The organism is Georgenia halophila, assembly GCF_039541595.1.
The window spans coordinates 57003-114673 of record NZ_BAABGN010000012.1 but is presented as its reverse complement, the minus strand read 5'-3'; the positions used below and the strand labels follow the sequence as shown (position 1 = coordinate 114673).

Below are 57671 nucleotides of genomic sequence, written 5' to 3'. Positions count from 1 at the left end.
ACCGGGAGCTGGCGGAACGCTATGCCGGCTCGGGTTCCGGCCGGTTCGAGGACGCGATCCTGCCCGGACCGCACGGCTTCCCGCCGGAGGCGCAGGACATGGCGATCGACTTCCTGGTCGGGTCGCTCGGCGGATGAAAAGGTGAGGAGAGGGACGCCAGTGGATGACATATCGGGCGCAGAGGCAGGCGCTGCGGCGACGATCGAGGCACTCCGGGCGGGCTTCAAGAACCCCGACCCGGCGGCGCGGCCGATGACCCGGTGGTGGTGGTTCGGCCCGGCCGTGGAGCGCACCCGCCTGCAGGAGGAGCTGGACGCGATCGTGGCGGCTGGCTACGGCGGCGTCGAGGTGTCCTACGTGTACCCGCTGTCGGAGGTGACCGACCGGCTGCTGTCGCCGTCGTTCCTCGCGGACCTGCGGTTCGCGGCGGACCAGGCCCGGGCGCGCGGCCTGCGGTTCGACCTGACGCTGGGCAGCGGCTGGTCGTTCGGCGGTCCGCACATCGACGCCTCGACCGCCGCGCGGCGTGTCGTGTGGGAGCGGCACGAGGTCACGCCGGGCTCCTTCACGATGCCGGTCGCGCCGCGTTGGCCGGGGGAGAGGTTCCTCGCTGCGTTCGTCGGTGGCGGGTCTCAGCAGGAATCGCCCGATTCCTACGTGCCGCTCGAGTCCGTCGACGGCGCAGTGGTGGTGCCCGAGGGACGTGGCCCGCGGGTGGTGCTCGTGGCGTGGTCCCGGCTGACGGGCCAGAACGTCAAGCGTGCGGCGGTGGGCGCCGAGGGCCCGGTCTTCGACCACTACTCGGCCGAGGCCACCGACGCGCACCTGACCGGGTTCGGCGAGCCGCTGCTGGACGCCGTGCCGGCGGAGCTGCTCGGGTCCGTCTTCTGCGACAGCCTCGAGGTTTACGGGGCCGACTGGACGCCGGACCTGCCGGCCGAGTTCCGCCGTCGGCGGGGCTACGACCTGATGAGGGACCTGTGGGCGCTGGCACCCGGCGAGTGGGCGACGTCGGTGCCGAGGGAGCCCGATGCCGATCAGATTCGCGCCGACTTCTACGCGACGCTGACCGAGCTGTACGAGGAGAACTTCGTCGCCCGGGTGGCGGCCTGGGCGCACGGCAAGGGCGTCGCGTTCCGGATCCAGAACTACGGTGAACCGCCCGCGTCGATCTCGAGCTACGCCGCGGCCGACGCGTTCGAGGGTGAGGGGTGGGGCTGGACGGAGCTCACCCAGACCCGATGGGCGTCATCCGCGGCGAACCTGTACGGCAAGGAGGTCGCGTCGTCGGAGATCTGGACCTGGGTGCACTCGCCGTCGTTCCGCGCCACCCCGCTGGACCTGAAGGGCGAGCTCCACGAGCACCTGTTGCTCGGCATCAACCACGTCGTCGCGCACGGCTGGCCGTACAGCCCGCGCACGGGTGAAGGCCTGGGCTGGATCTTTTACGCCGCTGGAGCGCTCGACGACCGGAACCCGTGGTGGCCCGCCATGCCGCGACTCCTCGGCTACGCCCACCGCCTCTCGTGGCTGATGCGGCAGGGCCGCCGCGTGAGCGACGTCGGGGTCTACGCCCCCTACGACGACGTCTACGCCCGCATGCACGAGGACCGCCCGAAGCGGCTGGACCTGTGGGCGCAGGTCAAGGAGCACGTCGGGGAGGAGGTGCCGCGCGCGATCCGCACGGCCGGCCTGGACTACGACGTGTTCGATGACGCGACCGTCGACGTGCTGGACCCGCAGCGTTTTCCGGTGGTGGTCCTCCCGAACGTCACCCGCATGCCGGAGCGGACCGCAGCGTGGCTGGAGAAGGCTGCGGAGGCGGGTGTCGAGGTGCTCCGGCTGGGCGGCACCGTGGGCGTCGGCCGGTCGGTCACCGACCTCGGCCCTGAGCTGGCCGAGGCTCGCACGCCGCCGCTGAGCGTGGCGTCGCCGAGCACGAAGTCGATGGACGACGGCGGCGTGGCCGGCTCGGTGGGCGTGACGCATCGGACGACCGGCGAGGTCGACGTCTTCTTCGTCGCCAACACTTCGCCCGGGGTCCATGCGGCGACGTTGACGCCCCGGACCGCACGAGCCGTCGTCGAGCGGTGGGATCCGGAGACCGGCGAGGTCACGAACGTTTTCGTCGGTACGCCCGCCGTCACCCTGGAGCTTCAGCCCTACGAGGCCGCCGCCCTCGTCGCCCACGACGGCGCCCCCGGCGCACACGATGGCGCCGCCGGCGCCGGTTCGACGCCGCTCGCTGCCACGACCGAGAGGAGGCTCGCCGGGCCGTGGACCGTCCGGTTCGACGACGACGGCGATGATGTCAGCGTCGAGGACGTCGTTCTCCCGCATCGGTGGGAGGACATCCCGGGACGGCACTCGTACTCGGGCTCTGCCACCTACTCCACGACGGTTCAGGACCGGCCGGATGCGCGTCGGCCGGATGCCGGCGTCTTCCTCGACCTCGGGCCCGCCCTGCCCGAGCCGGCCACCGAGTCCGACGACGGCGGCATCCGCGGCAAGTCGTTCCGGGCCGAGGTGGTCCCGCCGGTCGGCGTCATCGCCGAGGTAGCGGTAAACGGCCGGCAGGCGGGCATCGCCTGGCACCCGCCCTACGCCGTCGAGATCGGGCACCTCCTCGAAGCTGGTGACAACACATTGACGATCACGGTCCACAACACGGCGGCCAACGCGCTCGCCGACGACCCGTCCGTCGTCACGGCCGCGGAGCTGAGCCGCGATCGCTACGGCAAGCGGTTCCGGATGCAGGACCTCGAGCACGCCGCGGACACGGTCTCGTCCGGCCTGCTCGCCGTGCCCACCCTGCGGATGTCCCACCCCACCTCCGCGCCACCCCCGCCGCCCGCGCCGCCCCCGCCGCCCCCGCCGAACAAGCCCTAAATGCCCTTCTGGCGGACCAGACGGGCAGTAGGGGCTTGGTCGGCAGTTGTGAGCGATCCACAGGCGGATCGACGGTGCCGCCCCGTCCACAAGAGTGAGGCATCGCCCGGCGAGTCGGACGGCGGGCGTGGTCGCCTCGTCTCGTGACACGACAGGTACCTGCGGAGCTATGCCTCCTCGCGCGTGACCAGGCAGGACTGGTGAGCTCCGCGCAGGCTGACCGGTTCGCGATCACGGCGACAGTCCGGCGTCGGCTGTGCAGCTCTGGAGTGTGGGCGCGGGTGTGCCGCGGTGTCTTCGACGTCGATCCTCGGCCCGACCTCTCACCTGACGGACGGCGCCGGAGGTCAGCCTTGGCCGGCCTGCTCCGGTACGGCGACGGTGCCGTCGCCGTGGGGTCGAGCGCCCTGGTCCTGCTCGGCGCGGAGGGGACCCCGATCCGGGACTGCTCCGAGGTGATGGTCCGCGACTCGCAACCGCGCGATCCGGTCGGGCGTCGGGACCCTCCGCCGCATCGCGCCCAGTCCGCTGTGCGGCTATCGGTGCGACAGTTCGAGGCGGCCGCGCCGACCGTGCGGGTAGGACGGTTCACGGTAGCGGCACCGGAGGTGGCGCTCGCGCAGGCTGTGCCGGAGCTGTCGCACCGAAGCGCGATCGCGGTCATGGACTCGATGCTGCGGAAGCGCCTGATCGATCGACACGGGATCGATCAGGCGCACCGTTTGGCCCGCGGTCGGCGAGGAGTGGCGCGCACCCACCCATGGTGGAAGGAGCCGGACGGCCGTGCGGAGTCGGTGCTGGAGAGCCACGGGCGCGTGGAGTGCCTCGAGCACGACGTGCCCCCCGATGACCTTCAGGTAGAGATCCGCGACGACCGGGGCGTCGTGCTCGGCCGTGGCGACCTCGGATGGCGCCTCGACGACGAAGGCTGGCTCCTCGTCGAGTTGGATGGACGCGAGTTCCACGAACGCCCGGCGGCCCTGCTGCACGACAGATCCCGTCAGAACGACCTGGTGCTCGGCGGCAGGGCACACCTGCTGCGATTCACCGCCCGCGACCTGGCCAACCCCGGTCATCTCGCCCGTACCGTCCGGCGGGCACTCGCCCAATGGCGGAAACCGGCTGCCTGACCAGCCCGCCGAACAAGCCGTAACTGCCCGTCCCGGCGCCAGAACGGGACAGCAGGGCTTGATCGGAGCGAGTGGAGTGGCATTCGGGTGGCACGATGGTCAAGCTCAGGACTCGGCGCCACCGTCCCACCTAACCGAACGGTGGTCGGGTCTCGGCGACCGTGTACTCCCACACCTCCGTGGCCGTCGGTTCGACGCCGGCGTCGGGGGCGTCGGCGACCTTGCGGAAGGCCTCGAGCTGCTCCCGGGTCTGCCATCGCTCGAAGTTGTTGATCCGCGCGGGGTCGAGCGGATCAGCAGTGATGGCCAGGTCGAGGCACCCCGGCGCCTGCCGGCCTCTCCGCAGGAGGTCGAGGTGGGCCGCGACGACCTCGTCGCGCTTGTCAGGGTTGACGAGCTCGTAACCGGCGATGATCAACATCAGGGCGTCCTTTCTCGAAGCAGGTGACGTACCTGGTACGTCCCGGCCGCCCGAAACTCATCGCCCGGCACCGCCTCATCTCCCGTCACTCGTCACGCATTACGAGCAAGCCGAACAAGCCCTAACTCCCCGTCTGGGCGCCCAGACCGGACGTTAGGGCTTGTTCGGCGGAGGCTGCGGAAGGCCGCGGAGGGGCCGCGGAGGGGCCGGGAGGGGCTGGCGGAGGTTTGGCGGACCTCAGCCCGACACAGCGGGCACCTTCACCGGCGGGTAGGCGGCCTTCGGCAGGTTGTACGCCAGGTCGACGGCCGTCTCGATCGCCTCGTCCAGCTCGATCCGGTGCTCGGCCACGAGCCGCGCGAGATAGCCCGCGTCGATGCGGCGGTTCAGGTCGTGCCGCGCCGGGATCGAGGCGTAGGCGCGGGTGTCGTCGACGAACCCCGAGGTGTTGTAGAAGCCGGCGGTCTCGGTGACGGCCTCGCGGTAGCGGCGCATGCCGTCGGGGGAGTCGAGGAACCACCACGGTGCGCCCAGCTTCATCGCCGGGTACACGCCGGCCAACGGGGCGAGCTCGCGGGAGAAGGTCGTCTCGTCGAGCGTGAAGGCGATGAACCCGAAGTTCGGGTGGTGCCCGAACGCGTCGAGCAGCGGCCGGAGCGAGCGGGTGTACTCGGTGGCGATCGGGATGTCGTAGCCCTTGTCGGGACCGAACGTGCGGGCGACGCCCGAGTCGTGGTCGCGCAGGGACCCCGGGTGCAGCTGCATCACGAGGCCGTCCTCGGTGGACATGCGGGCCATCTGGAAGAGCATGTGCCCGCCGAACGCCTGCGCCTCCGCCGGCGTGACCTCGCCGGCCAGCGCCCCACGGAAGATCCGCGAGGCCTCGGCCGTTCCGAGCTCCGTGGTGTCGGTCAGCAGGTGCCCGTGGTCGGTGGCCCGCGCGCCGGCCTCGACGAACGCGCGCCGCCGCTGCCGCAGCGCGGACAGATAGCCCTCGTAGTCGCCGGCGTCCACGCCGGAGACGTCAGAGAGCGACTCGAGCTGATCGCGCCAGTCGACCCGGTCCACGTGCAGCAGCGGGTCCGGCCGGAAGGTGGGAACCACCCGCTCGCCCCAGCCCTCGGCGGCGAGCGCGTGGTGCTGGGCGAGATCCGCCGTCGCCGGATCGGTGGTAGCGATGATCTCCAGCCCGAACTTCTCGAACAGGGCCCGCGGCCGGAAGTCGGGCCTGGCCAGCGCCGCACTGATCTGGTCGTAGAGGATGTCCGCCGTCTCGGCCGACGGGCGGACCGTGGCGCCGAAGACCTCGACCAGCTCGTGCTCGAGCCAGTAGCGGGTCGGCGTGCCGCGGAAGAGATGCCAGTTCTCGCAGAAGCGCCGCCAGATCGTCCGGGGGTCCGTCTCCGCCTCCCCGGCGTCACCGCCCACAGGCCGGACGCCCATCTCCGGCAGCGTGACCCGACCCTGGGAGACCACCATGCGCACCAGGTAGTGGTCCGGGACCACCAGGAGCTGCGCCGGGTCCGGGAAGGGCTGGTCGTCGGCGAAGACGGACACGTCGACGTGCCCGTGCATCGATACCAGCGGCAGGCCGGCGGTGGAGGCGTAGATCTCCCTGGCCGGCGGCCGGAGCTCGCCCGCGGGTAGGGCGCGGTCCGGGTTGAGGACCCAGGCGTCGGTCATGAGAGGCTCCTTAGGCTTGGTGGCGCCGAGTGCGTCGTCTCTCTAGGATGAAAGCGCTTTCGCACGAGAAATCTATCAGCGACCGGACATCCGATGAAGGGTCCGGCCACCGGAGGCCCGCAGTGACCGACCGCCTGTCCCTGACCACGCTCGCGAACCTGCCCGCGCAGGTGGCCCGTCCCGCCGTCGACCCGCGCGAGGTGGGCATCGGTGTCGTGCACCTCGGCATCGGCGCCTTCCACCGCGCGCACCAGGCCGTCTACACCGAGGACGCGATGGCCGCGGCCGGCGACACCGGCTGGGGGATCCACGCGGTCACCCAGCGCTCACCCCGCGTGGCCGAACAGCTGGCGCCCCAGGACGGCCTGTACGGCGTGCTCACCAAGGGCCTCGCCGCAGGCGGCTCCCCGACGGCGGACCTGCGCGTGATCGGGGCCGTCCGGGACGTCTCCTTCCCGGGCGAGCAGACCGGTGCCGTGCTCGCCCGGATGGCCGACCCCGGCACCCACGTCGCCACCCTCACCGTCACCGAGAAGGGCTACCGGCGCGCCGGCGACCACCTCGACCTCGACGACGCCGGTGTCCGCGCCGACGTCCAGGCGCTCGCCGACGAGCTGCGCACCGGCCGCGAGTCCGACGCGGCGGCCGGCAGCCCGATCGGGATGCTTGCCCGCGGCCTGGCCCGCCGCGCCCGCCGGGACGCGACGCCGATGACCGTCGTGACCTGCGACAACATCGTCCAGAACGGCACGATGCTGGCCGGCCTGGTCAGCGAGCTGCTGACCGCCTCCGGGGCGGACGACGTCGCAGCCTGGGTGGCCCGGCACGTCACCTTCCCCGCGACCATGGTCGACCGCATCGTGCCCGCCACCACCGACGACGACCGCGACGACGCACGCAGCATCAGCGGCGTCACCGACGCCGGCCTCGTCGTCGCGGAACCGTTCTCGCAGTGGGTGGTCGAGGACGCCTTCGCCGGCCCACGCCCCGCGTGGGAACGCGCCGGTGCGACGATCACCTCCGACGTCGCACCGTTCGAGGACGCCAAGCTCCGCATCCTGAACGGCTCGCACTCCTACCTCGCCTACCGGGGCGCCGTCCTCGGGTACCGCACCATCGCCGAGGCGGTCGGCGACCCCCGGCTGCGCGACGAGGTCCGCGCCCTCGTCGACGAGGACGTCATCCCGACCCTGACCCCGCCGCCCGGCGTCGACCTGACCGACTACCGCGACGCCGTCCTCGGCCGCTTCGAGAACCCGGCGCTCGGGCACACCACGATCCAGGTCGCGATGGACGGCTCCCAGAAGCTTCCCGTCCGGCTCCTCGGCACCGCCCGCGACCGGCTCGCGGCCGGTTCCGTGCCCCACCGAGTGGCCCGCGCCGTCGCCGCGTGGATGGTCTTCGTCGCCCGCACCGCCGACGGCGCATCCGGCCTGGCCCTCGACGACCCGCTCGCGGAGCAGCTCCAGTCGGCGGCCGCCGGCGGCGGGGGACTCGTGGACGGGCTGCTGGGTGTCGCCGAGGTCTTCCCGCCGAGCCTCGCGGAGGATGAGCGCTTCCGCTCCGCCGTCGGCCAGCAGGTCGCGGAGCTCACCCACGGGTAGGTCGCGGCCGACGTCCACGCAGACGTGCCACGCTGACGACCACGCTCACCACCCACGCCGACGAGCCGCACCGAGGAGACCGCCCGTGCCCGACTCTCTGGTCGACGCCCACCTCCACGTCTGGGATCTCGACGGCGGAGGGCCGTTCGGGGTCACGTACCCGTGGCTGACCTCCGGCCCGCTCCACCGCACCCACACGCTCGACGAGGTCGACGCCGACCTGGCGGCCATGGGGGTGGGTCAGATCGTGCTCGTCCAGGCCTCCGACTCGCTCGCCGAGACCGACGAGCTGCTCCGCACCGCCGGGACGGCTCCCGTGCCGGCGACCGTCGTCGGCTGGCTCCCGCTCGCCGACGCCCGGCTGACCGAGCAGGCGCTCGACCGCCGACCGGACGGCACGCTCGTCGGCGTCCGCCACCTCATCCACGACGAGCCGGACCCCGAGTGGATGATGCGGCCCGAGGTCGCCCAGGGGATGGCGGTCCTCGAGCGCCGCGGGCTCACCTTCGACGCCGTGGCAGAGCGGCCGGACCTCCTCGCCCAGGTGCCGGCGGTCGCCCGGCGCCACCCCGGCCTCACGGTCGTCCTCGACCACATCGGCAAGCCGCCGGTCGCGTCCGGCTGGTCGAGCCCCGAGTCCCAGGACTGGGCCCGCCGGCTCCGGGAGGCCGCCGCGGAACCGGGCGTCGTGGCCAAGCTCTCCGGCCTGGCCACCGTCTCGCGCACCGGATGGGAACCGGCGGACTGGCAGCCGTTCGTCGACCACGCCCTGGAGTGCTTCGGAGCCGAACGCCTCGTGCTCGGCAGCGACTGGCCGGTCAGCACGCTCAACGGCGACTACTCGTCCGTGGTCACGGGCCTGCTCGAGGTGATCGCCGGCCTCTCGGCCGACGAACGGCGGCTGATCTGCACCACGAACGCCCTGCGGACGTACGGTCCGCGGCCCGAGAGCGACGTGGTCTCGTGAACGTCGCGCTCGGTACCTCCGGGATCGCCGGCCTGTACCAGGCGGTCGGCGAGGAGGACGCCCAGGCGGCGCTGCAGGCGGCGTGGGACCTCGGGATCCGGCGCTTCGACACCGCGCCGCACTACGGCGTCGGGCAGGCCGAGGAGCGCCTCGGCCGTTTCCTGCGGGACAAGCCGCGAGAGAGCTACACACTCTCCACCAAGGTCGGGCGCCTGCTCGTGGACGACCCGTCAGCCGTCGACGGCACCGACTCCTTCTTCGGGGTCCCGGCGCGCTCGCGGGTGCGCGACTACTCGGCCGAGGGGGTGCGGCGCTCGCTGCAGGAGTCGCTCGACCGCATGGGCCTCGACCGCGTCGACATCGCGCTCGTCCACGACCCAGACGACCACATGGCCGCCGCGATCGGCGAGGCCGCGCCAGCCCTGGCGCGGCTGCGCGACGAGGGCGTGGTGACTGGGTTCGGGATCGGGACGAACGACGCCGGGGTGGCCGAGCGGTTCATCCGGGAGACCGACGCCGACACCGCCATGGTCGCGGGCCGCTACTCCCTGCTCGACCGCCGTGCCGAGACGTCCCTGCTCGCCCTGTGCGACGAACGATCGGTGTCCGTCATGGTCGCCGGCGTGCTGAACTCCGGTCTGCTGGCGGATCCCAGGCCTGGCGCGCCCTTCAACTACGAGCCGGCGCCCGAATGGATCGTCGAGGCCGCGCAGCGGATGGCACAGGCCTGCGAGGCGTACGGCGTGTGGCTGCGGGCGGCCGCCCTGCAGTTCCCGCTGCGCCACCGGGCCGTGGACGCCGTCGTCGTCGGGCCGGGGCATGCGGACCTGGTGCACGACACCGTCGCCCAGCTCCGCGCGCGGGTCCCGGACGAGCTCTGGGACGAGCTGGCCGCGCTCGTCCCCGACCAGGCGCGCCTCCCCTGACCGCCCCCACCCCTCCCGCGAGTCGTCAACTCTGTGTTGACGAGTCGCGGGGAGGGAAGGGTCAGGGGGAGGGGGTGAATCCCTCGTGGCGAACCACCCAGTCGTCGGGGAACCCCTGGGCCCCGGTCGCCGGGCCGGTGTCCCAGCCGCCGGTCATGAGTGCCAGCGCGGCGAGCAGCCCGCCGTTGCCCGGCAGGTAGGCGGGCAGCACGTCCGTCTGGTGGTTGTGCCCGTTCGGCAGGTAGGTGTTCTTCGGCACCTCGAGCAGCAGCGCGTCGACGGCGGTGCTCGGCTCGCCGAGCCGGGCCGCCGTCATGGCCAGCGCAGGGAAGTCCCAGCCCCACGTGCTCGGCCAGTCCCAGTCCTCGAGGATGCTGTGGAGGGTCGTGCGCACGACGCGCGGGTCGAGCAGGTCGGTGGCCGGGACGACGCCGAGGCCGTAGACCATCGACGGGTGGTCCTCGCGGATCGTGTACGGCTCGACGCCGATCGCCGCGTACCGGCCGTCGCGCACGAGCGGCCGCGCCATGCCGTTGCTGACCTCGTCCCACAGCCGCTCCGGCGACAGCCCCGCCCTGATGCGCCACTGCTGGGCCACCTGCAAGGCCCACGACCAGTACGCCAGCTCGAAGGGCGGGTTCGTCACGCGGTCCCGGAGGTCGGCGTAGGACTCCTGCGCCGGGATCAAGGGCGGACCGAGCGCGTAGCCGTTCTCGGTGGGCTCGGCGACGTCGGCCATGAAGCGAGCGGTGGCGTCGACGATCTCGCCGTACCGCTCGGCGGCGCCCTCGTCGCCCGCGCGGCGCAGCAGCTCGGCGAGGTGGATCACGTGGGGCTGCTGCCACAGCAGGAACGGACCGATGTGGCTGGGGCTCTCCCGCCCGTCCGGACCGACCTGCTTCGGCCAGCGTGCGCCGTCGTATCCCTGCAGCCGGGCGGTGTCCCGCGCGACCGGGAGGATCCGGCGGTAGAACTCCATGCTGCGGGCCAGCAGCGCGGGGCGGCCCCACAGCGCGAAGTGAGCGGCGTGCCAGTAGTGCATCTCGAGGTGGAAACGGCCCCGCCAGCTGTTGGTGAGCAGCCCCGTCTCCTGCGGCGGCAGGTCGCCCGAGCACTGGACGGCCGTCAGGTACTGCGAGAGCACCGCCCGGCGCTCGAGCTCGGCCGCCCGCGGGTCGGTGGTGGCGGACAGGTCGAGCGCCGCGCCGCTGCGCCAGAAGGCCGGCCAGTGCCGCCGCGCGGCGTCGAGCACCTCGTCGACGCTCAGCGGCGGTCCGGCGGGTGCCGTGCCGCCCGGGACCAGCTCGACCACCAGGTCGAGTGCCCGGTCGAGCGTCGTGCCCCCGAGGGCGAGGAGCTGGTGGTCGCCGTCGGACAGCACCTCGGGCGCCCCGACCGCCACCGTGTACAGCGGCTCCGGGGCACTGTCGAAGTAGCGCCGGACGGTTGCGGCAGAGCCGCCGGCGCCGGGGCTGTGCACCTCGGTCCGGTGGTCGCGCGAGCGGCCCCAGTCGGCGGCGTTGGTCCACGACTCCGACCCGTACGGGAACGCCAGGCGCACCCCGAGCCTCGGCCCGTCACCGGGCCGTCCGGCGTCCAGCCGCTCCACGCGCACGGCGAGCACATCCCGCTCCGGGTGGCACGCCGTCGTCACGCGCAGGCGTTCCCCGGCGAGCGCGAGCTCGCTGGTGACCGTGCCGGTCCACAGGTCGAGCACCTGCCGGCACGGGCCGAGATCCTCACGGGGCGGAGACGTCCCGTCGACCACCAGGCCCATGCGCAGCAGGTCCAGGCGGTGCGGGTTCGCTCGCAACCACCGGCTCTCCTCGTCCAGGGTGGAGTCGTCCTTGCCCGACGGCTCAGCGTCGACGTACGGCACCTGGCCCCGTCGCGTCCGATACGGCCGCCGCCGCAGCTCCGGTTCCCGGCCGTCCGGGGGCGGTGAGCTGTGCCAGCCCCACTGCGCCTGGGTGCCGAGCAGCGTGCCCGCCGGCCCGCCGGAGGCGTCCGGCACCGGATAGGCGTCCGGGAACGTCTGCAGCCCCGTGACGTCGACGGCGAACGCCAGCGTGCCGTTGCCCACCTGGACCGGCGAGCGCGGGTCGATCGTGTCCGAGACCACGGCGTGCCGCCGGACGATGGCCTCACGATCGAGCCGGCCCGCCGGCTGCATCCGCTGCATCAGCCGCCGGCAGCGATGGCGGCGTTCATGTCGTCGACGAACTGCTGGCCGCCCTCGGCAGGTGCGGTGTCGCCGAACAGCACGGACTCGTTGATCCGCTGCAGCGTCGGCACCGACTCGGTGGACCCGGGCGGGCCGACCACGAAGTCGCCGTCGATGAGCTCGGCGACCCGGTCGATGTAGGCGAACTCGACCTTCTGGATCGGCCCGAGGCTCGGCTCGAGGTGGGCGCGGATCTCCGCGACCGCGGGCACGCCCCGGTCGGAGCCGATGTGGTCGGCGGCAGCGGTCGAGGTGGTCAGGAAGTTGACCAGCTCGGCAGCCGCCTCCGGGTGCTCCGAACGTGAGCTGATCGTGTACAGCTGCGACGCCTGGAGCCACTGGCCGGGCTCCTGCTGGGTGGTCTCGCCCGGCGCACGCAGCATCACGAGCTCATCGCCCGAGGCGTCGGCGAAGGCCTGAAGCTGGTTGGTCCAGGCGAACATCAGGCCGGCGCGTCCCTGGCCCATGAGCGTCTGCTCGGGGTTGGGCTGGCCCATCAGCTCCGCGCTGAGCGACGCCTCCGGTGCCGCGCCGGACTCCATCAGCCCGGTGGTGTACTCGAACCACTCCGTCACGGTCTCCGCCGAGATGGCGAGCTCACCGTCCTCGGAGTACAGGCCCTGACCGGTGTGCTGGTCGGCATACAGGTCGAGCGTGTCCGGCTGGGTCGGGTCCTCGGCGCCGTAGATGTCGTCGGGCGTGTTGGCGGAGATCTCGGTGGCGATGTCCGCGTAGTCCTGCCAGGACCAGCTGTCGTCGTCGGGCATCTCCACGCCCGCCTGCTCGAACACCGCCGGGTTGGCGACCACACCGAAGCTGTTCACCCCCGTCGGGATCCCGAACTGGGCGTCGTCGAAGTAGCCGTTCTGCAGCGAGGCCTCGTCGTAGACGGACAGATCGACGATGTCGGAGACCTCGGCGAAGTCCAGGAGGACACCGCGGGAGCCGTACTCGCGGGGGTACGCGCCGCCCATGGTGATGACGTCCGGCTCGTCGTTCGCCGCGACGGACGTGGAGAGCCGGTCGAAGTAGGCGTCGAAGTCGGTGAACTCCGGCTCGACGTCGATGTCCGGGTGCTCCTCCTCGAACGCCGCGATCGCCGCGTTCGTGATCTCGGCCCGTTCGGGGCTGCCCCACCAGGAGAACCGGATCGTGGACTGGCCACCATCGCCGCCGGCGTCCTGCCCGCCTCCGCCGTCGTCTGCGTCGCCGCCCTGCCCGCAGGCCGCGGTGAGCAGGAGGGCCGCTCCGGTGCCGGCCGCCAGGGTGCCGCGGCGGCGCTTGCTCGTGATTCGCATCGCTGTGCCTTCCTCCGCGTCGTCGCGGGGTTGTGAATGCCTTCATCAGCGTGGGTCGTGGTGGGCGAGGTCGTGCCGCGGCGAGCTGTTCGCTGCGGCACGGCTGGCAGCTGCGGAACCGCTTACATCGGTTTACACCGGTGTAGTCGACCACAGCGGCAGAGTGGTGGTCAACGACTTCGGCAATGGTTACCGCGTTGAGACCTCGCCGTTCCCGGCGCCGCGGGGTCGATCAACCCAGGGTGGACTCGCGCGCACGGAGGGTGAACGGAGGGCTGACCGTCCCACTCGGGTGCTCTCCCCCCGGGTCCAGGATCTGCCCCAGGAGCAGGTCGACGGCGCGGCGCGCGATCTCCTTCCGGCCGGGATCGACCGTGGTGAGCCGGGGGCTGGCGAACCCCGCCTCCTTGATGTCGTCGAACCCCGCGACGGCGATGTCCCCCGGCACCCGCAGCCCCTGGTCGAGCAGCTCGCGGATCGCGCCGAGCGCCAGGGCGTCGTTGAGGGCGAAGACGGCATCGATCGTCGTGCCGGCCGCGCGGCAGCGCTCGAGCACCTCGCGGATCGCGCGCGCCCCGTTCTCGAGGTCCCACGCCGTGGCCGTGCCGCGCAGCACCGGCTCGCGCTCCACCCCCCAGGCCTCGAGCGCGTCCAGATATCCGCTGGTGCGCAGGTAGCCCGCTCCCGTCTCGCCGGTGTCGTAGGTGCCGACGACGGCGATCCGTCGGCGGCCGAGCTCGAGGAGGTGCTCGGTGACGGCGCGCGCCCCCGCGCGGTTCTCCATCGCGACGTGCTCCAGCGTCGGGTTCAGCGGCCGTTCGCCGAGCAGCACCATCGGGAACCGCACCGCGAGATGTTCGGCGTCCTCCTCGCGGAGCCCGATGGGAGAGAAGATCAGCCCATCCGTCATGCGGCGGCGGTCCGACGTCAGGACGCCGAGCTCGTGCTGGTGCTGACCCCCGGTCTGCTCGAGCAGCACCGTGTAGCCGCGTCTGGCCGCGGCCTGGATGACGTCGTCGCACAGCTCGGCGAAGTACGGCAGGCTCAGCTGCGGCACCGCGAGCGTGATCATGCCGGTGCGGCCGAGGCTGAGGCTGCGGGCGGCGAAATTCATCCGGTAGCCGAGCTGGGCGATCGCCGCCTGCACCTTCTGCGCCGTCGCGTCGGTGACGTGCGGGGCCCGGTTCACCACGTTGGAGACCGTCTTGACCGACACCCCGGCAAGCTGGGCGACGTCGCGCATCGTGGCGGCGCTCACTCTCCCGACCTCCTCCTGGTTCGCGGCGGAGCACGAAACATTTACGTGCTCCGAGGCGCAGCGTACGCTCGCCGCACCGAACGCCGGTAACCGGTTACCGCTCGCCGTGGTGTCGGTAGGGTCGTCGGGACGGCGGAGCGGACACGAAGGGGGCGCGATGGACCAGCGGGCACTGCGTACGCAAAGGGACCGGATCGTCGACGGCGCCGGTGCGACGACCCGGCTGCGCGGCTTCGGCCTCGGTGGCTGGATGACGATGGAGAACTTCATCACCGGCCACCCTGCGACCGAGTCGCAGACCCGGCGCGCACTGCGGCGGGTGCTCGGCGAGGATGCCTACGAGGCGTTCTTCGACACGTTCCACACCGGCTTCTTCGCCGAGGACGACGCCGACTACCTCGCCTGGCTCGGCGTGAACTGCCTCCGCGTGCCGTTCAGCTACCACCACTTCGAGGACGACGCCGCGCCCTTCCAGCTCAAGGAGGAAGGCTTCCGGCGCCTGGACCGCGTGGTGCGGCTCTGCGGGGAGCGCGGCATCTATACGGTCCTGGACCTGCACGCCGCCCCGGGCTCCCAGAACCAGCACTGGCACTCGGACAACCCGACCCACTGGGCGCACTTCTGGACGCACCGGCACTTCCAGGACCGCGTGGTCAACCTCTGGGAGGCGCTCGCGGACCGGTACCGCGACGAACCCATGGTGGCCGGCTACAACCTGCTGAACGAGCCGGCGGACGCGTCGGGCGAGGTCATCGGCCCCTTCTACGAGCGCCTGGAGCGGGCGGTCCGGGCCGTGGACCCCGACCACATCCTCTTCTTCGACGGCAACCGGTACGCCACCGACTTCTCGATGTTCACCGAACCGGTCGACAATGCCGTCTACACCGCCCACGACTACGCGCTCCCCGGCATCGCGAACCCGAGCCGCTACCCGGGCGAGACGCGCGGGAAGCACTTCGACCGGTCCGTGGTGGAGAAGTCGTTCCTGCGCCGCACCGAGTTCATGCGCCGGACCGGCACGCCCATCTGGATCGGTGAGTTCGGCCCGCTCTACACCGGTGACCCGCGACGCGACGGCGAGGTCCTGCTGCTGCTGGACGACCAGCTCGACATCTACGACGAGCACGGCGCCAGCTGGAGCCTGTGGACCTACAAGGACATCGGCACCCAGGGCGTTGTGCACGCCGCGGCGGACAGTCCGTACCTGCGGCGCATCGCTCCCGCGCTGGAGAAGAAGAAGCGGCTCGGCACCGACGCGTGGGGCGGCAGCGACAAGGAGATCCGCCACGTGCTGGATCCGATCGAGGAGCTGTTCGCCAAGGAGTTCCCGGAGTTCGACCCGTTCCCGTGGGGCTCGAGGCAATGGATCAACGTCATCGTCCGGCACGTGCTGCTCGCCGAGCCGCTGGTGGACGAGTTCGCCGAGTGCTTCCGGGGCGCGGACGCCGTCGAGGCGAGCGAGCTGGCGGCGTCCTTCGAGCACGAGTCGTGCGTGCGGCGCGAGCCGCTCGAGCAGGTGCTGCGCTCGCGGCTCAGGTGACCGTGCCGAGCTGCCAGGGCTGAAACTCGTCCTGGCCGAGGTCGAGCTCCTCGCTGACCGACTGCCGTCCGGACGCGACGGCGAGGATGGTCTCGAAGATCTCCTCGCCGACCTCCTCGAGCGTCGCGGCGGCGTCGACGATGCGTCCGCAGTTGAGGTCCATGTCCTCATGCATGCGCTCGTACATCTCGGTGTTGGTGGCCAGCTTGATCGTCGGGGCCGGCTTCGAGCCGAGCACGGACCCACGGCCGGTGGTGAAGCACACGACGTTCGCGCCGCCGGCGACGAGCCCGGTCACGGAGACGGGGTCGTACCCGGGGGTGTCCATGAACCCGAGCCCCGGCGTGCTGAGCGGTTCGGCGTACTCGTACACGGCCGCCAGCTCGGCCGAGCCGGCCTTCGCGACGGCGCCCAGCGACTTCTCGAGGATCGTCGTCAGCCCGCCCGCCTTGTTGCCGGGCGAGGGGTTGTTGTCCAGCGTGCCGCCGCCGGCCGCCGCGTAGCTCTGCCACCAGTCGATCCGGTCCAGCAGCTTGCGGCCCACCGCCTCGGAGACGGCTCGACGCGTCAGCAGGTGCTCGGCGCCGTACACCTCGGGCGTCTCCGCGAGAACAGAGGTCGCGCCGGCCCCGACCAGCAGGTCGGAGGCGTGCCCGAGCGCCGGGTTCGCCGTGATCCCGGAGTACCCGTCGGAACCGCCGCAGTTCAGGCCCAGCACGAGGTTGCTGACGTCGACCGGCCGCCGCCGCGCGGCGTCCACCTGCGGCAGCATCGTCCGGATCGTCTCGACGGCGGTGCGCACCGTGGCCCGGATGCCGCCGGAGTCCTGGACCGTCATCGTCTCGACGAGGGCGCCCTCGGGCAGCCCCAGGTCCTCCACGAGCGCGGTGACCGGCAGCATCTCGCAGCCCAGGCCGAGGACCAGCAACCCGCCGAAGTTCGGGTGCCGGGCGTACCCGCGCAGCGTGCGTAGCAGCGTCTGGCCGCCCTCGGACTCCGGGACGAGGCCGCAGCCGGAGCCGTGGGTCAACGCCATGACACCGTCGACGTTCTCGAACTCGTCCAGGGCACCCAGCCCTCGGAACTGGTCCGCGATCATCCGGGCGGAGGAAGCCGAGCAGTTCACCGACGTGATCACGCCGATGAAGTTCCGGGTGCCGACGCGTCCGTCGCCGCGCACGTAGCCGTCGAAGGTGCGGCCGGCCATCGTCGTCGGCGGGCTCTGCCGGGCGGTGCCGAACTCGTACTCGTGGGTGGGGACCCCGACGGCCAGGTTGTGGCTGTGCACGTGCTCGCCGGGCGCGATGTCTCGGGTGGCGCGGCCGATGGGCTGCCCGTACTTGTGCACCGGCGCGCCGGCGGCCACCGGCCGCACCGCCACCTTGTGCGCCCGCGGCACCGTCGTTTCCACGACGACGACGCGCGCGGCGGGCAGGTCCAGGGGGAGGCCGGCGGCCAGGTCCCGGGTCGCGATCGCGACGTCGTCGTCGGCTCGTAGAAGTATCGTCGCATCGGACGCCGCGGCCTCCGCGGAGACGGTCGTGGCGTTCGTCATGGCGAAACTCCGGGTCTGTCGTCGGCTCGTGGGGCTAGGCTGTGCGTAAGCGCTTCCACCCTACCGGTCACCTGACGGGAGAACCACGATGGCAACGATCCACGACGTGGCTCGTGCCGCCGGTGTCTCCATCGCCACCGTCTCGCGCGCCCTCAACGGCGGCAGCCGCGTCAACGCGGAGACGCGCCGCCACGTCCTCGAGACGGCGGCCACCCTCGACTTCCGTCCGAACCACGCCGCCCGCGGGCTGGCCACCGGCAAGCTCGGCAACGTCGGCGTGCTGCTGCCCGACGTCGCCAACCCGTTCTTCGGCGCGGTCCTGGCCGGCATCACCCGGGCCGCCCAGGAGCGCGGCTTCGGCGTCTTCGTCGCCGACTCCCGGGAGGACGCCGGCGGTGAGCCGGAGCTCGCGGGCCGCCTGAGCCAGCAGGTCGACGGCCTGGTCCTGGTCGCCCCCCGCATGCCCGACGACGACGTCCTCACCTACTCCGAGCGGCGCCCCACCGTCCTGGTGAACCGGCTCGTCGGCGGTGTGGACGGTGTCGCGGTCGACGCCGCCCAGGGCATGTCGGACCTGCTCACGCAGGTGGCCCTCCTCGGCCACCGGCACGTCTGCTACCTCGACGGGCCCTCCGAGTCGCGGGCCGGCACCGCCAAGCGCGCCGGGCTGACCGCCGCCGCCGAGCGCCACGGCATCGACCTGCACGTCGAGCAGTCGGACTCACCCACCTTCGCGGCGGGCCGGGCCGCCGCCCAGCGGGTGCTCGACTCCGGCTGCACGGCGGCGGTCTGCTTCGACGACCTTCTCGCCTGGGGCGTGATGACCCGCGTGCGTGAGCTCGGCGTCGACGTCCCGGGGCGGCTGAGCATCGCCGGGTTCGACGACTCGCTCGAGGAGGGCATGGTCACCCCCGGCCTGACCACGGTGGCGGCCCGCAACCGCGAGATGGGCACCATCGCCGCCGGCATGCTGGAACGGCGGCTGCGGGACGCGTCGCTGAGCCCGACGACCGAGGTGCTGCGCTGCAACGTCGTCGTGCGCGGATCCACCGGCTCGGCGCCTGCCTAGCGGCCGGCGAAGCGTCCACATCGGGTCCGGCGGCCGCGTCAGTGAACCATGACGTCTGGCGGGCGCTCGGCCGGCCGCCGAGGTGGTCACCGTGCCCCGGGCGGCCTGGACGGACACGCTCGTGGCGACCGGGCTGCCGCTGCGGGCCGCGGAGCTCCTCGGCGGCCTGTACGAGGCGGGTGACGCCGGCCGGTTGGCGCCCGCGGGCGACCGGCAGGTACGCGGCACCACACCGATCGAGGAGACCCTCGGTGCCGTGCTGCAGCTGGTCGCGTAACGGCTCATTCGCCCCGCCGTGATGCAGAAAGCCCGGCGGCGCCCCGGCGAGAAAGCGCTCGCTCGAGCGGAAAACGTGGAACCCGAACATTGAGAATCTTGTGCCGAGCGAGCACCGAAACTATTTCGAGCAGTGCCGGTGAACGCGCATGAATGGTGCGCAATGCTCGCCTAAAGGTGTCGTCCCGTTCCTCGGATAGCCATCTTGACAATGCCCCCTTGGCGAATAGGCTCCGAAACACGCCGGCACGGAGGTCGGCGGCGAAATGTTTCTGTTTCAGACGCTTCGTCACCCACGATGCTGCGACGGTGCGTCACCACGAGAGGCCGTGATGCAGCGAGCACCTGTCCGGTTGGGGATCCTTGGTGCTGGGGGCATCGCCGGTGGCCGGCACCTGCCGGCCGTGCGCGAGCTGGGCGACCGGGCCGAGGTGGTGGCGGTCGCGGACCTCGACGGCGAACGGGCCCACGCCTTCGCCGAGACGTGGCGGATCCCGCACAGCCACGACTCGCTGGAGGGCATGCTCGACGCCGAGGATCTCGAGCTGGTCGTCGTGTGCACCCCGCCCGGCGCGCACCGCGACGCCATCGTCGCCTGCCTGCGGGCCGGCGCGCACGTGTGGTGCGAGAAGCCGCCGACCCTCTCGCTGGCGGACTACGACGCGATCACGGCCGTCGAGCACGACGGCGGCCCCTACGTCAGCTACGTGTTCCAGCACCGCTTCGGCTCTGGCGCCGCCAGGCTGCGCGAGCAGATCGCCTCGGGGGAGCTCGGCCGGCCCCTCGTCGCCGTGTGCCACACGCTCTGGTACCGCGGCCACTCGTACTTCGACCTGCCCTGGCGTGGCCGGTGGGCCACCGAAGGCGGCGGTCCGACCATGGGGCACGGCATCCACCAGTTCGACCTCGCCCTGAACCTCCTCGGCGACTGGGACGAGGTGCGCGCGATGATGGGCACGCTCGACCGCGACGTGGAGACCGAAGACGTGTCCATGGCCATGGTCCGCCTCGAGTCCGGGGCGATGATGTCGGTCGTCAACAGCCTGCTCTCCCCGCGCGAGACCAGCTACCTCCGGTTCGACTTCACCGACGCCACCGTCGAGCTCAGCCACCTCTACGGCTACGACGACACCAGCTGGGTGTGGACCCCGGCGAAGCACGTCGCCGAGGAGACGGTGGCCACGTGGGCACCGACGGCGAACGTGGCCAGCTCGCACGCGGTCCAGCTGCGCGCCCTCCTGGACGCCATGGACGCCGGGGAGCGCCCACCGAGCAGCGGCGCCGACGGACGGCGCTCGCTGGAGCTCGTCGCCGGGCTGTACGCCTCGGCGATCACCGGCCGGCCCGTCGCCCGCACGGAGCTGACCCCGGACAACCCGTTCTACCACTCGATGAGCGGCGAGCCTGCGTCGCGAACGGCGGCGGTGGGCGCATAGCGACAACAAGGACATCCACGGACAGAGAGGTCTTGGGTCATGCCGACTCCTGCACGGAAACGCCGCACGCTGCTGGTTGCCTCGGCGGCGGCCGCACTCACCCTCGCGGCCTGCGGCCAGTCCGAGAACATGGACGACCAAGGCGGCGGGGGCGGGGACGACGACGGCGGCCCCGTCGAGCTGCGCTTCACCTGGTGGGGCGCCGACGCCCGCGCCGAGCTGACCGAGGAGGTCGTGACGCTCTTCGAGGAGAAGCACCCGGACATCGACATCCAGACGCAGTGGAGTTCCTGGGAGTCCTACTGGGACCGCCTCTCGACGGGGACGGCGGCCGCCGACATGCCGGACATCATCCAGATGGACGAGAGCCAGATCGCGACCTACGGCAGCCAGGGCACGCTGCTCGACCTGCAGAGCGTCGACAGCCTCGACCTGTCCGGCATGGAGGACAACGTCCTCAGCACGGGTGAGGTGGACGGCACCCTGTACGGGGCGCCGGTCGGCATCGCGCTCCACGCCATCGCCTACAACCCGGAGATCCTCGAGCAGGCCGGCATCGAGGTGCCGGACGACACCACGTGGACGTGGGACGAGTTCTACGAGCTCGCGGGTCAGGCCCACGACGAGCTTGGGGACCAGGGCGTCTACGGCATCGACTTCTGGTCCCTGCAGTCCGCCAACCTCCAGAACGTCGCGCGCCAGAAGGGCGAGGAGGTCTTCCCGCGCGAGGACGAGACGCCGATCAGCCGGGAGACCATCGTCGAGTTCTTCGAGCAGAACCTCGAGCTGATGGAGACGGGCGCGGTCCCGCCGGGAGACCTCCAGATCGAGGGTGTGGGCCTGTCGCTGGAGCAGTCACCCTTCGCGGTCAACGAGACCGCGTTCCACCCGCTCTGGCACACGCAGGTGCAGGCGTACGTCGACGCCTCCGGGGTCCAGATGGGGCTGCTCCGCCAGCCCGCGCTCGAGCCCGGCGAGCACCACATGGTCAACAAGGCGTCGATGTACTGGTCGATCGCCCAGAACACGCAGCATCCGGAGGAGGCGGCGACCTTCGTCGACTTCCTCCTCAACGACGAAGAGGCCGCGCGCGTCCTCGGCGTCGAACGTGGGGTGCCGGCCATCCCGGCGATCCAGGAGGTCATCGAGCCAGAGCTCGGACCCACCGGGCAGATGTCGGTCCAGTTCGCCGCCGACCTGCAGGACGAGGTCGTGCCGCCGCCGCAGGTGACGCCGAGCGGTGCCAGCACCTGGAGCGACGACTACCAGCGGATCGCCGGCGAGGTCCTCTTCCGCGACAGCACGCCGGAGGAGGCGGCGGACGAGCTCCTCACGATCATCGAGGGTTACCAGGAGTAGCGCTCCGCAGCGCGGACGAGCGTGACCGGCCGGGGGACGAGCCCCGGTACGCACGTAGGCTGGGCGGCATGGGAAAGAAGAGCCGCAGGAACCGGTCCGCCAACCCGTCGAGGCCGAAGCCGAAGAAGGTGCCGTTCGTCGAGCGCCCCTTCGAGGGGCTGCCGGGCGAGACGGACCTCGTCGCCATGCGGGAGATCGTGCCCGCGGCGACGGCGACCGTGCGGACCACCGCCGAGCACGGCGCCCGGGACGTCCAGCTCGTCACGCTGCTGCCCGACTTCCTGCCCGCCCTGCACCGCGAGGACGGCACGCTGCTCGTGGCCCTGCAGACTGCGAGCAATTCCGGCGACGCCTCCCGCGACGTCGCCGCGGCGCTCCTGGCCGGCCTCGAGCTCGGGCCCGGCCAGCCGCTGCGGACCACCGGCATCCTCGAGCCCGGTCCGCGCCTGCAGGACATCCTCGACCTCGAGGTGGTGCCCGAGGCCGCGGTGCACGACAGCTTTTCCTTCTGGCTCGCCGAGGGTGCCGCCGACGATCCCGAGATTGCCGGCGCGCTCGAGGCGGCCAATGAGAACATCGTCCCGACGGTCAAGGTCGAGGGCGCCACCTCCGCCTACTGGTGCCGGATGAGTCGCGAGTTCCTGCGCTGGGTGCGTCCGGAGGACACCGAGCAGGTGTTCGACGCCCTCGCCCGCCTGCAGGTCGAGCGCGCCTCCGCCGTCGACCAGGACGCCAAGTTCGCCGGCGCCTTCCGGACCTGCGGTCTGCTGATCCCGGTGTGGGAGCTGGCCCGCGGCACGGAGGCCGACGAGCTTGCCGGCCCCGTCGCGGAGCTCGACGCCCGCTTCGCCGAGGCCCTCGCCGCTACCGAACCGCTGAACGCGGACGAACGCCGGGCCCGCGCCGGGATCGTCTCGCGTCAGGTCGGCCTGCGCTGACCGGCGTCCCCCGCCACTCCGCCGGCTCGCCGACATGCGCTCTTGGTCAGGATCTTGGCTAGTCTTTACCACGTGACACCACGAGGAGCGCGGTCGCAGCGGGTCGCCGTCGTGATCCCCGCCAAGGACGAGGCGCAGGCCATCGCCGCCACCGTCCGCGCCGCCCGGGCCATCCCCCACGTCGACCTGGTCCTGGTCGTCGACGACGGCTCCGACGACGACACCCAGCACGTCGCCCGCAGGGCGGGTGCCGTCGTCGTGCGTCACTCCGTCAACCGCGGCAAGGCCTCCGCCATGGAGACCGGCGCCTCGGTCGTCGCGATGCGCGACGTCGAGGGCGCCGCGCCCCGGCTGCTGCTCTTCGTCGACGCCGACCTCGGCGAGACCGCCGTCGCCACCGCGCCGCTCGTCCCGCCGGTTGTCGGCGGGCAGGCCGAGTGCACCATCGCGGTGCTCCCGCCCCAGCCGGGTGCCGGCGGGCGCGGCATCGTGACGGGACTGGCCCGCAAGGCCATCGAGAAGGCCACCGGCTGGACGGCCACCCAACCGCTGTCCGGGCAGCGTTGCCTGACCCGCGCCGCGTTCGACGCCGCCACCCCGCTCGCCCGCGGCTGGGGCGTGGAGACCGGGATGACGATCGACCTGCTCGTCGCCGGCTTCACCGTCCAGGAGGTGCCCTGCGACCTGCGACACCGGCCCTCCACCAACGACCTCGCCGGCCAGCTGCACCGCGGTGCCCAGTACCGCGACGTCGCCCTCGCCGTCGGGGCGCGCCGGGCGCGCCGCGTCCGCGTGCCGCCGTCGCGTCGCGGGGACAACCCCGCCAAGCAGCGTCCGGGCCGGCCCTACCGGGCGTGGGCGGAGCCGCGCGACGGCGAGCCCGCGGAGACGTCGTCGCCCGACGAGAACTGAGGGTCGCCGCCCCTGGCGAGGAGCCAGCCGGTCAGGACGGCCACGAGCAGCGGCACCGCCAGGGAGACGCCGATCGCCGGCAGCACCACCCCGGAGTCGTTGACCGCGAACGCGATGGCGAAGGTCACGCCCAGTGAGTAGAGCGCCGGGCGCAGCAGCAGCGTGAGCTGGTCCACCCGCGCCCGCGAGCTGTCGCCGGTGAGCCAGCCGTACCGCTCGCCCTCGTCGCTGCGCGCGGCCTGACGCAGCGGCCGCGTGAGCAGCACGATCACGACGACGATCCCGCCGATGGCGAGGAACGTCAGGGTCGAGCCGAAGAGGTTCGACACGTTCTGGGCGAGCTTGCGGGCGACCACTGCCCACAGCCCCCCGTCCAGGACTGTCTCGATGAACCGGCCCAGGTGCGTGCGCTCGGCCGGCGGGCGCAACCAGTCCAGGACCGAGAAGCTCAGGGCGATCAGGCCCGTGACGCCCAGCACGACGATGATGCGCCGCCAGGTCAGCGCCACGCCGGCGACGAGCAGGGCCAGCACGAGGAAGCCGGGGATCAGCGCGGGCGGGCCGCCGAAGTCGGCGCCGAAGGCCGGTGCGCCGTCGAGGACCACGGCGACGGCGCCCACCGCGAGGATCACGGCTCCGGCGAGCTTGCGCCGGCCCGCACGCACGAGCGGGTCCGCCACGGCCGTGCACGTGAGGATCGTCCCGGCCGCGAAGAGGGAGAACGAGGAGTTGTTGAAGCCGTAGAACCGTCCCCCGACCTCCGGCTGGACACCCATGAGCGCCGAGATCTGCAGGCTCGCGCCGGTGACCACGTCCACGGCGAGCACCACCGCCGTCAGGCCGGCCACGACGGCGACCGGGGCGAGCAGCCGGTGGCGCCAGGGCCGCGCCAGGGCGACCGCGGTGATCGCGACGGTGACGAGCAGCGTGAGGCCGTAGAGCGCCAGGCCGGGGTTGTCCGCGCGCCACCACGGCACGAGGTTCGCCAGGTAGGACGCGACCGGCAGGGCGCCCACCGCGACGGCGACCGTGCGCACCGTGCGCAGCGCGGCGCCCGGACGGCGGGAGCGCAGCGACGCCGCGACCCGGCCGGCCGCGGGAGAGCGGCGGCGCGCGAACCAGGCCGCCGCCCGGTCGAGCAACCGGCGGTTCAGGCCGACGGTGACCGACGCGTACAGCAGCAGGTTGACCAGCACGAGCGCCGAGTGGAACGGGCCCTTGAGCGGACGGACGGCGACGGCGTGGTCGTGGGCGTCGACGAGCGCCGAGACCCGGGCGGGGCCGTCGCGACCGTCGGGGACCGCACGCACCGATGACCCGACCAGTCCGGCCGGTGCATCGACGTCCAGGACCTGCAGGATCGTGGGGGTCAGGTCCGTGGACTGGACGATGCCGGGCTGGCGGGTCGAGCTGCTGCGCAGGAGCGCGCCGTCCTCGGGCAGCTCGCCCGGTACGCCGGGGCCGGCGGCCACCATCAGCTGCATGAGCGCGATGGAGCCCGAGTCGGCGACCGAGGCGACGATGATGGTCGTGTCGGGGCTGAGCGAGCGGGCGGCGTCGACGACCGCACCGACCCGCGCGTCGACGGTCGCGACCTGCTCGGTGCGTTCGGGGGAGGAGAGTAGCCACGCCTCGTCGGGGGCCGGCGACGGCGTCTCCTCCGGTTGCGGCGCCTTTTCGCGCACCTCCCCCGGGGACGGGTGGACCAGGGGCCGGTTGTGGTCGCGGATCGTGCCGACGTCGACGACGGCGAGCTCGTGCCCCGGCAGCGCTGCGGCGAGCGATCCCTCGAGCAGCGACGGCCGGAAGTCGGCATAGAAGTACTCGCCGGCTACCTGCCCTGCGGAGGTGGCCAGGGCGACGGCGGCACCCGGCCCGACGGCGAGCGACGACACGTCCGCGGACACGAGCCGGTCGCCGAGGAGCCCCGGCCGGGCGTCGTAACCGTCATCCGCGGCGGCCTGGAGAAAGGCGTCCCACGCGGGGACCGCGCCGCTGGTGTCCGGGCTGAGCAGCCGTCGGCACGTGCCGTACTCCTCCAGGGGCAGGTCGGCGGCGCGCCGGCCGGCCGAGATCGCGAGCCAGCCGTCGGCGGGGCAGGCGGACGAGCGCACCGAACGGGCGACGAGGTTCGCCGAGGCGCCGCCGTCGGCGAGGTCCCAGAGGTTCGGGGTGGCGAGCGCCGAGAGGTCCTCCCAGCGCAGGCCCGAGGTGCCGACGACGACCAGGTCCGGTGCGGCGTCGGCCGGGGTCTGGGTAGGTGGCCCCGTGGCGGCCGGGAGGTTCGATGCGGCACCGGTCGCGGCAGCCCGCGCGGTCATCATCGGGAGCACCAGAGCGAGCATGAGGAGCACCGCCATGGCGATCACGACCCACCGCTGCCAGTTGCGCCTTCTGCCCACGTCGGCAGCCTACGTGCGCGCTGGTGTGCCCGTGGTGAGCGCAGTGTGTGCCCACGGTGAGCGCTACGGGCCGGCGGGCGCCGTCGGGAGGTCGCCTCCGGCTACCCTGACCGTCGTGACAGCGGAGGAGACGACTCGGCCCGGCGGGCAGACCGGCAAGCAGACCGACGGGGCCGTCGGCGGCCGGCCCCGGTACGCCTATCTGGGCCCCGAGGGCACCTTCACCGAGTCGGCGCTGCTCCAGGTGACCGGGCCGGAGGAGTCCGACCTCGTTCCGTGCACCGACGTGGTCACCGCGCTGGAGTTGGTGCGCGGCCACGAGGCCGACTACGCCGTCGTCCCGATCGAGAACTCGGTGGAGGGCGGCGTCAACGTCACGCTCGACGAGCTCTCCTCCGACGACTCCCTGTCCATCGTCGGCGAGATGCTCGTGGCGGTGACGTTCGTCCTGTGCGCCCGGCCCGGGGCCCGGCTGGCCGACGTCGGCCGGATCTCCACCCACCCCCACGCCTGGGCGCAGTGCCGCATCTGGATCACCTCCCACTTCGACGGCGTCGTGCACGTCCCGGCGACCTCCACGGCCGCGGCCGCCGCGCTGCTCGCCTCGGACGAGGATCCGGGCTTCGACGCCGTGCTGTGCTCCGAGCTCTCGGCCCGCGAGTACGGCCTCGAGGTCCTGGCCAGGGACGTGGCCGACAACCCGAACGCCGTCACCCGGTTCGTCCTCGTCTCGCGCCCGGGCAACACGCCCGAGCCGACCGGCGCCGACAAGACGAGCCTCATGGTGCACCTGCCGGACAACGAGGCCGGCGCCCTGCTGCGGATGCTCGAGCAGTTCGCCACGCGCGGGGTCAACCTCTCCCGGATCGAGTCGCGCCCGATCGGCGACTCGCTCGGCCGCTACTCGTTCTCGATCGACGCCGAGGGTCACGTGGCGGAGGAGCGGCTGCAGGCGGCCCTCGTCGGGCTGCACCGGGTGTGCCCGACGGTGCGCTTCCTCGGCTCCTACCCGCGGGCCGACGGCGTGCCGACCCAGCTGCGTCCCGGCACCTCGGACGCCGACTTCCGTGCGGCGCGGCAGTGGCTCGCCCGTCTGCTCGGCCGGGACGACGAGAGCTGACACCACCGACACAGGGCGGCGTCGGGATTGGCGGGTGTTCAGCAGGGATTGCCTGCGGGATGGCCACCAAAAGGCTCGGGCGCGCCATCGACCGCCCGTCGGCTACGGCGTGCGGACGACCAGGCCGCTCTTCTCCACCCGGGCGTGGATCGTCGTCGCGTACCCGACGAGGTCGCCGTCGACCTGGACGTGCTCGGGCTCCTCGGTCCGCACCACCACCGAACCGGCCCGCCGGAACTCGATCGAGCCCGTCGTGTACGGCATGCGGTCCTTGCGGACGCCCAGGCCCTGCAGCGTGACCTTGCGCAGCAGGTCCGCCCAGCCGATCAACCCGCCCTTGGTGTCGAGGACGGCGATGTCCAGCCAGCCGTCGTCGAGCTGGGCGTCGGGGAAGAGCACGACGCCGCCGGGCAGCCGACCGCAGTTGGCGAACAGGATCGTCCGCGCGCTGAACGGCTCGCTCGGCCCGGACTCGCCGAGCTCCGCCGTCGCGTGGATCTTCCTTCCGGTCAGGTGCTGCACGCCGGCGACGAAATACGCCAACCAGCCGAGCTTGGCCTTCAGCTCGTCATCGGCGCCGGAGACCATCGCGGCATCGAACCCTAGGCCGCCGATGACCAGGAACACGTGCTCCTTGTCGGGATCCGTCGTCGGTACCGGGACCTCGTCCATGCCGTAACCCGGGACGGCGGAGTCCAGGTCCCGCGCGTCGGCCGCCTCCCCGGACTCGGTCCGCTCGGCCGAGCGTGCCGTCGAGGCGTCCGCACGACCCCGCACCTTCTCCTCATCCTCGGCGGAGAGCGGTTCGGTGCGCAGCCAGCCGAGGTCCATCGCTCGGTCCCGGCCGGTGAGCGCGGTCGCCACCGTCTCGCGCAGGGAGCCGATGGCGACGTCCAGGTTGCGGGCCAGCAGGTTGCCGGTCCCCAGGGGCACGATCCCCATCGGGACCTCCGTGCCGGCGAGGGCCTCGGCCACCGCCCGCATCGTGCCGTCCCCGCCGGCCGCGACGACGACGGAGGCGCCCTGCTCGAGCGCCTTGCGCGCCTGGCCGAGCCCGGGATCTTCCACGGTGGTCTCGAACCACATCGGATTGCCCAGGCCGGCCTCCGCGGCGGACTGCTCGATGAGGCGGCGCAGCTCGTCCACGTCCACGGCCTTCGACGGGTTCACGACGACGGCCGGCGGGCCGGTCCGTGAACCGTCCGGTTCGTGACCCTCGGAGGCGAAGGACGGCGTGCGGGTGCGGACGCCGTGCCAGGCGATCGCACCGATGACCACACCGGCCACCGCCAGCACCAGCGCCGCGACGGCGACCCACTGCACCCACGTCATGACCGTAACGTCCTCTCGTCCACATTAGGCTCGACTGCATGATCGATCTGCGAGCCCTGCGCGAGGACCCGGAGAGGGTCCGCGCCAGCCAGCGTGCCCGGCGTGCCGACGAGACCCTGGTGGACATCCTGCTTGAAGCGGACGCCCGCCGCCGTTCGACACTCACTCGCTTCGAGGAGCTCCGCGGCGAGCAGAAGCAGGTCTCGAGGTCCGTGGGCAAGGCGTCGCCGGAGGAGCGGCCGACCGTCCTCGCGCACGCCAAGGAGCTCTCCGAGGCCGTCAAGGCCGCCGAGTCCGAGGCGAACGAGGCCGCCGCCGAGCTCGACGCCGTCCTTCGCCGCATCCCGAACGTCGTCCTCGACGGCGTGCCCGCCGGAGGTGAGGACGACTACGTCGTGCTGCGCCACGAGGGCACACCGCGGGACTTCGCCGCCGAGGGCTTCGAGCCCAAGGACCACCTCGATCTCGGCGAGGCCCTGCGCGCCATCGACGTCAAGCGCGGCACCAAGGTCTCCGGGGCACGGTTCTACTACCTGACCGGCATCGGCGCCCGCCTCGAGCTCGCTCTGCTCAACGCGGGCCTGGACCAGGCCATGGCGGCCGGCTTCACCCCGATGATCACGCCGACGCTCGTCACGCCCGAGACCATGTCGGGCACCGGCTTCCTCGGCGAGCACTCGGCGGAGATCTACCACCTCGAGGAGGACGACCTGTACCTGACGGGCACGTCCGAGGTGGCGCTCGCGGGCTACCACGCCGACGAGATCCTCGACCTGAGCGACGGTCCCCTGCGCTACGCCGGCTGGTCCACCTGCTACCGGCGCGAGGCCGGCTCCTACGGCAAGGACACCCGCGGGATCATCCGGGTCCACCAGTTCAACAAGCTCGAGATGTTCTCCTACGCCCCGATCGAGGAGGCCGCCACCGAGCACGAGCGGCTGCTGGCCTGGGAGGAGGAGATGCTGGCCACGGTCGAGCTGCCCTACCGGGTGATCGACACCGCGGCCGGGGACCTGGGCACCTCCGCGGCCCGCAAGTTCGACTGCGAGGCATGGCTGCCCACCCAGTCGCGGTACATGGAGGTCACCTCCACCTCCAACTGCACGACCTTCCAGGCCCGCCGCCTCGGCACCCGCGAACGCGCCGCCGGCGGCACCCGACCGGTCGCGACCCTCAACGGCACCCTGGCCACCACCCGCTGGATCGTCGCCATTTTGGAGAACCACCAGCAGCCCGACGGCTCGGTGCGCGTGCCGGTCGGCCTGCGCCCCTACCTCGGCGGCCTCGAGGTGCTCGAGCCGGCATGAGGGGCACCGAGGAGACCGTCGCGCTGAGCGAGCGCGCGGCCGGCTGGCGGGCGCGGGTGCCGGCGTCCGTCCCGCCCGCGGGCCCGGAGCTGATGGTCGCCCTGGACATCGACGGCACCCTGATCACGCACGACGGCGACCTGTCGGCCGCGGTGCGGGCCGCCGTCGGCGACCTCAAGGCCGCCGGCGCGTGCCTCGTCCTCGCCACCGGTCGTTCGATCCAGGCCACCGTGCCGATCGCGCGCGAGCTGGGGCTCACCGACACCCTGGCCGTCTGCTCCAACGGTGCGGTCTGCCTCCGGCTCGACCCCGACGGCGACTTCGAGATCACCGACGTCGTCACCTTCGACCCCGGCCCGGCCGTGCGTCTGCTGCGCGAGGAGCTGCCGGAAGGGCTCTTCGCCGTCGAGGATCTCGGCCGTGGGTTCAAGGTCACGGCCCCGTTCCCGATGGGGGAGCTCACCGGTGAGGTGGAGGTCGTCAGCTTCGAGGAGCTGCTCGCCGCGCCGGCCACCCGTGTGACGCTGCGCGCCCCGGACCTGGACAGCTCGGACTTCAAGGACCTCGTCGAGCGGGTCGGGCTGCACGGCGTGGGCTACGCCGTCGGTTGGTCCGCCTGGCTCGACATCTCGCCCGAAGGAGTCAGCAAGGCGAGTGCGCTGGACATGCTGCGCGGCCGGCTCGACATCGCCCAGGATGCGACCGTCGCGCTCGGCGACGGCGGCAACGACGTCGAGATGCTGGCCTGGGCGACGCACGGCGTCGCCATGGGTGACGCGGGACCCGACGTGGCCGCAGCCGCGGACGCCGTGACGGCTTCGGTCCACGAGGACGGCGCCGCCGTCGTCCTGCGGGCGCTGCTGGACCGCTGACCGGCCGACTCACCCCGCCCTCCCACCCACCCGTGCCGACTCGTCATGTCTCGATGTCGAGAGACGACAAGTCGATACACGGGTGACGAGTGAGCACACGGGTGACGACTCGCGCGCTGCGGCGGTGGTCGTCGGGGTCGAGGTGTTGCCGGATCGTTACCGCCCGGATGCGTCGATCGGTTGATTTCCGCGGTGCGGAAGGCTTGAGTGAGCCCCAGGAGCGCACTGCTTGCGCTCGTGACGAAGATGTGACGAGGAGCATTTGATGACTAGGACGACGAATCGCCGCAGGACGGCCGGTCTGGCCGGCGCCGCGGCACTCGCGATGACGCTGGCAGCTTGCGGCGGCGCAGACGACCTCGGTGGCGGAGGCGGCGGCGGTAATGGCGGCGGCGGAGGTGGCGGCGGCGACGTCGACTGCTCCGACTTCGAGGAGTACGGCACCTTCGACGGCGAGGAGGTGACGCTCTTCACCTCCATCCGCGAGGTCGAGGCGGACCAGCTCCAGGACACGTTCGCCGACTTCTCCGAGTGCACCGGCATCACGGTGACCCACAACGGTTCCGGCGAGTTCGAGCAGCAGGTCGTCGTGCAGGCGGAGAGCGGCAACGCCCCGGACCTCGCGGCGTTCCCGCAGCCCGGTCTGCTGCAGCGCATGGCCAACGACGGCCACCTCGTGGAGGCTCCCGAGGAGGTCGTGGCCAACGTCGACGAGGGCTGGACCGACGACTGGAAGGCCTACGGCACCGTGGACGGTACGTTCTACGCCGCGCCGCTGATGTCGAACGTGAAGTCCTTCGTCTGGTACTCGCCGTCGATGTTCGAGGACAACGGCTACGAGATCCCGGAGACCTGGGACGACCTGATGGCCCTCACCGACCAGATCGCCCAGGAGCACGGCTCGGAGACCACCAAGCCGTGGTGCGCCGGCATCGAGTCCGGCGGTGCCACCGGGTGGCCCGCGACGGACTGGATCGAGGACATGGTGCTCCGCACCGGCGGCGGCGAGGTCTACGACCAGTGGGTCAACCACGAGATCCCGTTCAACGACCCGCAGATCGTCGAGGCCGTGGAGATGGCGGGCGCGATCCTCAAGAACGACGAGTACGTCAACGGCGGTATCGGCGACTCCCGCTCGATCGCCACGACGTCCTTCAACGACGCCGGGCTGCCGATCCTGGACGGCGAGTGCTTCATGCACCGCCAGGCCAGCTTCTACGAGGCGCAGTGGCCCGAGGGCACCGAGGTCGGGCCCGAGGGCGACGTCTCCGCGTTCTACCTGCCGAGCACGAACCCGGACGAGCGTCCCGTGCTGGTGGCCGGCGAGTTCGTCGGGGCCTTCAACGACAACGAGGCGACGCAGGCGGTGCAGGCATTCCTCTCCAGCGCCAAGTGGGCCAACACCCGCGTGGAGATCGGCGGCGTCATCAGCTCCAACCTCGGGGTGGATCCCGAGCTCGCGTCTTCCGACGTCCTGCGCCAGTCGATCGAGATCCTCCAGGACCCGAACTCGGTCGCCCGCTTCGACGGCTCCGACATGATGCCGTCCGAGATCGGCGCGGGTGCCTTCTGGACTGCCATGGTCGAGTGGATCAACGGCGCGGACACCCAGACGGTCCTCGACGAGGTCGAGGCTGCCTGGCCCGAGAACTGACGGACCTGTCGGGGGCGCGGCGCATGGTCGCGCCCCCGACCCGTCGCTCGTTCCGTCGCCCGTTCCCGGGGCGGCTCGACGTCAACGGCCGTGTAGCCGGCACAAGGAGGTACTGGCGTGGACTTCTTCCTGTTCTCCAAGTGGGGCCAGATGACCCTGGCGGTGCTGGCCTTCACCGCCGTCGTCCTGGTCATCCTGGGGATCGCGAAGCTGGGTGACCGGTTCGCGGGGCGTGCCCGCACCCTGATCATGGTGCTCTGCTTCGGTGGGCCGGCGGCATTCCTGCTCGTCCTCGGCCTCCTCTACCCAGCCGTCCGGACGACGGTGATGTCGTTCATGGACGGCAGCAGCGAGACGTTCGTCGGGGTGGCGAACTACGAGTGGGTCTTCACGAACCCCGACTCCCTCCAGGCATTCATCAACACCTTCTTCTGGGTGGTGCTCGTGCCGCTCGTCTCCACCTCCGTGGGCTTGATCTACGCGATCCTCGTGGACCGCTCCCGGTTCGAGAAGATCGCCAAGACAATGCTGTTCGTGCCGATGGCGATCTCCTTCGTCGGCGCAGGGATCATTTGGAAGTTCGTCTACGAGTACCGCGGCGCCGCGCAGGACCAGATCGGCCTGCTCAACGCGCTCCTGGTCGGCCTCGGGATCGAGCCGCTGCGCTTCCTCCAGGACGCTCCGTGGAACACGTTCTTCCTCATCGCCGTGATGATCTGGATCCAGGCCGGTTTCGCCATGGTGCTGCTCTCGGCCGCCATCAAGGCCATCCCGGACGACATCGTCGAGGCGGCCCGCCTCGACGGTGTCAGCGGATGGCAGATGTTCCGCAGCATCACCGTGCCGAGCATCCGGCCGACGCTCGTGGTCGTCGTCACCACCATCACCATCGCGACGCTGAAGATCTTCGACATCCCGCGCACGATGACCGGCTCGCGTTTCGACACGCAGGTGCTCGCCAACATGATGTACGACCAGTCGTTCACGTTCGGCAACAACGGCACCGGCTCGGCCCTCGCCGTCGTCATCTTCGTGCTGGTCATCCCGATCGTGGTGTTCAACGTCCGACAGATGGTGAAGAACCGGGAGGTGCGTGGAGCATGAGCGGAACCACTCCGGCCAACCCGGCGGTCGCCGTCGAGGGGTCGGCGACGACGGCGCCGCCGCCCCTGGGTAGCCGTGGCGAGCCCGCGTCCTCGCGTGCGAAGACGATGCTCACCTCGCGGATCGGCTCCGCCGTGGCGATCGTCATCGCGGTGCTGTGGACGATCCCGATCGTGGGCCTGCTCATCAGCTCCATCCGGCCCTCGGCAGACATCCGCAACAGCGGTTGGTGGACCTTCTTCACGGACCCGGCCTTCACCCTGGCGAACTATCAGGAGGTGCTCTTCGGGCGGGCGTCGTCGGGCGAGCTGTCGAACTTCTTCATCAACTCGGTCGTCATCACCATCCCGGGGACGATCATCCCCCTGGTTGTCGCCACCATGGCCGCCTACGCGTTCTCCGTGCTGAAGTGGCGCGGCCGCGACACCGTCTTCGTCGTCGTGTTCGCCCTGCAGATCGTCCCGCTCCAGATGTCCCTCATCCCGCTGCTGCGCATCTTCTCGGGCTCCGGGGCGCTCGACGCGTTCCCGTACCTGGCGGTGTGGGTGGCGCACTCGTGCTTCGCGATGCCGCTCGCGGTGTTCCTGCTGCACAACTTCATGGCCGAGGTGCCGACCGAGCTCATCGAGGCGGCACGGGTGGACGGCGCCGGGCACGTGACAGTGTTCCTGCGGGTGATGCTCCCGCTGCTGGTGCCGGCGATCGCCTCCTTCGCGATCTTCCAGTTCCTGTGGGTCTGGAACGACCTGCTCGTCGGCCTGACGTTCACCGGCGGCAACAACGCCGTGCAGCCGCTGACCGCGCGCCTGGCCGAGATGGCGGGTTCGCGCGGCCAGGACTGGCACCTGCTCACCGCAGGCGCGTTCGTCTCCATCCTCGTCCCGCTGGTGGTGTTCCTGGCCCTGCAGAAGTACTTCGTCCGCGGGCTGCTGGCCGGCTCCGTCAAGGGCTGACACCGGCTTGTCGGGGCAGCAGGAGAACCTTGCCGAAGACGCTGCCGCTCTCCAGTAGGTCGTGCGCGCGCCCGGCTTCGGCGAGCGGAACCCGCTGGTCGACGACGGGGCGCAGCCGGCCGTCGTCGAGCATCGGCCAGACGCGTGCACGCACGTCGGACACGATCTCGGCCTTCTCCGCCGCGGGGCGCGAACGCAGCGTCGTGGCGTGCAGGCTCGCCCGCTTCGCCAGCAGCCGCCCCAGGTCCAGCTCGCCGCGGCGTCCCCGCAGCAGGCCGATGACCACGAGCCGTCCACCGGTGGCCAGGCACCGGGTGTTCTCCTCGAGGCCGCCCGCACCGAGGATGTCGAGGACGACGTCGACGCCACGCCCATCGGTGGCCTCGAGGACGACGTCGGCCACGCCTGTGCCCTCGATGGCCCGGTGGTCGACGGCGACGTCGGCACCCAGCTCCCGGCACCGGGCGGCCCGCTCCGGCCCGGTGGTCGACGGCGACGTCGGCACCCAGCTCCCGGCACCGGGCGGCCCGCTCCGGCCCGCCGGCCGTGGTGATCACCCGGACGCCGACGGCGACGGCGACCTGGATCGCGACGGAACCGACGCCGCCGGAGCCGCCGTGGATCAGCACGGTGTCCCCGGTTCCCATCCCGGCGGTGCCCACGAGGTTCGACCACGCCGTGCACACCGCCTCGGGCAACGCCGCGGCGTCGACCAGTTCGACGGACTCGGGCACGGGCAGAACCTGACCGGCGGGCACCACCACCCGTTCGGCGTACCCGCCGCCGGTGAGCAGGGCGCAGACGCGGTCGCCCACCGCGAGATCCGTGACGCCGTCGCCGATCGCCGCGACGGTGCCGGAGACCTCGAGGCCCAGGAGTTCGCTCGCTCCGGGCGGAGGCGGGTAGTGCCCGGCCCGCTGGAGCAGGTCGGCACGGTTGACGCCGGCGGCCGCGACGTCGACGAGCACCTCGCGGGGGCCGGGCTCGGGGTCCGGGACCTCGCCGAGCTCCAGGGCCGCGTCGTCACGGACGGTGATCGCACGCATGGCACCCATCGTGCCAACCCACGGCGATCCTCGGGCCCTCGATCCTCGGATCGCTCCCGGAAGCGGCTACCGCGCCAGCTCCCGGGCGATCCCCGCGTCGATGGCGGCGGGGGAGAGAACGTGCTGGGAGGCCATGGCGGCCGCGCCGAGCACGCCGGACCGGCCGCCGGTCCGGGAGGGCACCAGCCGCAGGTGCTGGGTGGCCAGCGGCAGCGAGCGGCGGTAGACGACCTCGCGGATCCCCGCGAGCAGGTGCTCCCCGGCCTCCGCGACCAGGCCACCGATGACGATGACCGACGGGTTGAGGAGGTTCACGCAGGCGGCGAGTACGGCGCCGATCTCGCGGCCCGCCTCGCGCACCGCCTTGGTGGCCTCGAGGTTTCCCGCGCGCACGAGGGTGACCAGCTCGCGGCCGTCGTGCACGTCGAGCCCGGTCGCCCGCAGGCGATCGGCGACGGCGCGCCCACTGGCCACCGCCTCGAGGCAGCCGACGTTGCCGCACCGGCACGCGGCGTCGCTCACGTGCGGGACGGCGATGTGGCCGAGGTCCCCGGCACCGCCCTGCGCGCCGCGGCGCAACTTGCCGTCGCTGATGACCCCCGCCCCGATGCCGGTGGCCACCTTGACGAAGAGGAGGTCCTGGACGCCGGGCCAGACCGCGTCGTGCTCACCCAGCGCCATCAGGTTGACGTCGTTGTCGACGAGGACCGGCACCGCGAACGACTCCCCGAGGTGCGCCGGTACGTCGTAACCGTCCCACCCGGGCATGATCGGCGGACTCACCGGCCGGCCGGTCGAGTGCTCGACCGGTCCGGGCAGGCCGACCCCCACCGCCACGAGGTCCTCGCCGCGGCCGCTGTCCGTCAGCAGTCCACGGCCCAGGGCGACGACCCGCTCGAGCACCGGTTCCGGACCGTCCGCGATGACCATCGGCTCCTCGGCCTCGGCGAGGACGGATCCGGCGAGGTCGGTGAGCGCGAGCCGCGCGTGCACCGCCCCCAGGTCGACGGCGAGCACGAGCCAGGCGGCGGGGTTGAACGCGAAGGTGGCGGGAGGGCGGCCACCGGTGGAGGACGCCTCGCCCGTCGGCGCCACGAGGCCGGCGGCCAGCAGCGACTCCAGACGGGAGGCGATCGTCGAGCGCGACTGACCGGTCCGAGCCGCGATCTCGGCCCGCGTCCGCGGCTGCCCGTCGAGCAGCAGCTGGAGCAGCTCGCCGGCGCCGTTCGGACGGGGAAGGGTCGTGGCTGTCTCGGTCATGGCCACAGTCAAGCACTCCATTCTGGCTCGGCACGCCACATAACATGTCGATAACAGCGCAACTTTTGCTTGACGGTACTCCGAAGTCTGTTAGGTTCGCCACCATGACCGACGAAGGCGTGGCGAAGCCGCCACCGCTCCTCCACATGGAGGACATCGTGAAGACGTTCCCGGGCGTGCGTGCGCTCGACGGCGTCGACCTGGAGATCGCCGCGGGCGAGGTGCACTGCCTCCTCGGCCAGAACGGTGCCGGCAAGTCGACGCTGATCAAGGTGCTCGCCGGGGCCTACCAGCCGGACGCCGGCCGCATCCGCTGGGAGGGCGACGAGGTCACCATCGCCTCGCCCACCGCGGCGCTGGAGCTCGGCGTGGCGACGATGTACCAGGAGCTGGACGTCGTCGACGGCCTGACCGTCACGGAGAACGTCTACCTCGGTCACGAGCTGTCCTCCGGCGGGTTCCTCCGCCGCCGGAGGGCTCAGGCCCACACCCGTGAGCTGCTCCGGCAGCTGGGGCACCCGGAGATCCCGCCCGGGCGTGAGGTCGGGCGGCTCTCCGCGGCGGGCATGCAGATCGTGTCGATGGCGCGCGCGCTCTCCCGGGACGCGAAGGTGATCGTCATGGACGAGCCGTCCGCCGTCCTCGACCCCGAAGAGGTCCAGAACCTCTTCGCTGTCGTCCGGGCGATCACCGCACGAGGCGTCGCCGTCGTCTACATCTCGCACCGGCTCGAGGAGATCCGCCAGATCGGGGATCGCATCACCGTGCTCAAGGACGGACGCACCGTCGCGCGCGGGCTGCCGGTCGGCGAGACACCCACGTCACAGCTGATCCAGCTGATGACCGGCCGGAAGGTCGAGGCCGTGCTACGCGACAAGGGGAACGCCGACGGCGCGGCGCAGGCCGCGGAGACAGCCGAGCCGCCCGTGCTCGAGGTGGACCACCTGACCCTGCCCGGCGCGTTCGAGGACATCAACCTCGCCGTCCGGGCCGGCCAGATCGTCGGCCTCGCCGGGCTCGTCGGGTCGGGGCGCTCGGAGATCCTCGAGACGATCTACGGCGCCCGGAAGGCGACGTCCGGAACGGTGCGGGTGCGCGGCGAGGCGTTGCGGGCCGGCTCGGTGCCCTCCGCCGTCGGCCGAGGGATCGGCCTGGCGCCGGAGGAGCGGAAGAGCCAGGGGCTGCTGCTCGACCAGCCCGTGTACCGGAACATCACGCTCTCGACCTTCACGCGCTTCGCGCGGAGCGGGTTCCTCGACGAGCCGGCCGAACGCGCGGCGGCGGGGGAGCAGGCCGAGGCCCTGCATCTGTCACCGCCCGACGTCGACCGCTCCATGCGGACCCTCTCCGGCGGCAACCAGCAGAAGGCCATGCTCGCCCGGTGGCTGGTCCACGGCTGCGACGTCCTGCTGCTCGACGAACCCACACGCGGCGTCGACGTCGGCGCCCGCGCCGAGATCTACACCCTGATCAACGAGCTGACCCGCCAGGGCACGGCCGTCCTCCTGGTCTCCAGCGAGATCGAGGAGGTGCTCGCGCTGGCGGACGAGGTGCTCGTCATCGCCGACGGCCGCGCCGTGCACCGCGGCCCCGCCGGAGAGATCGACGAGCACGGCGTGCTCGACCTCGTCATGGAAGGAGCGCCCGCGTGAGCGAGCACGACCAGGCCACCAGGAAGCCCGAACCCCCCGCCGCCGACGCGTCCGGCGCCGACCTCGAGAGCCCGACCCGGACCAGGGGAGGAGGCCTGGGGCTCGGCCGCAGCCTCGGGCTCGTGGTCGCCCTCGCACTCCTCGTCGTCGTCGGGGTCCTGACCGCCGGCGAGCGGTTCGTCAGCATCGACAACATCATGACGATCCTGCGCGCCGCCGCCGTGCTCGGCGTCGTCAGCATCGGCATGACCTTCGTGATCACCGGCGGCGGCATCGACCTGTCCGTCGGGTCAGTGCTCGGCCTGGCCACCATCTGGGCCACGACCGTGGCGACCCAGACGATGGCCGAGCAGACCCACTGGATCGTCATGGTCGGCTGCGCACTCGCGGTCGGCGCCGGCGCCGGCGTCATCAACGGCGTGCTGGTCGCCTACGGCCGCGTCGTTGCCTTCATCGCGACGCTGGCCATGATGGTGGGCGCCCGCGGCCTGGCCGAGGAGATCGCCAACCGGCGCACGTGGGTGGTGGAGGTCGACCCGTTCCTGGACTTCTTCCGCGCTGACTTCCTCGGCGTGACGCTGATCGTGTGGATCTTCGCCGCCGTGGCGGTCGCCGGATGGGTGCTGCTCAACCGAACCACCTTCGGGCGGCGGACCATCGCCGTCGGAGGCAACCCGGAGGCCGCGCGCCTGGCCGGCATCAACGTCCGGCGCCACACCGTCTACCTCTTCGCGATCGCCGGCCTCGCCGCCGGCATCGGCGCGGTCATGATGCTCGCCCGCACCGGTGCCGGATCGTCCACCAACGGCTTTCTGATGGAACTCGACGCGATCGCCGCCGTCGTGGTCGGCGGCACGCTGCTCGCGGGCGGCCGCGGCACCATCATGGGCACCGTGCTCGGCGTCCTCCTCTTCCAGACGCTCACCAATGTCTTCGTCCAGAACAACATCTCGCCCTCGGTCCAGAGCGTGGTCAAGGGCGCGATCATCGTCGTTGCCGTGCTGCTCCAGCAGCGCTTCGCGAACCGGTCCCGCGCCACCTAGCCGCCACCGCCGAACTCGTCCCCAGCTCGCCCGTTCAAGGAGGAATGTCATGTCCCGGAACCCACGCCGACGGCTGCTCGCCGTCACCACCCTCGCCTCGGCAGCACTGCTGGTCGGTTGCACGTCGAACGAGCCGCAGGCCGAGCCCACCGACGGCGGTCAGGAGGGTGGCAACACCCAGGAGGCGCCCGCCGGCTCCAACGATGAGACCGGCGAGACCGTCACCATCGGCTTCTCCGCCCCCGCCGCCGACCACGGATGGATGGGCGCCATCACCAGCCAGGCGATCGCCGAGGCCGAGAAGTTCGAGGACGTCGAGCTCCAGGTCGCGGAGGGCACCAACGACGTCAACCTCCAGATCAGCCAGGTCGAGCAGTTCATCAACCGCGGCGTCGACGCCATCGTCATCCTGCCGTTCGACGGCGCGGCGCTGACCAACGTCGCCACCCAGGCCATGGAGGCCGGTATCCCCGTCATCAACGTCGACCGCGAGTTCACCAGCCCGTTCGCGGCGCGCACCACGATCCTCGGCGACAACTACGGCATGGGCGTCTCAGCAGGCACCTACATCTGCGAACGCCTGGGTGACCAGCCGGACGCCGTGGTCGCCGAGATCGCCGGTATCGACAGCCTGCCGCTGACGCAGGACCGCAGCCAGGGCTTCGCCGACGCGCTCGAGGATTGCGGGCTCGACGTCGACAACCGCGTCGCCGCCGACTTCACCGTCCAGGGCGGGGAGTCCGCCACGTCGAGCCTGCTCCAGGCCGCGCCGGAGATCGACGCCATCTGGAACCACGACGACGACCAGGGTGTCGGCGTCCTGAGCGCCATCCAGAACGCCGGCCGCGACGAGTTCTTCATGGTCGGTGGCGCGGGATCGGCCAACATGATGGAGGAGATCCAGTCCGGCGACTCCGTCGTCGAGGCGACGGTCATCTACCCGTCGACGCAGGCCGCGGACGGCGTGCGCCTGGCCCGGCTGCTCGCTCAGGGCAAGGCGATGAGCGACCTCGTCGAGGTCGAGGTGCCGCGGATGATCCAGCTCCACGCACCCGTCGTGACCGAGGAGAACGTGGAACAGTACCTGCCGCACGCATTCGAGTCCTGAGGGAGGCTGCATGTCTGAGACTGCGAGGCCGCGCCTCGGCGTGGCGATGGTCGGGTACTCGTTCATGGGACGGGCCCACTCCCAGGCCTGGCGCGTGGCGCCGCGCTTCTTCGACCTACCGATGGCGCCCGACATGGCGGTGCTCGTCGGGCGCAGCGCCGACGCGGCGAACGCCGCCGCCGAGCAGCTCGGCTGGGGCGGCGTCGAGACCGACTGGCGCCGGGCCATCGAGCGCGACGACGTCGACCTCGTCGACATCTGCACGCCGGGGGACACCCATGCCGAGATCGCTCAGGCGGCGCTCGCTGCCGGCAAGCACGTGCTCGTGGAGAAGCCGATGGCGAACTCCGTGGCCGAGGCGGAGGCCATGGTCCAGGCAGCACGCCAGGCCCGTGCCGGCGGCGTCCGGTCGATGGTGGGCTTCACCTACCGCCGGGTGCCCGCGATCCAGCTCGCGAGGCAGCTCGTCGAGGAGGGTCGCATCGGCGAGGTCCGCCAGGTCCGCGCCCAGTACCTGCAGGACTGGCTCGCCGACGCCGAGGCCCCGCTGTCCTGGCGCCTCGACAAGGATAAGGCCGGTTCCGGGGCCCTGGGGGACATCGGTGCGCACATCGTCGACCTCACCCAGTTCATCACCGGGCAGACCTTCGCCGGCGTCTCGGGCATGCTCGAGACGTTCGTGAAGGAACGGCCGGTGGCGGAGAGCTTCAGCGGTCTGCACGGCACCGCCGGGACGGAGCGTGGTCCGGTGACGGTCGACGACGCGGCGCTGATCACCGCGCGGCTGTCCTCCGGCGCCCCGGCCATCCTCGAGGCCACCCGCTACGCGTGGGGGCGGAAGAATGCCATGCGCATCGAGATCAGCGGGACCACCGGCTCGCTGGCGTTCGACTTCGAGGACATGAACCAGCTGCACCTCTACGACGCCGCCGACGAGCCCCGCACCGCAGGCTTTCGGCGGATCCTCGTCACCGAGCCGGACCACCCGTACATCGAGGGCTGGTGGCCGCCCGGCCACGGCCTCGGGTACGAGCACGGCTTCGTGCACCAGGTCGTCGACCTCGTCGGCGCCCTGGCCGCCGGGGAGGATCCTGCGCCGTCGTTCGAGGACGGTCTGCACGTCCAACGGGTGCTGGACGCCGTCGAGAAGTCCAGCGCCGAGCAGAGTGTGTACACCGAGGTTCCGGCCCCGGCCGGCGGCGGACCGGCCGCCCACTGAAGGAGGCACAGCACCATGGCAAGACCTGTCACCCTGTTCACCGGCCAGTGGGCCGACCTGCCCTTCGAAGAGGTGGCGCGGCTCGCCTCCGGCTGGGGATACGACGGCCTGGAGATCGCCTGCTGGGGCGACCACCTCGACCCGTGGCGCGGCGCGGAGGACGACGACTACATCCAGGAGCGCCGGGACATCCTCGACCGCTACGGCCTCAAGGTCTGGGCGATCTCCAACCATCTCAAGGGCCAGGCGGTCTGCGACGACCCCATCGACCAGCGCCATCGCGACATCCTCCCGCACCGGATCTGGGGCGACGGCGAGCCCGAGGGCGTCCGTCAGCGTGCGGCCGAGGAGATGAAAATGACCGCCCGCACGGCCGCACGGCTGGGTGTGGAGACGGTCGTGGGCTTCACCGGCTCGGCGATCTGGAAGTACGTGGCGATGTTCCCGCCCGTGTCGGAGGAGCTGGTCGAGGCGGGCTACCGCGACTTCGCCGACCGGTGGAACCCGATCCTCGACGTCTTCGACGAGGTGGGCGTGCGGTTCGCCCACGAGGTGCACCCCTCCGAGATCGCCTACGACTACTGGACGACGGTGAAGACCCTGGAGGTCATCGGCCACCGGGAGGCGTTCGGCCTGAACTGGGACCCGAGCCACTTCGTCTGGCAGGACCTCGACCCCGTGGGCTTCATCTGGGACTTCCGTGACCGGATCTACCACGTCGACTGCAAGGACGCGAAGCGCCAGGTCGGTAACGGCCGCAACGGCCGGCTGGGCTCGCACCTTCCGTGGGCGGACCCGCGGCGCGGGTGGGACTTCGTCTCCACCGGCCACGGCGACGTGCCGTGGGAGGCCGCGTTCCGGATGCTCAACACCATCGGGTACGAGGGGCCGATCTCCGTGGAGTGGGAGGACGCCGGCATGGACCGCCTCGTCGGGGCGCCTGACGCGCTGCAGTTCGTGCGGGCGAACGCCTTCGACGCGCCCTCCGGGGCGTTCGACTCCGCCTTCTCGACCCGCTAGCCGCGACTCGTTGAGCCGCGCGACCACGGTCGCCCAGCGCAGTGGCGCGGTCATCCGACGCAACGGCGGGAGAAGCGAAGGACTCTCCTGCCGGATCACCGCCGTTGGTCAGCGGCGCCTGCGAGAATGCCGCCACCGCTGCGGCGCGCTCCCCGAACCTCCCGCCAGAGCCCCGATGCCAGCCGGCACCGTCGCCCAGGGGCAACGGCGGGAGAAGCGAAGGAATCTCCTGCCGGATCGCCGCCGTTGGTCAGCGGCGCCTGCGGGAACGCCGCCACCGCTGCGGCGCGCTCCCCGAACCTCCCGCCAGAGCCCCGAGGCCAGCCGGCACCGTCGCCCAGGGGCAACGGCGGGAGAAGCGAAGGAATCTCCTGCCGGATCGCCGCCGTTGGTCAGCGGCGCCTGCGGGAACGCCGCCACCGCTGCGGCGCGCTCCCCCGCGACCAGCGCGCTCAGCGGACCGGCTGACCGCCCCAGCTCTGGCGGGCCACCGGCCTGGGCAGGCGCTGACGCGAGCGCGAGCGCTGCCACGCCACCAGGCCGGCGAGCGCGCCGCCCACCAGCGGGAGAACGATGAAGGCCAACAGCTGGCGGAGGCCCAAGGGCACGGTGAACAGCTCGCTGCTGAATCCCATGAGCACCAGGCCAAGCAGGAGGAATGCGACCGGGCCGGCGAGCGCGAAGCCCAGGACGAACCAGCGGAACCTCGCCCCCTCGGGAAGCAGCACGGCGGGCACGATGAACGCCAGCGCGGCCGAGACGAGGAAGGGGACGAAGCCGACGATCGCGAAGATCCACGTCGGCAGGGCGTCGCCCGTCCACCCCTGCGCGGGGTCCCGGAGCGCGTCCTCGACGATCGACATGATGACGATGGCCACCGCCCATACGAGCGCGTAGGCCAACGCCGCGAGCAGTATGTCGCTCGGGCGAAGTGCCCGAGGTCGAGCAGGCATGCATCCTCCAAGTGGCTCTGGCCCTGGGCGGAGGCTACCTGGGGCGGCTCGTGGCCCGTGCGCGGCTTCCATGGTGCGGGTCGTGCCGTGGGTCCGCTGTCCACCCGCCTCGGTGTGGCAAGGCCGGGGCGACCGTACACTGGTCGGCGCTGCCGCGCGGTCACCGCGCGGCGGGGGAGGGCTGACAGAGCGGCCGAATGTGACGGTCTTGAAAACCGTTGTGGGGCAACCCACCAAGGGTTCGAATCCCTTGCCCTCCGCAGAACGCCATGGCTGACCGGTCTTAGGCTCGCCGGATCGCCGAACGTTCCCGCCCTGTCTCGGTCAGCCGGACTTCTCCCATCCCGAGGTCTGGGCGCGCCGCTGGTACGTGCGGCGTGAGAAGACTGCCTCGCGCACGTCCTGGTCCCCGTCCCAGGTGGAGCCGAGAGCGCCGGCAACCATGCCCATGGATGCGGACAGCCATGCCAGCGCCAGGTAGTCGACAAGACTCGCGGGCTCGCCGAGCTGCTGCGACATGTACTCGCCGTCGATCACGGCGAGTGCGCCGACGAGAATCAACAGGTACAGCAGCACGTACATCATTGCGACGGCGGCGGTCACGGTGGCGAGCATGCTCGCGTTGTGGATCACGGTTCCAGGTGCGAGCCCGTCCCGTTCCCAGAGGCCGTTGTACGCGATGAGCCACGTGGACATGACAGCGATCGCCAGGAGGCCGACGAGCGCCAGGCGTAGCGGGCTCGACGCATGAGCCATGCTCCAGATGCTGGAGTAGAAGATGCCGAAGGCTCCCGTTCCAGCGGCCGCGGCGGTCGCGCTCGACAGCGCGGGCGCAAGCCGCCACGGTCGATTTGTGCGCACCATGCCGAGGAGGAGGCGTGTGTAGCCACGAAGTCCCGTGACCTGGAGCATCACGTTGCCGTCGTCGACACGTATCGTGCGACGGACCGGGCCAAGGGCGCGGTCCGTCGCGCCGGGGCGATCGCTCAACGCGTCGTCGTCGCCCTCTACCAGGGCCTTGACCGCTGCCAGCACCGTCTTGCGCGTCCGCTGACGGAGCGCCAGACCCAGCGAGGGTCCAGAGATCAGAACTGCCCTGTGCTCGGGCATGAGGTCGGCGACGAACGCTGCGTGGTCGACCAGCCGTGGCAGGTCGCTCAGGTAGACCAGCATGTCGCAGCCCAGCCGACCGCGCAGCTCTGCGGCGTAGGCATCGAGGGGTATGCGCCCATCGTCGTCGAGCGGGACCGACTCGCGCGCCACGACGGTCGTCCATTCGATTCCGTCGTCGGCTTCGGAGGTAAGTTTCTGCTCGAGAGCCGGGGCCAGGTCGTCCAAGACCTTCAGCGGTAGTTCGGACTCCGCGAGCAGACCGATCCTCATGTGATGTACCGATTCCTTTCCCGCGACGCCGCGCACCATGATGCTGCGGCATCGCGGTGTACGCGAGACGGGCCGCCGGAACGCGAGGCATCACCCTGGTGTCAGATCCCACTGCTCGTGGCTTTTTGCCGGGCCCTTCGCGGCAGGTAGCCTGTCCTACGGACTTGGAGACGTCGCATAGTCTGGTCTAGTGCGCGGCCCTGCTAAGGCCGTGACGGGGCAACCCGTCCGTGGGTTCGAATCCCACCGTCTCCGCTCTTCGAAGCTCCCGGATCGCACCGCGGTCCGGGAGCTTCTTCGCTCGGCGGGCTACTGATGGTCATGCGGGTGGACGAGCCACCGCCCGACGGCGTACGGTTCCCGCCGTGAACACCCGTTGGTATTGGCGCTTTTCGCCGGCTCCGGTAGGAGCTCGGCGGGCTCGCGCCTGACCGACACCCCCACCGGAGCCAGCACAGGGCCTGGGACGCGCGGCGTCCGGGCCCTTCGTCGTCGGACGGGCCTGGTCGGGTACGGGACACGGACGGCGACGTCGCCGGACCGCCAGCCCACGCCATGACCAGGAGCTACCCATGAGCACGACGACGGATCGAACCACCGAGCTGCAGGCCAGCACCAGCGACCTGCGCATCCGGGCACTGGACCCGTTGCCCGCACCGCGCGAGCTTTGTGAGGACCTGCCGCTCGGCACCCGCCGCGGCGACCTCGTCGCCACGACCAGGCGCGAGGTCCGCGACGTGCTGCGCGGCGAGGACGACCGTCTGCTCGTCGTCGTCGGGCCTTGCTCGGTGCATGACCCGGCTGCGGCGCTGGAGTACGCGCGCCGGCTGGCCGCCGTCGCCCGTGAGCACGCGGACGACCTCGTGGTCGTGATGCGGGTGTACTTCGAGAAGCCGCGCACCACCGTGGGCTGGAAGGGTCTGATCAACGACCCGCACCTGGACGGCTCGCACGACGTGCACCACGGCCTGCGCCTCGCGCGGGAGGTCCTGCTCGGCGTGCTCGACGCCGGGGTGCCGGCTGCGTGCGAGTTCCTGGAGCCCACCTCTCCGCAGTACCTCGCCGACGCCGTCACCTGGGGCGCGATCGGCGCGCGCAACCCGGAGTCGCAGGTCCACCGCCAGCTCGCGTCGGGCCTGTCGATGCCGATCGGGTTCAAGAACGCCACCGACGGCGACGTGCAGGCCGCCGTCGACGGGTGCATCACCGCCGCCAGCGAGCACATCTTCTTCGGCGCCGACGGGCAGGGCCGCGCCGCCGCCGTGCGGACCACGGGCAACCCCGACTGCCACGTCATCCTGCGTGGCGGTCGCGGCGGACCGAACTACGGTGCGGCCGAGGTCGCCGCCGCGCTGGAGGTGGCGCGCCGCTCCGCACTCGACGGAGCCGTCGAAACCGGTCTGGTCATCGATGCCTCGCACGGCAACTCCGGCAAGGACCACGTGCGCCAGGCGCAGGTCGTCGAGGAGATCGCCACGCGGCTCGCGGCCGGCGAGAGCGGTGTCACCGGCATCATGATGGAGAGCTTCCTCGAGGCCGGCCGTCAGGAGCCCGGGCCTCTCCCGCACCTGTCCTACGGCAAGTCGGTCACCGACGCCTGCATGAGCTGGCCCACCACGGAGGGGCTGCTGGCCGAGCTGGCCGCCGCCGTGCGGGACCGCCGTTCGGTCCCCGGCCAGCCCTCGCGGCGCGAGAGCTAGCCGGGGATGTCGCGCGGGCCCGGTCACCGCCCGCCTCGACGGCCCCCGCCTTCGTCGGGGCGGCCATGAACGGCTCGTTCTCGCCCTCGACGCGGCTGTGCCACTGGTCGTCCTGACAGTAGGTCTCGACGTCACCGTTGGGCATCGGTGCTCCTGAGTCCTCGGTCGGCTGCGGACCCTTGAGCAGGTCAAAAGGCAGGGGCCTCTGCCTGTCGACGCACGGTCGTTCCGTGATGCGATCCGTCCACGAGGACGGTCGGTACGGGAGTATCTTCGCAACTGGTCGTCTCTCCGACCGACAACGCAGTTCACATGTTCCCCGGACCGCGTGGCTCGTACGGGCCGTGCGATTCACCCCAGACGCCGACGCGGCCGTCACAGGAGGTTCGTCATGAGGATTCGCAGAGCTCGTGCCGCCATGGTCGCCGGAGCGGCCGCCGCACTCGCGGTCGCCGGGTGCACCGAGCGGGCCGCCGACGACGGTGGAGGAGGCGACGGTGGTGGGGGCGCCGAAGGCGGCGGAGGCGACGAGGAGGTCAGCGTCGCCTTCGTGCCGAAGATCCAGGGCATCCCTTACTTCGAGGCCATGAACACCGGCGGTCAGGCGGCCGCCGAGGAGATCGACGGCCTCGAGTGGATCTATCAGGGACCCACGACGGCGGATCCCGCCGCCCAGACCGACATCGTCCGCTCGCTCATCCAGCAGCAGGTCGACGTCATCATCGTCGCTCCGAACGACCCCGACTCCATGGCCCCAGTGCTGCAGCAGGCCAAGGATGCCGGCATCCACGTGGCCACCTCCGACACCGACGCGCCGAACTCGGTGCGGGAGGTCTTCGTCAGCCAGGCGTCCGCCCAGGGGATCGGCGAGTATGTGGTCGACACCCTCGTCGAGGCCATGGGCGGCTCCGGTCAGTACGCGATCGTCTCCTGCGGTGAGACGGCGGAGAACCTCAACACCTGGATCGAGGTCGAGCGCGAGTACACCGCCTCGGAGTATCCGGACGTCGAGATCGTCGACGTCGTCTACGCCGGCGAGGACCAGGCGCGGGCCACGGAGATGGCCACAGATCTCATGAACGCCAACCCCGACCTGACGGGACTGGTCGGGCAGTGCACCACCTCGGCTCCCGGTGTCGCGCAGGCCGTGCGGGACGCGGACCGCATCGGCGAGGTCTTCACCGTCGGCGTGGGGACGCCGCAGTCGATGGCGCCCTATCTGGAGGACGGCTCGTCCTCGGGCTCGATCCTGTGGGACGTGGAGAACCTCGGCTACCTCACCGCGTGGGCCGGCGTCCAGCTCGCGCGGGGCAACGAGTTCCAGCCGGAGAACGACGTCAGCGAGGAGATCACCGGAGTCACCTACGACGAGGAGACGAAGGAGCTGCTGCTCGGGCCGCCGCTGGTCCTCACCGAAGAGAACGTGGACGACTTCGACTACTGACGGCTACTGCCCCGCCCAGCCACGGCCGGGCGGGGCGCCGCTGAGGAGCACATCGATGCCATCCAAAGACGAGACCGAGTCGCTCCTGTCGTTGCGCGGGGTCACGAAGAGGTTCGGTGGCGTCCGCGCGGTCCGGCACGCCGACCTGACGGTCATGCCGGGACAGGTGCACGCCATCGTCGGCGAGAACGGCGCGGGCAAGTCCACGGTCATCAAGATCCTCTCCGGCGCCGAGCAGCTCGACACCGGGACGATCACCTTCGACGGCAGGCGCACACAGATTCGCGGCCCAGCCCACGCCATCGAGCTGGGCATCGCGACCGTCTACCAGGAGGCCCAGCTCTTCCCCGAGCTGCCCGTCGCGGAGAACATCTACGTCGGCCGGGAGATCCGCCGGGGCGCACGGGTCGACTGGGCCGAGCAGAACCGGCACGTGGTCGAGCTCCTCGGACGGCTCGACCTGCCCTCCTCCCTGGCCACCCGGGCGATCGGCACGCTCTCCGCCGCCGAGCAGCAGCAGGTCTCGATCGCCAAGGCGCTGTCCCGGGACGTACGCGTGCTCATCCTCGACGAGCCTTCCGCCATCCTGACCCAGGCGGAGATCGACGTCCTCTTCGCCGCCATCCGCCGACTCGCCGAGGACGGGGTGGCGATCATCTACATCTCGCACCGCCTCGACGAGCTCTTCTCGATCGCCGACGTCGTCACGGTCATGCGCGACGGCGACACACTGGGCACCTACGACATCAAGGACATGGACGTCCGCGGGATCGCCGAGCTCATGGTGGGTGGGGAGATCCTCGAGGGCAGCCACGACCGGAAGCCGGCCGAGGGCGAGCCACGCCTCGGCCTTTCCGGCCTGGCGTCCGAGGACCGGTTCAAGGACGTCGACCTGACGGTCGCGTCCGGTGAGGTCGTCGTTCTCTACGGGCTCGTGGGGTCCGGCGTCGCCGAGATCGCCTCCGCCGTTTACGGCGTTCAGCCGATCACCGACGGCACCATGACGCTCGAGGGACGCCCGGTGCGGCCCCGGTCGCCGCGGCACGCGCGTTCGCTGGGCATCCACCTCCTTCCGGGCAACCGCAAGGCCGGCGGGATGTTCACCTTCCAGTCGGTGGCGTTCAACATCTCGGTCGGCAACCTCCAGGTCTTCCGGCGATTCGGAGGCTGGATGGACCGTGGCCGGGAGAAGGACGTCGCGCACGACCTCGTCAAACGCCTCGACATCAAGACACCGCACGAGCGCATGCCGGTCTCCAGCCTCTCCGGCGGCAACGCGCAGAAGGTGGTCCTCGCCAGGCAGCTCGTCGAGCGTCCCTCCGTCCTCGTGCTCGTCGAACCCACCCAGGGCGTCGACATCGGGGCCAAGGAGGAGATCCACCTGATCATCGGCGAGCTGGCCGAGGCAGGGACCGCCGTGCTGGTGACCACCTCCGACCTCGGTGAGGCGATCCGCATCGCCGACCGACTCGTCGTCATCCGCGACGGCGAGGTGTTCGCCGAGTTCCCGCCCAGCGCACGCCAGTCCGAGGTGCTCGCCGCGGCCGCCGGTGAGCACGCCGAGGACCCCGGTGACGCCAAGAACCCCGACGGTCAGGAGCTGGCCTCATGACGAGTCTCGCCGTCGGGCGCAGGCGCGAACGCGTCCTGCCACCACCGGTGACCGGCCAGGAGGCCGTGCTCCTCGGGGTCATCGCGGTCATCTGGGTGCTGCTCGGGGTCTTCACGCCCGCGTTCCTCTCCGACAACTCGATCCAGCCGCTGCTGGTCAGGCTCGCGCCGATCGGAGTGATGGCGGTCGGGATGACCCTCGTCATCATCAGCGGCGGGATCGACATCTCCGTGGCGGCCTCGCTCATGGTGTGCTCGGTCGTCACCGCCAAGCTGCTGGTGAGCACCGGCATGCCGATGCTGCCCGCTCTGGCGATCTCCCTCGCGCTCGGCGGCCTGCTCGGCGCCATCAACGGCGTGCTCATCGCCTACGGGCGCGTGCACGCCATCATCATCACGTTCGGCACCGCGAACCTGTTCCTGTTCCTCGGCCTGCGGATCTTCGACTCGCAGACCGTGAACAACATCCCCAACACCTTTTCCTTCCTCAGCCGGGGGGAGGACGGACGGACCCTCGGCGTCCCGCACAGCTTCCTGCTCATGTTCGCCATCGTCGTGGTCGCCTGGTGGTACGTCCGCCACGTCGCCAGCGGACGGCACTTCTTCGCCATCGGCGGTGACCAGCACTCCGCGCGGCTCGCCGGCATCCCCGTCGAGCGGCGGATCATGAGCGCCTACATCATCACCGGAGTGCTCGTCGGCCTCGCCGCCTGCATGACGCTCGCCGGTGGCACCTCGACCCTCGACCAGAACGTCGGTTCGGGCCAGGAGCTGGCCGTCATCGCCGCCGTCGTCATCGGCGGCACGTCGATCATGGGCGGCCGCGGCTCGGTGCTCGGCAGCGTGCTGGGCGCCCTCCTCGTCCAGACCGTCCGATCCGGCGTCACGCAGATGGGGTGGCCGACACAGCTGGCGAACCTCTTCGTCGGACTGTTCATCATCATCGCGGTCGGCGCGGACCTGATGCGGCAACGGAGGCGAGCACGATGACCACGACCACCCCACCCTCCACACCACCCTCCGCGCCGGTCGAGGCGCCCGGGGAGCGCCAGGAGTCCCTCGTGTCCCGGGTGCTGCGCGCCCTGGCGACCCAGCGGGTGGTGCTGCTCGTCGTCCTGCTAGCCGCCGTCGTCGCCGTGATGTTCACGCTCGACGCCGCGGGCCAGCTCTCGGCGTCGTACAACTTCGACTACATGTCGGCCGTTCTCATCAACGCGGTGCCGCTGACGATGCTCGCCCTGGCGGAGCTCGTCGTGATCCTCACCGGCCGGGGCTCCATCGACCTCTCGGTCGGCTCCATCGTGTCCCTCGCCGGGATGTCCTTCGGGTTCACCTACGGCGTGTGGGGCTGGTCCCTGCCGGTCGCCGTCGTCGCGACGGTGCTCTTCGGCGCGCTGCTCGGCGCGTTCAACGGCCTACTCGTCGCCTGGTTCGGCTTCCCGGCCCTCATCGCGACCCTGGCCACCTACTACGCGTACTGGTCGATCGCGCTGGTCATCAACGACCAGCAGCCGATCAACACCGAACCCATTCAGGGTCTGTACTCCCTCTCGCGGGCCGTCGAGCTGCCCCTCATCGGGTCCTACGTGCCGCTCGTGCCCGGCGGGGTCTTCCTCTTCCTGCTGCCCACGGTCGTCGTCGTCTGGCTGCTCGTGTCCCGTTCCCTCTACGGCCGTAAGCTCTACGCCATCGGCACCAACGACGTCGCGAGCATGTGGGCGGGTCTCGACGTGCGCTGGACCCGGGCCTGGGCGTTCATCATCTCCGGTGCCATCTCTGGCCTGGTCGCCGTCGTCACCGTCTCGCAGTTCGCCTCGGCACGGCCCGACGCCGGGTCCACGGGCAGCGGCATGGCGCTGCCGGCCATCACCATCGCCGTGCTCGGTGGCGTGGCCATCACGGGCGGCATCGGGCGGGTGGCAGGCGTGGTGCTCGCGGCGCTGCTGATCGTCTGGCTCGACGCCGGGATCCTGCTCCTCTTCGCCGGGAACATCGCCTCGCAGCTCCAGCTGCTGGCGCTGGGTCTCATCCTCGTCGGTGCGGCACTGCTCAACGGGCTGACGTCGAGAAAGTACGGGGTCACCGCCTGAGCGCACGTCCGTGCACCACCAGCGACCGTCCACGAAGGAGCGATTCCATGAGGTTCGGCATTCACAGCATGGTCTGGGTCGGCGAGTGGAGCGAGCCCAGCGCCCGCTTCGCGATCGAGTCGACGGCGAGGGCCGGGTACGACCTGATCGAGCTGACCGCGATGGACCCGTCCCAGGTGGACGTCGAGATGACGTCGCAGCTGCTCGCCGAGCACAGGCTCGGGGCCTCGGTCTCGTTGGGTCTGGATGCCTCGACGGACGTCTCCAGCGAGGACGAGGAGATCGTCGCGGCCGGTCGGCAGCGGCTCAGGGATGCCCTGCACCTCGTCCGGGACGTCGGCGGCGACATGCTGTGCGGCGTGATCTACTCGGCGCTGCGCAAGTACGACTCGCCGGCCACGGCGCGCGGAGTGGCGAACTCGCAGGCCGTCATCGGTGAGCTCGCCGACGAGGCGGCACAGTCGGGCATCCGGCTCGGTCTGGAGTTCTGCAACCGCTACGAGACCAACATCCTCAACACGACCGGGCAGACCCTGGCGTACATCGACGAGGTCGGCCGGCCCAACGTCACGGCCCACCTGGACACCTACCACATGCACATCGAGGAGGCGGGCATGCGTGAGCCCGTGCTGGCCGCCGCACGGGCCGGCCGGCTCGGATACGTCCACGTGGGGGAGTCGCACCGCGGTCCGCTCGGGACCGGCAACGTCCGCTGGGACGACTTCCTGCCGGCGCTCCTCGAAGCCGGCTACGACGGCGTCGTCACGTTCGAGTCGTTCTCCTCCGAGGTGGTCAACCCGGCGCTGTCGGGGACGCTGGCGATCTGGCGGAACCTGTGGAGCGACAACCACGGGCTCGCGGCCGGGGCGCGGGAGTTCCTCGCCGAGCGGCTGGAGAGCCCCGCCTGATCCGGTGGCAGAGCCGCCCGGGCTCAGCCATCCGGGTGGTTCTCGGACAGGTGACGCATGAAGAGCCGCGGCCCGGCCAAGGCCCCGCCGTCGATCGGGAGGGTGACGCCGGTGATCCAGCCGGCCTCGGCCGAGGCTAGGAAGGCGATAGCGGCGGCGACCTCGTTGGGCTCGCCGATCCGCCCGAGCGGGTAGAGCAGCGGGAGCCGCTCCATGCTGCCGGGCTGGGAGTTCCAGACGCGGGTGCGGATGGAGCCCGGCGCGACGACGTTGAACCGGATGCCCTCGGGTCCGTACCGGACGGCGAGGTTCTGGGCGAGGTTCGAGAGTCCGGCCTTGGCGGCCCCGTACGGCTCCTCACCGAAGGCGGCCAGCCCGTTCACCGAGGAGACGATCACGACCGCGGGCCGGCCGCTGCGGCGCAGCAGCGGAACTGCCGCCCGGATGCAGCGCATCACCCCGCCGAGGTTGAGGTCGACCAGGTCGTGCCACTGCTGGTCGCTCAGCTCGGCGAAGTCGGGCAAGGGGCTCGAGCCGCCCGCGACCGTGACGAGCTGGTCGAGCCGGCCGTACCGCTCACCCACGGTGGCTACGGCGTCGTCCACCGAGCCGGTGTCGCGCACGTCGCAGGACACTGCGAGCGCCCGGTCACCCAGCTCGTCGGTGAGTCGTGCTGCGGCGTCGAGGTCGCGGTCGGCGATCACCACCGTGGCGCCTTCGTCATGCAGCCGCCGCGCGGTGGCCGCGCCGATGCCGTGCGCGGCCCCGGTGACGAAGACGACCTGATCGGTGTACCGCATGCGTTCTCCCTCGTACGAGCGGACTCGTCAAAACCTAACGGAGTGAGGCTCGGTCCTGGGTGTAGTGGATACGTCGACGCGTCGAGAGCTCGGGGCCCGCCGTCCGACTCATGACCCGGACCTGCGGCTTTCTCTCTCCGCAGGCGCGGTAGATCGGCCTGTGCCATTCTGCCGAAACGGGGGGCCTGTGCAGTGACAGTCATGCTGGACGACCCGAGACCAGGAGCAGCCGTGGACAACAAGCTCAAGTTTGCCGGGATGTTGGCGGGTGGGTATCTGCTCGGCCGAACCCGGAAGATGAAGACGGCGCTGATGCTCGCCGCGACCGTCGGCGCGAAGCAGTTGCGGGACAGTCCGTCACGGGAACTGACGGAGCTGCGCAACTCGGTGCTCGGCTCGCCGGAGGTGAAGCGGCTGACCGGCGAGGTCTCCGGCCGGCTGACCGAAGCCGGGAAGGCGGCCGCGATCGCCACCGCGACCAGGAGCGTCGAGTCGCTGAGTACGAACCTCCAGGAGCGGACCGAGAAGTTGCAGGCGGAGTCGCCGAGCCGGCGGCAGCCCGAAGGTTCCGACGAAGAGGGTGAGCCGACCGACGGCGGTGCCGCGGAGGAGTCGTCCGGTCAGGGCGAGGAGCCGGCGTCGGAGGAGCCGTCCGGTCAGGGCGAGGAGCCGGCGTCGGAGGAGCCGGTTGATGAGGGTGAGGAGCCGGCGTCGGAGAAGCCGGCTGATGAGGGCGAGCCGACCGACGGCGGTGCCACGGACGAGCCGGTTGATGAGGGCGAGCCGACCGACGGCGGTGCCACGGACGAGCCGGTTGATGAGGGCGAGGCGCCGTCGGCGCAAGAGAGCGACCAGCCCCAATCTGGTCGAGGCGAAGGAGCAACGTCATGAACGGCCCGTCCACGAAGTCAACCAGAGCCACCGCCGGGAGCGCGCCGTTGTCCCAGCTGAAGGACTCGGCGAGCGGCTACGCGACTGCGCTCGGCGGCAGGTTCGTCGACAAGCTGACGGACAAGGTCAGCGGCCTGTCCGACCGCCTGCAGAACTACGCCGAGGGAACCGCCGGCAGTGGTGCGACGAGCGCCATGCAGGAGGGGGCCGAGAAGCTCGCCCAGGGCGAGTCACCGGTCAAGGCAGGACTTGCCGGAGCCGCGACCGGTGTCAAGGAGACGGTCAAGAACGCCTTCGGCGGAGGCGGCGGCGCTGGCGGTGGTGGCAAGAAGTTCAAGTTCAACAACATCGTCGAGAGCTTCGACGTCGGCGCACCGGTCGACGTGGTCTACAACGCCTGGACCGAGTATGACGGTTGGCCCGACTTCATGAAGAAGCTGGAGCATGCCGAGCTCGACGAGGACCGCGGAAAGGTCACGTTCAAGGGACAGGTGTTCTGGTCGCACCGTCAGTGGGAGACCACGATCAAGAACCAGGTTCCCGGCAAACGGATCGTGTGGGACTCGACGGGCGCCAAGGGCCACATCAGCGGCGTCGTGACGTTCCATGCGCTGGGTGAGGATCTCACGCGCATCGTCCTGGTCGCGGAGTACCACCCGCAGGGCTTCGTGGAAAAGACCGGAAACATCTGGCGTGCCGCCAACCGACGGATCCGGCTCGAGCTGAAGTTCTTCGTCCGACACGTGATGACGGACGTGGTCCTGCATCCGGAGGACAGCGAGGGCTACCGCGCCGAGATCCAGGACAAGGAGATCACGCGCAGCCACGACGAAGTCGTCGAGGAGGAGCAGCAGGCCGGCGACGCCGGAGGAGAGTCCAGCGGTGAGCGACCCTCCGGCGAGGAGCGGGGCGGCCAAGAACAGGGCCAAGAACAGGACGAGGGACCGCAGGATGACGGTGAGGAAGCGGCCGAGGACCCGGCAGAAGGGGCCGCCGAGGGCACCGACGAAGAGTACGAGGTAGGCGACAACGAGGAATCCACGAAGGAGTCATCATGAGCCAGGCCACCACGACACGGCAGCGCGGCAGCTACGTCGACCGCCCGTCGAGCTCGTCGCTGGCGGACGTCATCGAGATCATTCTGGACAAGGGGCTGGTCATCGACGCCTACGTCCGAGTCTCGCTCGTGGGTATCGAGGTGCTCACCATCGACGCCCGCATCGTCATTGCCAGCGTCGATACCTACCTGCGCTTCGCCGAGGCGACGAACCGGCTCGACCTCACCCAGCAGAGTCGAGACCTCCCCGAGATGATCGAGGACGTGTCGCAGAGCGGTAGCAGCGGGAAGACTCAAGGCGTCATCGGCGGCGTGAAGGAAGCCTTGACCGGCGACGAGGACGAGGGTGGGAAGAAGCAGGAGCCGAAGCAGCCAGAGCGTAGCGGCAGCAGGAAGGGCCAGTCGTGACGGCAACCGCTACCGAGGAGACTGAGGTGTCGCTGTACCTCTACGGCTTCGTCCTGCCCGGCAGCCGCCTCCCCGAGGGCCTGACGGGAGTCGACGACGGCGTGGTCCGCCTCGAGGCGGTCGGCGAGGTGGCCGCGCTCGTATCCGAGATGCCGGACACGGAGATCGTTGGTCGTCCCGCCGAGGTGCGGGCACACAGCACCGTCCTCGACGCGGTCGCGCAGACGTGCTCGGTGTTGCCGGTCCGTTTTGGCACCGCCGTGCCCGACACCGCCTCACTGGCACAGGTTGCCACGGACAGTGATGACGCTTTCGCCGACGAGCTTCGTCGGCTGGCCGACGTCGTTCAGCTCAGCCTCCGCGTTCGATACATCCGGGAGACCGTGATCGCTGAGCTCGTCGACGAAGAGCCAGAGATCCGGGAACTGCGCGAGTCGACCCGCAATCTGTCCGAGGAGGCGAGCTACTACGAGCGCATCCGACTCGGCGAGCTCATCGTCGCAGGCTTCGACCGCAAGCGGGCGGCCGACGCCTCGGCGCTCGAGGAGCAGGTCGCGCCGTTCACCGTGGAGCTGCGCAGACGGGACGAGGCCGACGTCGACGACGTCCTCGCGGCCGCGCTCCTGGTCCGGCGCTCCGAGCTGGGCAGGTTCGAGGACGCGCTCGAGAACATCGCCGCACGGTCGGTGGACCGCATGACCTTCCGGCTCGTCGGCCCGCAGGCACCATACGACTTCGTGGCGGAGGCCTGACCCATGGGCGTCCTGTGGAACCTGCTGTCGTTGCCCCTGGCGCCGGTGCGCGGCACGGTGTGGGTCGCCGAGCAGGTGCTCGAGGAAGCCGAGCGTGAGTACTACGACGCCGGGAACATCCGCCGTCAGCTCGAGGCCGTCGAGGAGGCCCGTGAGTACGGAGAGATCGACGACGCGGAGGCGGAGGCCATGGAGGAGGCCCTCGTGGCCCGACTTATCGAGGCCAACCGTCGCAGCAGGCAAGGAGATGCACGATGAGTGAGCCCGACACCGAGACCTCCACCACGTCCGACCGTCCTCGCCGGCCAGACGAAGGACAGGCGAACCGCCAGACCGACGAGCAGGCGAAGAACAGGACTTCCGAGGGCGGGTCGACGGGTGAGTCGACTCCGCGACGCGACGACGAGGGACGACCGCGGGAGAGCGGCGAGCGTGAACGCCCGCCGCAGTCCGACTCGCAGCCGGCCCGGCAGGACAAGAGCGCGCCGTCGTCCCAGCGGCAGCCGACCGGGCAGGAGAAGGGCGCGTCCTCACCAGAGCGGCAGCCGACCCAGAAGGCAGGCAGAGAGTCCTCGTCCGAGGGGCGGCCCGCGCAGGCGAACAGGCCCGCGCAGGCGAACAGGCCCGCGAAGGAGGACAGGCCCGCGAGGGAGGAACGGGGGGAACGGAGAGATACGTCGTCGTCCGAGCAGAGGCCGGGGGGCAAGCCGGGCCGGTCGGAGGCGGACGAGAGTCCTCAGCAGAAGGACCCACGCGGCAACGACGGGGATCGGCGCGACGAACCACGCCGGCTGAGTGCCGGGCAGGCCGGACGGAAGGCGCTCGAGCAGTTCGCCCAGCTCGGCAACCGAACCATCGAAGGAGTCGTGGGCGTCGAGCACGACCGCGGGAGATGGAAGGTCGTCATCGAGGTGGTCGAGGACCGGCACATCCCGAGCACCTCCGACATCATGGGCGAGTACGAGGTGGAGCTCGACAACGACGGCGAGCTCGTCGCGTACCGCCGCGGAGAGCGGTATGTGCGTGGACGGGCGGGGTAGCCCGGCGTGGTCACCGGACGAGTACGTGACACCGGGATCCTGAGACCGGGGGCGGAG

General features: G+C 71.3%; 48 protein-coding genes, 2 tRNA genes and 1 pseudogene (1 of these 51 only partly in view). 38 read left to right on the top strand and 13 right to left on the bottom strand.

Annotated elements, in window-relative coordinates; genetic code table 11:
* From ABD907_RS14455 to ABD907_RS14445, 3 genes are all read left to right on the top strand, one after another.
* On the top strand, positions 1-137 hold the end of the coding sequence (locus tag ABD907_RS14455; protein ID WP_345216974.1) for a dienelactone hydrolase family protein. It extends 1015 nt beyond the left edge of the window; 137 of the gene's 1152 nt are visible here — the last part of the coding sequence; its start codon lies off the left edge, out of view; its stop codon occupies positions 135-137.
* A gap of 22 nt (positions 138-159) precedes the next feature.
* The gene (locus ABD907_RS14450) at positions 160-2889 is read left to right on the top strand and encodes a glycosyl hydrolase (RefSeq protein ID WP_345216973.1); all 2730 of its coding nucleotides are present in this window, start codon (positions 160-162) and stop codon (positions 2887-2889) included.
* Positions 2890-3242: 353 nt separating this feature from the next.
* Complete coding sequence (locus tag ABD907_RS14445; RefSeq protein ID WP_345216972.1) at positions 3243-4019, top strand: hypothetical protein; 777 nt, start codon at positions 3243-3245, stop codon at positions 4017-4019.
* Positions 4020-4149: 130 nt separating this feature from the next.
* Here the strand turns inward: ABD907_RS14445 and ABD907_RS14440 are convergent, their stop codons facing one another.
* Positions 4150-4440 carry a putative quinol monooxygenase gene (locus ABD907_RS14440; protein WP_345216971.1) on the bottom strand — a complete coding sequence of 97 codons (291 nt, stop codon included), beginning with the start codon at positions 4438-4440 and terminating at the stop codon, positions 4150-4152.
* A 237-nt stretch (positions 4441-4677) separates the two neighbouring features.
* Positions 4678-6123 (bottom strand): glucuronate isomerase, encoded by a 1446-nt coding sequence (gene uxaC, locus ABD907_RS14435; protein WP_345216970.1) that lies wholly within the window; start codon positions 6121-6123, stop codon positions 4678-4680.
* Between the two features lie 122 nt (positions 6124-6245).
* Here uxaC and ABD907_RS14430 point away from each other — a divergent pair, with 122 nt between their 5' ends.
* The 3 genes from ABD907_RS14430 to ABD907_RS14420 all read left to right on the top strand — a co-directional run bounded on the left by ABD907_RS14430 (position 6246) and on the right by ABD907_RS14420 (position 9620).
* Positions 6246-7727, top strand: a complete 1482-nt coding sequence (locus ABD907_RS14430) for a mannitol dehydrogenase family protein (protein WP_345216969.1) — start codon at positions 6246-6248, stop codon at positions 7725-7727.
* An 85-nt stretch (positions 7728-7812) separates the two neighbouring features.
* Positions 7813-8694: an amidohydrolase family protein gene (locus ABD907_RS14425; protein WP_345216968.1), complete on the top strand. Its 882-nt coding sequence runs from the start codon at positions 7813-7815 to the stop codon at positions 8692-8694.
* Positions 8691-9620, top strand: coding sequence for an aldo/keto reductase (locus ABD907_RS14420; RefSeq protein WP_345216967.1), 930 nt, complete (start codon positions 8691-8693; stop codon positions 9618-9620). The genes ABD907_RS14425 and ABD907_RS14420 overlap by 4 nt, the downstream gene beginning before the upstream one ends.
* Before the next feature lie 61 nt (positions 9621-9681).
* Here the strand turns inward: ABD907_RS14420 and ABD907_RS14415 are convergent, their stop codons facing one another.
* From ABD907_RS14415 to ABD907_RS14405, 3 genes are all read right to left on the bottom strand, one after another.
* Positions 9682-11802 (bottom strand): hypothetical protein, encoded by a 2121-nt coding sequence (locus ABD907_RS14415; protein WP_345216966.1) that lies wholly within the window; start codon positions 11800-11802, stop codon positions 9682-9684.
* Complete coding sequence (locus tag ABD907_RS14410) at positions 11802-13142, bottom strand: ABC transporter substrate-binding protein (protein WP_345216965.1); 1341 nt, start codon at positions 13140-13142, stop codon at positions 11802-11804. Before ABD907_RS14410 ends, ABD907_RS14415 begins: the two co-directional genes overlap by 1 nt.
* A 232-nt stretch (positions 13143-13374) precedes the next feature.
* Positions 13375-14400, bottom strand: coding sequence for a LacI family DNA-binding transcriptional regulator (locus tag ABD907_RS14405; protein WP_345216964.1), 1026 nt, complete (start codon positions 14398-14400; stop codon positions 13375-13377).
* 157 nt (positions 14401-14557) lie between these two features.
* Between ABD907_RS14405 and ABD907_RS14400 the strand changes: the two genes are divergently transcribed.
* Positions 14558-15940 (top strand): glycoside hydrolase family 5 protein, encoded by a 1383-nt coding sequence (locus ABD907_RS14400; protein WP_345216963.1) that lies wholly within the window; start codon positions 14558-14560, stop codon positions 15938-15940.
* Here the strand turns inward: ABD907_RS14400 and ABD907_RS14395 are convergent.
* Positions 15933-17495, bottom strand: coding sequence for a UxaA family hydrolase (locus tag ABD907_RS14395; RefSeq protein WP_345216962.1), 1563 nt, complete (start codon positions 17493-17495; stop codon positions 15933-15935). The two genes, ABD907_RS14400 and ABD907_RS14395, sit on opposite strands and share 8 nt — an antisense overlap.
* Positions 17496-17583: 88 nt before the next feature.
* Between ABD907_RS14395 and ABD907_RS14390 the strand changes: the two genes are divergently transcribed.
* The 6 genes from ABD907_RS14390 to ABD907_RS14365 all read left to right on the top strand — a co-directional run bounded on the left by ABD907_RS14390 (position 17584) and on the right by ABD907_RS14365 (position 23485).
* Positions 17584-18564 carry a LacI family DNA-binding transcriptional regulator gene (locus ABD907_RS14390; protein WP_345216961.1) on the top strand — a complete coding sequence of 327 codons (981 nt, stop codon included), beginning with the start codon at positions 17584-17586 and terminating at the stop codon, positions 18562-18564.
* A gap of 91 nt (positions 18565-18655) precedes the next feature.
* Entirely contained in the window at positions 18656-18841 is a 186-nt protein-coding gene (locus tag ABD907_RS14385) for a hypothetical protein (protein ID WP_345216960.1), read from the top strand.
* Positions 18842-19172: 331 nt separating this feature from the next.
* A complete protein-coding gene (locus ABD907_RS14380; RefSeq protein WP_345216959.1) occupies positions 19173-20276 on the top strand; it encodes a Gfo/Idh/MocA family protein in 1104 nt (367 codons plus the stop codon).
* A 39-nt stretch (positions 20277-20315) separates the two neighbouring features.
* A complete protein-coding gene (locus ABD907_RS14375; RefSeq protein ID WP_345216958.1) occupies positions 20316-21635 on the top strand; it encodes an ABC transporter substrate-binding protein in 1320 nt (439 codons plus the stop codon).
* 68 nt (positions 21636-21703) lie between these two features.
* A complete protein-coding gene (locus tag ABD907_RS14370) occupies positions 21704-22573 on the top strand; it encodes a DUF5926 family protein (protein WP_345216957.1) in 870 nt (289 codons plus the stop codon).
* Positions 22574-22645: 72 nt separating this feature from the next.
* Entirely contained in the window at positions 22646-23485 is an 840-nt protein-coding gene (locus tag ABD907_RS14365; protein ID WP_345216956.1) for a glycosyltransferase, read from the top strand.
* Here the strand turns inward: ABD907_RS14365 and ABD907_RS14360 are convergent.
* Positions 23419-25887 (bottom strand): alkaline phosphatase family protein, encoded by a 2469-nt coding sequence (locus tag ABD907_RS14360; protein WP_345216955.1) that lies wholly within the window; start codon positions 25885-25887, stop codon positions 23419-23421. The genes ABD907_RS14365 and ABD907_RS14360 overlap by 67 nt on opposite strands.
* Before the next feature lie 202 nt (positions 25888-26089).
* Between ABD907_RS14360 and pheA the strand changes: the two genes are divergently transcribed.
* Positions 26090-27007: a prephenate dehydratase gene (gene pheA / locus ABD907_RS14355; protein WP_345217287.1), complete on the top strand. Its 918-nt coding sequence runs from the start codon at positions 26090-26092 to the stop codon at positions 27005-27007.
* 102 nt (positions 27008-27109) lie between these two features.
* Here the strand turns inward: pheA and ABD907_RS14350 are convergent, their stop codons facing one another.
* Positions 27110-28339, bottom strand: a complete 1230-nt coding sequence (locus tag ABD907_RS14350) for a diacylglycerol/lipid kinase family protein (protein ID WP_345216954.1) — start codon at positions 28337-28339, stop codon at positions 27110-27112.
* Between the two features lie 38 nt (positions 28340-28377).
* Between ABD907_RS14350 and serS the strand changes: the two genes are divergently transcribed.
* The 5 genes from serS (at position 28378) to ABD907_RS14325 (ending at position 34229) form a co-directional block, all read left to right on the top strand.
* Positions 28378-29646 carry a serine--tRNA ligase gene (gene serS, locus ABD907_RS14345; protein WP_345216953.1) on the top strand — a complete coding sequence of 423 codons (1269 nt, stop codon included), beginning with the start codon at positions 28378-28380 and terminating at the stop codon, positions 29644-29646.
* Entirely contained in the window at positions 29643-30518 is an 876-nt protein-coding gene (locus tag ABD907_RS14340; protein WP_345216952.1) for an HAD family hydrolase, read from the top strand. The genes serS and ABD907_RS14340 overlap by 4 nt, the downstream gene beginning before the upstream one ends.
* Before the next feature lie 265 nt (positions 30519-30783).
* A complete protein-coding gene (locus tag ABD907_RS14335; RefSeq protein ID WP_345216951.1) occupies positions 30784-32172 on the top strand; it encodes an ABC transporter substrate-binding protein in 1389 nt (462 codons plus the stop codon).
* Positions 32173-32289: 117 nt separating this feature from the next.
* Positions 32290-33276: a carbohydrate ABC transporter permease gene (locus tag ABD907_RS14330; protein WP_345216950.1), complete on the top strand. Its 987-nt coding sequence runs from the start codon at positions 32290-32292 to the stop codon at positions 33274-33276.
* Positions 33273-34229, top strand: coding sequence for a carbohydrate ABC transporter permease (locus ABD907_RS14325; protein ID WP_345216949.1), 957 nt, complete (start codon positions 33273-33275; stop codon positions 34227-34229). The genes ABD907_RS14330 and ABD907_RS14325 overlap by 4 nt, the downstream gene beginning before the upstream one ends.
* On the opposite strand, the pseudogene ABD907_RS21290 reads toward ABD907_RS14325, so the two are convergent.
* Together ABD907_RS21290 and ABD907_RS14310 are read right to left on the bottom strand one after the other, a co-directional pair.
* A pseudogene (locus ABD907_RS21290) lies at positions 34219-35275 on the bottom strand (NAD(P)H-quinone oxidoreductase). The gene ABD907_RS14325 and the pseudogene ABD907_RS21290 sit on opposite strands and share 11 nt — an antisense overlap.
* Positions 35276-35341: 66 nt before the next feature.
* Positions 35342-36535, bottom strand: a complete 1194-nt coding sequence (locus ABD907_RS14310; RefSeq protein WP_345216947.1) for an ROK family protein — start codon at positions 36533-36535, stop codon at positions 35342-35344.
* 104 nt (positions 36536-36639) lie between these two features.
* Here ABD907_RS14310 and ABD907_RS14305 point away from each other — a divergent pair, with 104 nt between their 5' ends.
* Genes ABD907_RS14305 through ABD907_RS14285 form a run of 5 tightly spaced genes read left to right on the top strand, consistent with a single transcriptional unit; the run spans position 36640 to position 42577 of the window.
* Positions 36640-38187 carry a sugar ABC transporter ATP-binding protein gene (locus tag ABD907_RS14305; RefSeq protein WP_345216946.1) on the top strand — a complete coding sequence of 516 codons (1548 nt, stop codon included), beginning with the start codon at positions 36640-36642 and terminating at the stop codon, positions 38185-38187.
* Complete coding sequence (locus tag ABD907_RS14300) at positions 38184-39230, top strand: ABC transporter permease (protein ID WP_425555772.1); 1047 nt, start codon at positions 38184-38186, stop codon at positions 39228-39230. The genes ABD907_RS14305 and ABD907_RS14300 overlap by 4 nt, the downstream gene beginning before the upstream one ends.
* 49 nt (positions 39231-39279) lie before the next feature.
* On the top strand, positions 39280-40338 hold the full coding sequence (locus tag ABD907_RS14295) for a substrate-binding domain-containing protein (protein ID WP_345216945.1): 1059 nt from the start codon (positions 39280-39282) through the stop codon (positions 40336-40338).
* A gap of 10 nt (positions 40339-40348) precedes the next feature.
* Positions 40349-41557: a Gfo/Idh/MocA family protein gene (locus ABD907_RS14290; RefSeq protein ID WP_345216944.1), complete on the top strand. Its 1209-nt coding sequence runs from the start codon at positions 40349-40351 to the stop codon at positions 41555-41557.
* A gap of 15 nt (positions 41558-41572) precedes the next feature.
* On the top strand, positions 41573-42577 hold the full coding sequence (locus tag ABD907_RS14285; RefSeq protein WP_345216943.1) for a sugar phosphate isomerase/epimerase family protein: 1005 nt from the start codon (positions 41573-41575) through the stop codon (positions 42575-42577).
* Between the two features lie 452 nt (positions 42578-43029).
* On the opposite strand, the gene ABD907_RS14280 is transcribed toward ABD907_RS14285, so the two are convergent.
* Positions 43030-43530, bottom strand: a complete 501-nt coding sequence (locus ABD907_RS14280; RefSeq protein ID WP_345216942.1) for a hypothetical protein — start codon at positions 43528-43530, stop codon at positions 43030-43032.
* Positions 43531-43705: 175 nt separating this feature from the next.
* Between ABD907_RS14280 and ABD907_RS14275 the strand changes: the two genes are divergently transcribed.
* Positions 43706-43790 (top strand) — tRNA-Ser (locus ABD907_RS14275).
* Between the two features lie 64 nt (positions 43791-43854).
* Here the strand turns inward: ABD907_RS14275 and ABD907_RS14270 are convergent.
* The gene (locus tag ABD907_RS14270) at positions 43855-44913 is read right to left on the bottom strand and encodes a hypothetical protein (RefSeq protein ID WP_345216941.1); all 1059 of its coding nucleotides are present in this window, start codon (positions 44911-44913) and stop codon (positions 43855-43857) included.
* 166 nt (positions 44914-45079) lie between these two features.
* On the opposite strand from ABD907_RS14270, the gene ABD907_RS14265 reads away from it, so the two are divergent.
* The 7 genes from ABD907_RS14265 to ABD907_RS14235 all read left to right on the top strand — a co-directional run bounded on the left by ABD907_RS14265 (position 45080) and on the right by ABD907_RS14235 (position 52666).
* A tRNA-Ser gene (locus ABD907_RS14265) sits at positions 45080-45168 on the top strand.
* 317 nt (positions 45169-45485) lie between these two features.
* A complete protein-coding gene (locus tag ABD907_RS14260; protein WP_345216940.1) occupies positions 45486-46613 on the top strand; it encodes a 3-deoxy-7-phosphoheptulonate synthase in 1128 nt (375 codons plus the stop codon).
* A 391-nt stretch (positions 46614-47004) separates the two neighbouring features.
* Complete coding sequence (locus tag ABD907_RS14255; protein WP_345216939.1) at positions 47005-48057, top strand: autoinducer 2 ABC transporter substrate-binding protein; 1053 nt, start codon at positions 47005-47007, stop codon at positions 48055-48057.
* 55 nt (positions 48058-48112) lie between these two features.
* The gene (locus tag ABD907_RS14250; protein ID WP_345216938.1) at positions 48113-49669 is read left to right on the top strand and encodes a sugar ABC transporter ATP-binding protein; all 1557 of its coding nucleotides are present in this window, start codon (positions 48113-48115) and stop codon (positions 49667-49669) included.
* Positions 49666-50658, top strand: coding sequence for an ABC transporter permease (locus tag ABD907_RS14245; RefSeq protein WP_345216937.1), 993 nt, complete (start codon positions 49666-49668; stop codon positions 50656-50658). The genes ABD907_RS14250 and ABD907_RS14245 overlap by 4 nt, the downstream gene beginning before the upstream one ends.
* A complete protein-coding gene (locus ABD907_RS14240) occupies positions 50655-51758 on the top strand; it encodes an ABC transporter permease (protein ID WP_345216936.1) in 1104 nt (367 codons plus the stop codon). Before ABD907_RS14245 ends, ABD907_RS14240 begins: the two co-directional genes overlap by 4 nt.
* A 47-nt stretch (positions 51759-51805) precedes the next feature.
* Positions 51806-52666: a sugar phosphate isomerase/epimerase family protein gene (locus tag ABD907_RS14235; RefSeq protein WP_345216935.1), complete on the top strand. Its 861-nt coding sequence runs from the start codon at positions 51806-51808 to the stop codon at positions 52664-52666.
* A gap of 23 nt (positions 52667-52689) precedes the next feature.
* Here the strand turns inward: ABD907_RS14235 and ABD907_RS14230 are convergent, their stop codons facing one another.
* A complete protein-coding gene (locus tag ABD907_RS14230; protein WP_345216934.1) occupies positions 52690-53466 on the bottom strand; it encodes an SDR family NAD(P)-dependent oxidoreductase in 777 nt (258 codons plus the stop codon).
* Positions 53467-53697: 231 nt separating this feature from the next.
* On the opposite strand from ABD907_RS14230, the gene ABD907_RS14225 reads away from it, so the two are divergent.
* Genes ABD907_RS14225 through ABD907_RS14200 form a run of 6 tightly spaced genes read left to right on the top strand, consistent with a single transcriptional unit; the run spans position 53698 to position 57614 of the window.
* Complete coding sequence (locus ABD907_RS14225; protein ID WP_345216933.1) at positions 53698-54357, top strand: hypothetical protein; 660 nt, start codon at positions 53698-53700, stop codon at positions 54355-54357.
* Positions 54354-55415, top strand: a complete 1062-nt coding sequence (locus ABD907_RS14220; protein ID WP_345216932.1) for an SRPBCC family protein — start codon at positions 54354-54356, stop codon at positions 55413-55415. Before ABD907_RS14225 ends, ABD907_RS14220 begins: the two co-directional genes overlap by 4 nt.
* Positions 55412-55822: a gas vesicle protein GvpJ gene (gvpJ, locus tag ABD907_RS14215; RefSeq protein ID WP_345216931.1), complete on the top strand. Its 411-nt coding sequence runs from the start codon at positions 55412-55414 to the stop codon at positions 55820-55822. Before ABD907_RS14220 ends, gvpJ begins: the two co-directional genes overlap by 4 nt.
* On the top strand, positions 55819-56574 hold the full coding sequence (locus ABD907_RS14210; RefSeq protein ID WP_345216930.1) for a GvpL/GvpF family gas vesicle protein: 756 nt from the start codon (positions 55819-55821) through the stop codon (positions 56572-56574). Before gvpJ ends, ABD907_RS14210 begins: the two co-directional genes overlap by 4 nt.
* A 3-nt stretch (positions 56575-56577) precedes the next feature.
* Positions 56578-56832 carry a gas vesicle protein GvpG gene (locus ABD907_RS14205; protein ID WP_345216929.1) on the top strand — a complete coding sequence of 85 codons (255 nt, stop codon included), beginning with the start codon at positions 56578-56580 and terminating at the stop codon, positions 56830-56832.
* A complete protein-coding gene (locus ABD907_RS14200) occupies positions 56829-57614 on the top strand; it encodes a gas vesicle protein GvpO (RefSeq protein WP_345216928.1) in 786 nt (261 codons plus the stop codon). Before ABD907_RS14205 ends, ABD907_RS14200 begins: the two co-directional genes overlap by 4 nt.
* Positions 57615-57671: the final 57 nt, after the last annotated feature.

Excerpts from the sequence above, each read along its gene's own strand:
- ABD907_RS14440 (WP_345216971.1), bottom strand. The coding sequence starts at position 4,440 with ATGTTGATCATCGCCGGTTACGAGCTCGTCAACCCTGACAAGCGCGAC.
- uxaC (WP_345216970.1), bottom strand. The coding sequence starts at position 6,123 with ATGACCGACGCCTGGGTCCTCAACCCGGACCGCGCCCTACCCGCGGGC.
- ABD907_RS14415 (WP_345216966.1), bottom strand. The coding sequence starts at position 11,802 with ATGCAGCGGATGCAGCCGGCGGGCCGGCTCGATCGTGAGGCCATCGTC.
- ABD907_RS14410 (WP_345216965.1), bottom strand. The coding sequence starts at position 13,142 with ATGCGAATCACGAGCAAGCGCCGCCGCGGCACCCTGGCGGCCGGCACC.
- ABD907_RS14400 (WP_345216963.1), top strand. The coding sequence starts at position 14,558 with ATGGACCAGCGGGCACTGCGTACGCAAAGGGACCGGATCGTCGACGGC.
- ABD907_RS14395 (WP_345216962.1), bottom strand. The coding sequence starts at position 17,495 with ATGACGAACGCCACGACCGTCTCCGCGGAGGCCGCGGCGTCCGATGCG.
- ABD907_RS14390 (WP_345216961.1), top strand. The coding sequence starts at position 17,584 with ATGGCAACGATCCACGACGTGGCTCGTGCCGCCGGTGTCTCCATCGCC.
- ABD907_RS14380 (WP_345216959.1), top strand. The coding sequence starts at position 19,173 with ATGCAGCGAGCACCTGTCCGGTTGGGGATCCTTGGTGCTGGGGGCATC.
- ABD907_RS14375 (WP_345216958.1), top strand. The coding sequence starts at position 20,316 with ATGCCGACTCCTGCACGGAAACGCCGCACGCTGCTGGTTGCCTCGGCG.
- ABD907_RS14370 (WP_345216957.1), top strand. The coding sequence starts at position 21,704 with ATGGGAAAGAAGAGCCGCAGGAACCGGTCCGCCAACCCGTCGAGGCCG.
- ABD907_RS14350 (WP_345216954.1), bottom strand. The coding sequence starts at position 28,339 with ATGACGTGGGTGCAGTGGGTCGCCGTCGCGGCGCTGGTGCTGGCGGTG.
- serS (WP_345216953.1), top strand. The coding sequence starts at position 28,378 with ATGATCGATCTGCGAGCCCTGCGCGAGGACCCGGAGAGGGTCCGCGCC.
- ABD907_RS14340 (WP_345216952.1), top strand. The coding sequence starts at position 29,643 with ATGAGGGGCACCGAGGAGACCGTCGCGCTGAGCGAGCGCGCGGCCGGC.
- ABD907_RS14335 (WP_345216951.1), top strand. The coding sequence starts at position 30,784 with ATGACTAGGACGACGAATCGCCGCAGGACGGCCGGTCTGGCCGGCGCC.
- ABD907_RS14325 (WP_345216949.1), top strand. The coding sequence starts at position 33,273 with ATGAGCGGAACCACTCCGGCCAACCCGGCGGTCGCCGTCGAGGGGTCG.
- ABD907_RS14310 (WP_345216947.1), bottom strand. The coding sequence starts at position 36,535 with ATGACCGAGACAGCCACGACCCTTCCCCGTCCGAACGGCGCCGGCGAG.
- ABD907_RS14305 (WP_345216946.1), top strand. The coding sequence starts at position 36,640 with ATGACCGACGAAGGCGTGGCGAAGCCGCCACCGCTCCTCCACATGGAG.
- ABD907_RS14295 (WP_345216945.1), top strand. The coding sequence starts at position 39,280 with ATGTCCCGGAACCCACGCCGACGGCTGCTCGCCGTCACCACCCTCGCC.
- ABD907_RS14290 (WP_345216944.1), top strand. The coding sequence starts at position 40,349 with ATGTCTGAGACTGCGAGGCCGCGCCTCGGCGTGGCGATGGTCGGGTAC.
- ABD907_RS14285 (WP_345216943.1), top strand. The coding sequence starts at position 41,573 with ATGGCAAGACCTGTCACCCTGTTCACCGGCCAGTGGGCCGACCTGCCC.
- ABD907_RS14280 (WP_345216942.1), bottom strand. The coding sequence starts at position 43,530 with ATGCCTGCTCGACCTCGGGCACTTCGCCCGAGCGACATACTGCTCGCG.
- ABD907_RS14270 (WP_345216941.1), bottom strand. The coding sequence starts at position 44,913 with ATGAGGATCGGTCTGCTCGCGGAGTCCGAACTACCGCTGAAGGTCTTG.
- ABD907_RS14260 (WP_345216940.1), top strand. The coding sequence starts at position 45,486 with ATGAGCACGACGACGGATCGAACCACCGAGCTGCAGGCCAGCACCAGC.
- ABD907_RS14255 (WP_345216939.1), top strand. The coding sequence starts at position 47,005 with ATGAGGATTCGCAGAGCTCGTGCCGCCATGGTCGCCGGAGCGGCCGCC.
- ABD907_RS14250 (WP_345216938.1), top strand. The coding sequence starts at position 48,113 with ATGCCATCCAAAGACGAGACCGAGTCGCTCCTGTCGTTGCGCGGGGTC.
- ABD907_RS14245 (WP_345216937.1), top strand. The coding sequence starts at position 49,666 with ATGACGAGTCTCGCCGTCGGGCGCAGGCGCGAACGCGTCCTGCCACCA.
- ABD907_RS14240 (WP_345216936.1), top strand. The coding sequence starts at position 50,655 with ATGACCACGACCACCCCACCCTCCACACCACCCTCCGCGCCGGTCGAG.
- ABD907_RS14235 (WP_345216935.1), top strand. The coding sequence starts at position 51,806 with ATGAGGTTCGGCATTCACAGCATGGTCTGGGTCGGCGAGTGGAGCGAG.
- ABD907_RS14230 (WP_345216934.1), bottom strand. The coding sequence starts at position 53,466 with ATGCGGTACACCGATCAGGTCGTCTTCGTCACCGGGGCCGCGCACGGC.
- ABD907_RS14220 (WP_345216932.1), top strand. The coding sequence starts at position 54,354 with ATGAACGGCCCGTCCACGAAGTCAACCAGAGCCACCGCCGGGAGCGCG.
- gvpJ (WP_345216931.1), top strand. The coding sequence starts at position 55,412 with ATGAGCCAGGCCACCACGACACGGCAGCGCGGCAGCTACGTCGACCGC.
- ABD907_RS14205 (WP_345216929.1), top strand. The coding sequence starts at position 56,578 with ATGGGCGTCCTGTGGAACCTGCTGTCGTTGCCCCTGGCGCCGGTGCGC.
- ABD907_RS14200 (WP_345216928.1), top strand. The coding sequence starts at position 56,829 with ATGAGTGAGCCCGACACCGAGACCTCCACCACGTCCGACCGTCCTCGC.